The sequence below is a fragment of the Anaerolineae bacterium genome (genome assembly GCA_016931895.1).
Lineage (GTDB): Bacteria > Chloroflexota > Anaerolineae > 4572-78 > J111 > JAFGNV01.
The window spans coordinates 1-50,141 of sequence record JAFGDY010000128.1 but is presented as its reverse complement, the minus strand read 5'-3'; the positions used below and the strand labels follow the sequence as shown (position 1 = coordinate 50,141).

Below are 50,141 nucleotides of genomic sequence, written 5' to 3'. Positions count from 1 at the left end.
TGTTATACTGTTTCCAGCACGACTTGCCCTTGCGTAGTGGCCTTAAAGCTTTCCTCAAAGCAGCATAGGAATTATGACCATGCCTCGACTAAATAGAGAACGCAACTCTTCTGCCGTTAAATTTTGAATACGCTCGCCTTGCCCCACCAGCGCAGCATAGAGCATTTCCCAATCCCAGATTTGTTGTTCCAGAGAACGATGTTGTTGCACCGCCGGATCAATTAATTTTTGGCGCAGGGCAAAAGCAGCCTGCAACGCCCCCTGGCCCCGGCGCAGGGTTTTCCGTACCTCGGCGCAGATATCGCCGTAATATTCGCCGCCATGCGTTTTAAAGCGATGGTAAAGGGCGCTTTGCTCCGGGCTGTCACCCTCCAGCAGGCAGTCGCAGGCATTGAGCAACTGCGAGGTCAATCGCTGTAAACGCCGGAGATGGCGTTCAAGCCTGGCCCGCTGCTGCTTCATCCCTACCTGGGTCCGCAAATAGAGATAACTGCCCACGGCCAGGGCCGTGGTGGTGCTTGAAGCCAGGATAGTGATCAGAATGATTGAGTTTAAGGAGGGTAGGTCCATAAACACACTCGCTTCACGCTATCCAGTATACCACAAGTCTGGGGGCAAAGACAACGATGGGCCGGTGGGTAAGGCCCAAGTATAGACCTGCGCAAGTTTTTTTCCCCGGGTAACAAGGCATTTTTTCACTTGCCCCCAAACTCAGTTTGGGGGCAAGTGAAATTTGGTTTTTTTAGCGCCCTATGGCATACCATAAGGTATGAATTATTTCCAAACAACAGCCCTGATTTTCCTTATCACCTTTGGCTTGAACGGCTGTCATGCAGACCTACCGCCAACATCGCTCGCCTCTCCGGCGGCCAAGCCAACCGAGAGGGAACGGGGCACGCCTATCCCGGCAACGGCTGTTGCACCGGCTGCGGTCTCGTCTCTCGCCACCTTGAGCGCCGCTGCCCCACCTGCCGCCGCCTTGCCGACTTCCCAGGCCGTAGCCATCACGCACGGCAATCGCTCCCAGGCTTATGTGGCCCTCACTTTTGACGCCTGCCAGAGTCCCGGCCCACCGGCGGGTTTTAATGAGGCCATCATCACTATCTTAAATGAAACCGGCTCCCCGGCCACTCTTTTTCTGGGCGGGCTGTGGATGCAGCGCTATCCTCACCAAACCCAAATGTTAGCGGCCAATCCATTGTTAGAGTTGGGCAATCACTCCTGGAGCCACCCCGATTTTACCCGGCTCACTCCCTCAGAAATGAGCCAAGAGATCCAACGCGCCCAACAAATCATGACACGACACACCGGCCAAAAAGCCACCCTGTTTCGTTTTCCTTTTGACACGTACACGGATGAGGCCGTGGCCGTAGTGGGCCGGCATGGGCTGCGCGTGGTCAGCGGCGATGTGGTCAGCGGCGACCCTGACCCCAACCTATCGGCCAGAGTTTTGGTACAGCAGGTAACGGCCCAGGTTGAGCCTGGCTCCATTATCATTATGCACATGAATGATCGGGGCTACCACACCGCCGAGGCCCTGCCGGCCATCATCAGCCAACTGCGGGAAAAGGGTTACACCTTTGTCACCGTATCGCAGCTTTTAGGTTTAACCCCCCTGCCTAATTGATCATTCATTTCCCCAGAATTTGTCCCACCAGCCCCTTATCTTGCTGCGCGGCGTTGCCCCTTTGATGCGCCCTGTTTGGCCGTTGATGAAAACGTTGTACTGTTTATTTTGATAGTGATAATAGGCCAGCCAAACCGGCAACAGGACCAGCTTGAACGATTCAATGGTAATTCCGGCTGAAGTGAAAGTGGGCGCTTCCGTATCGCCAAAGGGTGTTTCGGCGAGGGCGCGGGTTTCTTGTTGGGCCAGGGCGTAAGCCTGCCGGCGGGCCTGGAGGGAGGCGTCGGCGGTGGAGATTTGGTAGGTTTCGGCGGGCCAATCGGCCAGGTAGCCGGATTCGTAGGGCACCAGTTTGTTAAGCCGGTAGTGTTTGAACTCCCCGGTCATATTGGCAAAACGATGGCAGGCCGGCACCAGCACGTCGTCAAAAAAGATCGGCCGGGTAACGGTTTGGGTGATGGTTTTAACCCGGCTGTGGCGCGTGTCAACGGCTCTTTCGCGCCATTGGATCTCGCCGCCCACGTCAAAGGTCCACACGGGCGCATACAGGCCGGAGGGGGTGGCGGTTTGCGCTTCATGGGGCAAATTTTGGGCCAGCAGCCAGCGGCGCAGGGCGTTGTGCGCCTGCTCCTGGGTTAAGGTAAAGGGAATGATCCCTTCAGGGGGGATCAATTGGCGATTTTCAGGGTGTTCCAGCACGTGGGCCGAGGCGCAATAGGGGCAGCTCATAGACAGCACCGCCGGGGCCATCACAAACGAGGCCCCGCAACTCTGGCATTGAAACACCTGGGTTGTTTCGGCGCGGGTGTGGCCTTTGGCCGTAGCCAGGGCTACCACAAAATCTTGCTCATCCACGGTATCGTCACTTTTGAGCGCCGCCGCCAAGCTCATGGCGTGGTCACAATGAGGGCAGAGCAGGGTTTGGCCGTCGGGGCTGAAGCGCATCGGGCCGTTGCAATGGGGGCAGGTGAACTGCCGGGTGCGAATGCGCCGGAGTTTTTTGAGTTTTTTGGGTTGAGCCGGGTCACCTAGGCCGAGGTGGGTGGGAGCAATGACGTCGTCGGGGTCAAGCCGCCCATCCAAAATAGCCAGGCTGCGGCGGGCCTCGGCGTGGCCGGGTTCGTGGGCCAGGATGTTTTCCAGGAGGTCGCGTTTTTCCGCCGGCTCGTCGCTGATCTCCGAAAGCCACCACCAGGCTTTGATCTGCTGCTGGCGGTTGGCGTCGGTGGTCAACACCCATTCCAAATAAAAACGAGCTTCCTCTACATCTTTGGCTTTGGCGGCGGCAATACCGCGGACCAGTAAATCTTGCGCGCTTGAGGACATAACGTTTGCCCCTCCTTACGTTTTTTGCGGCTCCCACCCCTTTTTCAAATCTCCCACCACCGGGTCAATGGGGGGCAGCGGCAAGTTGTGGCGGCGGAGCCAGGCTTCGCGGGCTTGAGCCACGCAGAAAAGCGAGCCGGTCACGCACACCACGTCGCGCGAGTGGGCCGCTTCCAGGGCCGCTGCCAAAGCCCTTTCGACGGGAGCCTCGATGGTTGTTTGGTAACCCAACGACGCGGCCACGCCGGCCAATACCGACGGGGCGGCGGCGCGGGGATGGCGGGACTGGGTTATAAAAACCTGCCGGGCCAGAGGCAACAGGATTTTTAACAGGGCGGTGTATTCGTGGTCGGCGGTAGCGCCGATAATAAAGGTCACCTCCCGGCCGGGTAAATATTCGGTCAAGGCGCGGCGCAGGTTTTCGGCGGAGTCGCCGTTCATGGCGCTGTCAATGATCACATAAGGGTCGCGGCCCAGAATTTCCAGGCGACCGGGCCATTCTACCGCGCCCAACCCTTGCCGCATGGCCAGTTGGTCTACGCGCAGCCCGGCGCGTTGGCTCAAGGCCGTTACCGCGGCCATGGCCGTTACCGCGTTGGTAACCTGATGCGCGCCTAAGAGGGGCAGCCAATAAGCCTGGTCTTTGAGATAAAAGGACTGCCCCTTGAGCGTAACCCGGCCCGGCAGCCAGCGCCAGGCGGGTGCATCGCCCACCACGGTCAGGTTGGTCCCATGCTGCTCGCACACCTCCTCAATAATGGTCATTGCTTCCGGCACTTGCGGCGCGCTGACCACCATGGCCCCGGGCCGGATGATGCCTGCTTTTTCGCGGGCAATCAGGGTCAGGGTGTCGCCCAGAAGTTGCACGTGGTCGTAACTGATAGACGTAATCACGGCCGCCAGCGGGTCAATAACGTTGGTGGCGTCCAGACGCCCGCCCAGGCCCACCTCCAGCACGGCCACGTCAACGTTGGTTTCGGCAAAGGTAACAAAGGCCAGGGCGGTCACCATCTCAAATACGGTCAGGTTGGGGATGGCCTCAAAGTGAGGCCGCAGCCGGTTTACCAGGTTGGTGAGGTGGGTTTCGCTGACCATCTCTCCGCTCACCCGAATCCGCTCTCGAAAGCTGTGCAGGTGCGGGGAGATGAACAGGCCCGTGCGGTAACCGGCGGCCCGCAAAATGTTTTCGGCAATGGCCGCGGTGGAACCTTTGCCTTTGGTTCCGGCAATCAACAGAGACGGAAAGCGGCGATGAGGATTGTCCAGGCGAGCCAGCAACGTTTGCATCCGGTCCAGGTTCAACAGGTCGGAGCTGTATTTGGGCATCATTTTACGTTCAAAATTGATGTGGCCGTAAATGTAAGCCAGGGCTTTGGGGTAAGAATTGATAGCGGTGTATTTCATAGTTCGGTTAAGCGGCCCGACCGGTGGATCAGGCTTTTAACAAGCGTTGCAGTTCCGCTTCGGCCACTTCCGGCTCCAGCTTTTTGAACAAAGGCCCCGGCTGCCGCAGAGGCCGGCCCGGCGCCAGTTGGCTGGGCTGCCACTGTCCCGTGGCCTGGCTGTTGTCATAACAAAGGGCCATGTGTTCTCGCTCCTGTTCGGTGAAGGATTGGGTGTATTGGCGGCCAAAGAGCTGGCTCTCATAGCCCAAGTATTGGTGCAAAAGTTGGCCGGTGTGGGGTAAAACGGGAGCCAGCAGTATTTTAAGATTGTCAATCACCCGCAGGGCCACGTAAATTGAAGTGCCCGCGGCCATGGGGTCTTCTTTAAAAACGCTCCAGGGCGCTTTACGGTCCAGGTATACATTGGCCAAACGGGCCAGGCGCAGACTCTCGTCCAGGGCGGCCTTTAATTTTACTTCGGCCAGAAGCGTACCAACGGACTCAAAACCGGCCTCCACTTCGGCCAAAATCTGCCGGTCCAGTTCGTCCAGGCCGGCCGGGCCAACGGGCGGAACCCGGCCGTTGTAGCGTTTGTAGGCAAAGCCCAATACCCGGTTGGCCAGGTTGCCCCAGGTAGCCACCAATTCGTCGTTGTTGCGGCGCACAAAGTCTTCAAAGGTAAAGTCGGTGTCGCGGCTCTCCGGGGCAATAAAGGTCAAATAAAAACGGATGGGGTCGGGGTCAAAACGTTCCAGCAAATCCGGGGCCCAAATGGCCCAGTTGCGGCTGGTGCTCAGTTTTTGGCCTTCCATGTTCAGGTATTCATTGGAGGGCACATCGTAGGGCAGGTTGAGGCGTTGGTGGGGGTCGTTGTTGTAGAGACGGCGTCCGGTAGCCATTAACTCGGCGGGCCAGATAACGGCGTGGAAGGGGATGTTGTCTTTGCCGATGAAGTAGTAGGTTTTGGCCTGCGGGTCGTACCACCACGCTTGCCATTCTTCCGGCCGGCCCGCGTTGCGCGCCCACTCGATGCTGGCGCTAAAGTAACCAATAACGGCTTCAAACCAAACGTAAATGCGCTTACCCTCGTAGCCGGCCAGGGGAATGGGGATTCCCCACTCCAGGTCGCGGGTGATGGGGCGGCCTTTGAGGCCCTCTTTAACGTATTGGCGGCTAAAATTGATCACGTTGGGCCGCCAGTAATCCTTATCGGCCAGGTAATCTTGGATGGCCTGGTTGAGTTTGGCCAGGTCTAAGTAAAAATGTTCGGTTTCGCGCAAAACGGGCGTGCTGCCGTCGGTTTTGCTGCGGGGGTCAATCAGCTCGGTGGGATCAAGCAATTTTTTGCAGTTGTCGCACTGGTCGCCCCGCGCCCCTTCGTAACCGCAGTGGGGGCAGGCGCCTTCGATGTAACGGTCGGGCAGAAAACGGCCTTCACTTTCAGAATAAAATTGCTGCTCGGTTTGGGTGTACAGGTAGCCGTTGTTCAGGCAGGCGGTAAAAATATCTTGAGACACGCGGTAATGGTTTTGGGTATCGGTGTGGGTAAAAAGATCATAGCTGACGCCGATCTGTTGGAAGGTTTCTAAAAAGCGCAGGTGGAACCGCTCAAACAACTCGCGGGGCGATACGCCTTCGGCGTCGGCCCGCAGGGTGATGGGCGTGCCGTGCGAATCGGAGCCGGATACCATTAATACGCGGTTGCCTTTGAGGCGATGGTAACGGGCAAAAATGTCGGCGGGCAGGTAGGCCCCGGCCAGGTGGCCAATGTGCAAATTGCCGTTGGCGTAAGGCCAGGCGGTGCAAACCAAGATGTTTTCTGTCATGAAATATATCCTCTAAAAAAGCTATCAATCATTTACGGGTACTCTCTCGCTAATTGTTTACGGCACTCCTGTTGACACCGGCGAGATAAATTGAATTGGAGGCACAAGTGTTAAATTTGGAGCCACCGTCGCTGAAGGCCGATAAACAGCCGTTGGCTCAGGTGTAACATCTGTAAAACAAAGCGGATTATCCCGCGATATTTCCAACGGCACATTTAGTTCACCGATTTTTTTCTCCCCCAGCCAAATGCTATACGTCCCACTCGCCATTGCGGCAAGATAAAACTCCATGACCCCTACATCAATACAATCAGTTGTACATGGGTGAGACCTCATCCAAAAATTTTCCAGAGGGTCTATTGTAACCAACTTTGTGTTGAAATGAATTGTAAACGCTTCTTCATCTACTCGAACATCCCCAAACTGTTGAACAACCCGCGTGCAACTGCTGGAATAACATCCCTTTGGCAGATAGATAGCGTTCGTATCTGACTCAAAACAAATCCGCCCCGAATTCTCTACTATTCTCACACCGTCTTTGGGTATTGGTGTGATAATTGGGTATTCCCTATCAGTATAGGCACACGCGATTAACAACGATAATAGGAAAACAGCAGGGAGAGTTACACTCTTTGCTCTATGGGATAGATTTAACATTTTGACGCCATTACTTTTCGAGATGCGTACTATAAATAACTTACGTCCAAAACAAAATGTTACTTTTTGATTACGCTAAGTATACCACTATTGTTTGGGTAGAATCTCCAGGCTCAGACTATATTCCTTAAATCCCATGGATTTCCAAAACTGGAGGCCCGGGTTGTTAGAGCAAAGCACTTCCACCACCAGCCTTTTGTTTTTGGGCCAAACCTGGTTGAATAAAATTTGCATGGCCCGGCGACCCACGCCCCGCCGGCGCTGCGACCGCGCCACAAAAAATTGGCGCAGGTAAATTTGCGAGCCGTCGTCTCGGTAGAGGGCATAGGCGACAACGTTTTCACTTTCCAAAAAAATGACGCCCTCATAGGCGGCGGCCAGCCAGCCGCGCATCCGGTTTTCCAGTTCGGCCACGTTCATCGGGTTAGGATGGCCTTCGTCGCGGATCAGCTGGTGGTTGAGTTGGGCCAGCAGGAGGCAATCGTTGCCGGTGGCCCGGCGATATTGCATAGCCTTCCACCTCATTTAAGGTTACCGGAAAATATAACATTACCTGGCCGATAAGCCAAGTTTGAGCCACCCGCCGGGGCGCTATTTTTTGATGACTATGACCGGCTGGGGTATAAACAGCCGCCCGGCCGCATCCGCGCCGCCACCGGCCACATGGAGCGGCAAACGCTCGCCGGTGGGTTGGTGATAGAGGCCGAGCGCCAGGTGATATTGGCCGGGCGGCAACGAGGCCGGCAGGGGCAGAACGTGAGGATCAAGAATACGCTCGCCAGCAGACCAAATGGAAGTGGGATAATGGCCGTCGAGCGGCTGGGCATCGTAACCGGCCACCAGATTGAGATTGGCATCAAGCAGATGCACAAAAACGGTGTAGTCCAAACCGGACGGGGTGACTGCTTCCCATAACAAGGCGATTTTGACCGGCTCCCCGGCGGTCACGGCAAGTTGATCTGCCTGAAAGCCAGACAATTTTGCCACATCGCCAAAAATCACCTCTTGTTCCAGGGGCGGGATATTTTCGTCCGGGGGCGGCAGGGGCGCTTTCAGGGGGCCGGCAAAAAAGGTATCAGGCGAATCTCCGTGGGCGTGGGTGAGGGGCAAGCGCCGGCCTGTGGCCGGGTCAAAGAGAGAAACGGCCAGCCAGTAACGCCCCGGGGCAAGTTGTTCCGTGAGGATAACGTTGTGCCGGGCCGCAATTTCGTCGAGGCCGGGCCGCCAAAAAGTGGTGGGGTAAACCCAATCTATGGGCCGGCCGCTGCCGTCGCCCCACACCCGGCGCTGGTCGTCTACCAGGTGCAAAATAACGTCGTATTCGTTGTTGATGGGGGCCAGGGCCTGCCAGAAAAGGGTGAACGGGATGTTGCCAGCCTGGGGCGCGATGACGGGGGAGTAGCTGCCGCCGGTGAGACGAACCGGGCCAAAAACGGCCTCCAGCCGGTGGGTGGGTTGTTCCAAAAATTGGGCCGGGTCGGCGGGTAGGGCCGCCAGGCGGGCCACGATTTCGCCCGCGCCGGTTTGGATGGGCGTGGCGGCGGGATCGGCCAGGGCGGTTTTGATGAGCCGCTGGCCTGCGCCCGTGAGGGGAGGCAGCACGGTGGCCGTGTGGTTTTGCAAACGCAGCCAGGTTGGGTCTTGCGCGTTTTTTTCCGGGGCAATAACCAGGGCAGACTCTGCCGGCGATGTTTCAAGCGCCGCCCGCCGGGCAAAGGGGCCGCTGAGATAAAAGAGCAAGGGGGAATCGTTCAGGCGGGCCAGGGGCACGTAAAGGGGGGTCTCGTCACCGGCGTGGTCAAGAATCGCATCCCGGATGGCGATGGCGCCGTAATCATAAATGCCCTGGGTGGTTTGTAACCGAGTCCAATCAATGAAATAAGCCCGGAAGGTGCCCGGCAGGGTGGTCAAAATGAGAGCGAGGGGCAGCCAGCGTAAGGTGGAAAAGGTGAAACGCGCTTGCAGCCAATTGGCAGTATTGATGAGGCCAAAAGCAATCAGAACGGCGGTGGGCACAACGGCCACAATCATGCGCAACGGGTGAGGCGCTTCAATGGTGACCAGGGAGGGCGCGACCCCCACCAGCCACCACAACGCAAGCAAGCGGCAAAAAATGTGCCGCCATTGTTTTAGGGCAAAGGCCAGCCCCAACAGGAGAAAAGGGGTCAGCACAAAGGGCAAACCGGGCCAGCCGGGCAGGCCAAAAATAGGGTTGGGGCTGCCGGCGCAGCAGAAAAAGCCCAGCGCGCGTAAGGCATTGCGGCCCATCTCGGCGATGATGGCGGCAGGGGTGTCGAGAAAATTCCAGATTATCACCGAAAAGGCCCGCGCCGTAAATTGGGCCGGGTGAGTAACCAAATACCAGGCCATCGGCAGGTAAATTGCCAGGGCGCTGCCGATAAACACAAGCAGGCCAGGGCCGTATTTGCCTATCTTTTGTTTAGGCCGGTCAAAAAATTCCGGGATGAGGCTCAAAACCAGAATCAGGGGCAGGAGCCGGGCGGCAAAATAGGTATAACCCGCCAACCCCATGAGCAGGCCGGAGAGAACGAACCATCGTTTTTGCTGGCCGGCCCAACCCTTGAGAAAAAACCAAAACATCGGTACGGAAAACACCGCCACCAAAACCGCGCGGACTCCCAAGCGGCTAACGGCAATGTGCCAGTAAGAGGTCGCCAAAATCAGGCCGGCCAGAGGAGCCAAGCAAAGGCCGTTGGACCAAGATGATGAGATGGCAAGTTGGGCCGCCAAGCGCTTGTACCCAGTCCCAAAATCCAAACAACTCACCGCTTTGAGGAAGCCAAAAAGCAAGGCTATTGTTAACAGGCCGGTAGTGGCCGTGAGAGCACGAACGGCAAAGGGCGTTGTGTCAAAAAGCCAGATAAAGGGAATGAGCAGATAGACCACCAAGGCCTCGCGTCCACCGTTGGTGGGCATAAAAACCGCATGCCCCCCGCGCTGCATCAACCGAACCGCATCCAGGCCGTTGACGGACGGGTCCCAAAAGAGGCCCAGGGGATGGTCGGCCAGGCGATAGAAGCGAAAGAAAAAGGCGATGAGCAGTACGGCGGTAAAGGCCAACCAGAGGATTGGCGACCCTTTACTTCGGCTCAGGACAGGTTGGCGATTTATGATTCTTCGACTGCCCCTTCGACTGCGCTCAGGGCAAGGCTCAGCACGAGATTGCGATTGGGCAGCCATCATGCTAATTCCTTACGGCGATAGATTACCAGAAGAATGATGATAACAAAAAAGGCCATCGCGCTGACAATAGCCCCAACGAGGAAAGTTGGCGGGCGGAAGGTCAACCGGACGGTGTGTTCGCCGGCGGGAACCGGCACGGCGCGGAGCGCGTAGTTGGCGCGGAGAAGGGGCGCCGGCTGGCCGTCAATTTCGGCCTGCCAGCCGGGGTAGTGAATTTCGCTGAAGATCAGCAGAGCGGGGACGGGGGAAGTTACGGTTGCGGAAAGTGATTGAGGGGTATGAAACGTGAGGCCAGATACGGAAGACGGGTTTTGCGGCCAGGCTTTATTGTTTGAGCCGGTGATTGGCCCGACGTATTGCGCCGCTTCCGGCTCCAGCAGCGCAGTGCGCCAACGGTCAAAACGAGGGTCGGCAATTTTTTGCAGGATGGCGGCGTCGTCGTGGATTTCGGCCTGGGTCACCAACCAGGCGCGCGGGCCGACCTTGTTTAAACGATGGACGTAGGTGACGCCGCCGTCCGCCGGTTCCTGGTAAATGATGGTGGAAGGGACGAACAACTCTTGCCGCCAGGTGATAACGTATTTGACGTTGAGCAGTTCCCAGGCGCGCTCGATGGGCATGGGCGGGGCCAAAAATTCATCGTAACGGCGGGGCCGCAGCGGGCTGGCGCCCCACAGGTCTTCAATTTCAAAGGACACGCCGTAGTTGTCGTACAAGCGAAACTCATTATAAACGCGATAGGGTTGGTTGGGGGATGCGGCGGTGTCTTGTTTGATGGCGGCCACGGCGTTTGGCATTTGGGTGTGACACTGCGGCCCTTGGGGGTAGAGATTGGTTTGCCAGTTGGCCGTGAACAGGTCAAAACAGATCAGCGCGGCGGCCAGGCCGGTAAAAACAAGGGGCGGCAGGCGGGGAGAAAATTTCCACAACAGCCAGGCCAGGGCCAGCAGCAGGGTTAACAAAGTGGCTCCGCCAAGCAGGTGATAAAAAGGGCTGGCGGGCGTCCAGCCGGTATTGTTGAGGCCGTAAAAGAAGAGAAAAACAAGAAGCAGGGAAAAAAAGAGAAGGTATTGCGTAAAACGTAAAATGTATTGCGTATTACGTATTGTGGACGGCAAGACTTGTGCCGGGTAAGCTGTAATTTGTAATTTGTAATTTGCTATCTGCTCCTGCAACGTTTTCCAGCCGTAACCGGCCAACACAGAGAAACTAAAAACAACGGCAAAAGCCCACCGTTCTTGTCCCCGGAAGATGGAGAAACCAGGCGTAAAAAGGTAGAGCGGGCTATAGAGAAACGTATTCCCGCCAAACGAGATAAACAGCGACACCAAGGCCGCCGCGGCCCAAAAGGTTTTGGACCGGTTGGGTTGAACAAAAGCGCCCCAACAGGCCAAAATCAGGCCAACCACGCCTACGTACAGGGGTGAGTAAACACTCACCTGGCCGGGCAGCAGCAGTTGAACCAGATCAGCAAGCGGAAAACCGCCCGCCATTTTATCGTAAACGCCCTCGGCGCGGACGGACAGCCGGGTGTATTCAACCGCGGGGATAAATTGGACGGCGGCCAGGGCCAGGCCGGTAAGGATAAAAATGAGCCAGTGGCTGAGGATTACGGCAAAACGCAAAACGCTCCGGGTGACCCGCACCCCGGGGGGCATGGGGAGCCGGAGAAAAAAGAAATACGCCGAACTGAGGTAGGCCACAATAAGCGCGCTCTGCGGATGCCCGGCCAGCAGCGTGACGCCCCAGGCCGCGCCCGCCAAAAGAAGCCAGGGCCGGGGAGAACGGCGGGGCCGGGAGGCGGAGTCAAAGTCAAGCGTTTCCGGCTGACCGGCGGAGGCGCGGGCCACTTTGGCCGGTCCCGGCCGGCTGCCCCGGTAAAGAAAAAAGAGGATCAGCGGCAGCCAGACATCCGCTTCCAGCACGGCCAATTGCTGGCCGGGGTAACCGGTGAGATAGCCGCTAAAAGTAAAGATGAGGGCGGCCATGAGAGCGGCGGAACGGCTCTGGGTAACTTGGCGAACAAAAAGGTACATCAAGGCGGCGGCCAGCCAAAAATGGGCAATGGCTTCAATTTCCAGGGCAAAAAGGGAAAAGCCCGCCGGCGCGGACAGCAGCAGCGTGAGCAGGCTGGGCGGGTAAAAAACCGCCGCCTGCACGTCGGCCCAAAAGGGCGCGCCGGCAAAGGTGTAGGGATTCCACAGGGGCAGCCGCCCTACGCTCAGCTCGCGGGCTTCAAACGTGGTAAAGGCCCAAAACTGGGCGCTGAAGTCGCCGGGAGGGAAGGATTGGCGGTCGGCCATGTTGGGGGTGAGAATGCGCCAGTGAAAAAGCGTTACCAAAGCGGCAAAAAGGATCAGGCTGAACCAATCAAAACGAGACCAGGCTTTTAAGGGATTCATGTGTTTGCAGCCGCGTCAAAAATATATTCATTAAAATCGCAAACCGGGGTATATCCTATTTTCCGGTAAATGTGGTTTGATGTTGGATTCGATAGATCGGTAAACAAAGAACAGTACTGCCGGCCGGAGTCTAACAGCAGTTGGCTCAAGGCCGCCACACAAGCCGTGGCGTAACCTTGCCGCCTGAACTCAGGGGGCGTATAGACCAAGCTCACGGCAATGCCGTTGGAAACCGGGCGGGCTTTAGCCGCCATAGAAACAGGCCGCGCATCTTGCCAAAGATAAATCTCTTGATCGCCAATCCGTTGTTCTATCGCGGCCCGGGTTTGGGTGGGATGGCCGGGAGTGAGAGCTTCTGTTTGAAAAGCGAGCGCCCACTGCGTGATCAGGTTAGCGTCGCCGGCGCGGGCCAGCCGCATGTGGCCGGGGGTGGATGGCGGCGGCACAACGCTTTTTAACTCGTAGATGCGCTGGCGCATGCCCGCCCGATATTTTGTCCCGGCAATATTGGCCCAGCTTTGGGCAAACGTTTCGGCGATGGGAGCAGGTCCCAACACGCCGGGAAGCATTTGCTGGTCGGCCCAAAGGTTTTGTGCCAGCAGGGCAAAAGCGCGGTCACAATCGTGGCGCCTGCCGTAAATCACCAGGTTGTAGGGCGGCGTCTGCACGGCGGCCAGCACAAGTTCGGTTTCAGTAGAAATGGTGATAAAGTAGGGCCTTGTTTTAATCCAGTCGGGGTGACGGTTGAGCTGAAAACAGATGCCCAGCATCAGGCCATTGGCGGCCTCATCTTGTTCCAGAAAGGCCCGGGTTTTGAGCAGAAAATCACCGGCATGGGGATAGGTGGCAGCAATCATTTTAAGCCCTTAACCTTTAACCGCCTCAAAAAGACCGCTGGCTTTGGTGACGTGAATGGCCCCTGCTGAGACCATTTCCTGGGCGACAAAGTTGGTGAATTCGGCCAGTCTATCTTTATCCAACGTAAATCTAATCATAGACATAACATAAGCAACCAACGGCTCTACTTCGGTAATAACCAACGCATCGTCATATTTCCACAGCGTAACATCGGTAAACCACTGCGATAATATCTCAGCCCCATTTTCAAGGATGAAGGAATGGGGCTGATCTCCGTCAAAAAGTGTTTCAATTTTGGGGTCAAATTTGCGCAGCAGTTTATCCAATTCTTGCATGTGGGTCAGACCCACCGTTGAAGCGTATAAGCGCCCGCCGGGTTTCAAAACTCGATGAATTTCTGACAACGCCTGGGATATGTCTGGCACGTGATAGAACATGTGGTTGGCAATGACCGCGTCAAAACTTTGCTTATCGGCAGGGATGGATTGAGCATCAATAACGTCAAACAAAAACCGGCGACGGCTATTCTCCAGATCTTTTTGGGCTATTTGCAACATCCCCTCGGAAAAATCAGAGAGGGTAATATCCCAACCGGGAGGGATGCGGTTTAAATTTTCAACCCACAAACTGCCGGGGCCGCAGCCTAATTCAAGCACCCGACTCTGGGGGTCAAGTCTAAAATGGTCAAAAACCCACAGATGCCAGCCAGACTGATTTACACTAAACCGGGCGTGAAGCTGCATCCGGGCGTTCAGATTTGAGGCGTTCTGGTATTGGTTGGTCAAAAGATACGTTTGGTCTGATATTTTTGACATGCTGTTGTTTTACGCTGCTTTAGGCAAGATCTCATACGGCACGGGCAGCACCCTTTCCGGTTGATTATTTTACCGCAACCTGGGGTAACTCCACAAAATCCCCGCCGGAGGATACCGGCAAGCGCCGGCCGGTAGGAGCGTGGTAAAGGCCGGCGATGAGGCGGTAACTTCCAGGAGAAAGATCAGCCGGGAGGGCCAGGGGGTAAGTATCGGCCAGGGTTTCGCCGGGGAGCCAGGTGGTGGTGGGGGCGGCTCCGGCCAGGGGCGGCGCGTCAACCTGGGCCGCCACCTGCCCGGCATGATTGAGCAGTTGCACAAATACGGTGTAGTCCAGGTCCATTTCGGCCCCGGCTTGCCATACCAGGGTGAGGGTCAGCGTGTCGCCCGGCGCAGCTTGGGCGGCGGGCAGATTGTAGCCCAGTAATTTGATTTGGGCCGCATCGCCAAAAGAGATGTCCAGCGGGCGATCAACGGCGGGAACATCAAATTGGCGGGGCCGGGTTTCCAACTCAATTTGAGTTAGAACGGTTTCCGCCTCAACCCGTCCATCCGGCAAAACAAGCGCCACGGCCAGTTCTGCTATTTGACCCGCCAGCCGGGGGCTGGTAGGCAGGTGGTACACGGCCCGCCGCACCTGGCCTTGCTGCCAGGAAGCAAGCGGGCCAATCGAGGCGGCCAGCGGATAATCGGCGGAAACAACTTTATCGCCGCTGCGCAAACTCAGCCGGACAATGGAATCCGGGTTGGCAAGTTCTTTGGCCTGCCAGTACAGCCAGAGCCACATTTCCTGGCCGGGCTGTATTTTGGGGGGCGATATATAACCTGCTAAAGTTAAGTTACCCATAATGCGTCGGCCAAGGTTGGGAATAGATAAAGCTTCAAGGGGGGGGCTGATTTGGGCCGGGCCAACGGCAAAACCGGAGAGTATGACTGGCTGGCCAAGAGATTGGCCGGAAACGGGATTATAGACCACCAGTTGCAGCGTATAATCGCCGGGTGGGACGTCGGGCGGAAGCCACAGGCTGCGCCGATCGGTGAGGGGTTGGTGAGGTGGCCAGGCCGAGGTGGGGGCAATGGCGGTGAGAGGCGGCCAGTCGCTCTGGGTGAAGATGTCGCCGCGGGCGTTGCTCAACCGGAGAGATAATTGGTAATCATTGGCCAGCGGGGCCTCGGTCTGCCAGGTCAACGCCAGAGGCAGCAGGTCGCCTGCGGCCGTGGGTTCATCCGGCCAGGCGATATGGAGCAACTTTGGCCCCCGGCCAGACGCATCGGCAAAAAGAACATTAAGGGTTTTTTGCCGGTTGGTAACAGCCTGAGTGGCGTACAAGGCTAACCGTTTGCGGCCCAGCCAACTGTGCCAGGCCGGGTGGGCGTGTTCGGCCAACCAGCCTTCCAGTATGGGGTCAAGGTGCATGCCGTAGGGCGTGTACCAGAGGCGTTGGTGTTTGGCGGCGATGCCGGCCAAAATTTGCCGGGCTTCGTCGCCTGTCGGGCGCTGCTGTTGGTGGTGGGGGGAGATGTTAAAGGGATAGTATACCGGCAGGCTGCCGTGATAATAATAATTAAAAGCGTGTTCCCCGCCGTCGCCGGTGAGGAGAACGGCGTCACCGGGCCGGCCAAAATCCTGAACGGTTTGGGCCACGGCCCGCCAGTTGGGTTTAGCGTAAACGGGGTCATAATAATGATGATAAAGAACCCAGCCGTTAAGGCCAATGAGCGCAAGCAGCAACAGGATGGCGCTGAATTTGGCTAACCGGGCCGGCAGGCGGGAATGCCGCTGCCGCCGTTTTCCAAAACGGGAAATCAGGGAAGGCAGGCCGTCGGCTACGGCTAAAACGCCAACGGCAATAGTCAATAAATAGCCAACCTGCACCAGGATGAGATAGCGTTCGTAATAAACCGTGGTGCGGAATTCGCCGTAGAGCCAGGCGGCCAGGTTGGGGGCAAGGGTGTAAGCGGCCAAAAAGGCCAGCATCTCCGGGCCGCGCCAGCTTCCCCACCGGCGGCGGGTCGCGTAAAACAGGCCCAGCAGGTAGGCGGCCACAAAAACAAGGGCAAGGGGGATGGCCTGGGGGCGGGGCGCCAGTTCATTCAGGCTGTAGGCTACGGCGCTGCGGAGGTAAGTGTCCCAGAGCGTGGGCTGCTCGATCCAGTTGAGGTAACTTTGCAGCAGGTTGCCGCCCAGAATGAGCCAGGGCAGTTGGAGCAGCAGCACAACTACAAGCGTAGCGCCCCAATCCAGGTAAACGCGCCGGTGGCGCTGCCAGGTGAGCAGCAAAAAGAGGCCCTGGATGCCAATGAGCACCACGCCGTGATAGTGGGTCATAATGGCCCACACCGTGCCTATAATGTAAACGATGCGCCAGCGCCGGCCGCCGCGCCGGTACAGGTTGGCAAACCCCCACATGCTCATCACCGAGGCGGCGGTGAGGGCGCTGTACATCCGCGCCTCCTGGGAATGCCAAATTTGATAAGGGGAGACGGCCATTAAGAGGGCGGCCAGCAGCCCCAGCCGGTCATCGCCCAAGGCCCGGCCCAGGCGATAGGTGAAGGGCACGGCCAAAACGCCAAACAACAACGAGTAAAAACGCATGGCGTATTCGCTATCGCCCACCAGCCAGGCCCAATAAATGGTGGAAGGATGGTAAAAGGGCGGCAGAGGTTCTACGGTTTTGAGCAGGTGCCATAACTGAGCGGGGGAGAGGTTGGCAAAATAAACGCTCCAGGCTTCATCAATCCAGTAACTCTGGAAATCAAGGCGATAGGCTCGCAGCAAAAAAGCCAGCAACACCAGGCCCAGGATGATCAGTTTTTGAGGGACGGTTGGCAGTTTCATTTTTTGTTTGACATTTTACCGTTCAACAGTAATGAAACCTAAATCAATAAAATCGCTTCCGCCGACGATGGACAGTCGCTCGCCGGTGGTCGGGTGATACAAGCCGGTAATCAGGCGATAGTCGCCAGGGGTGAGGTCAGGGGGTAAGGGCAGGGCGTGGCGGACGATGACCGGCCGGCCGGGTTGCCAGGTGGAAGTAGGGCTGTAGCCGCCGTTGGGCGGGTTGTCGTGCTGGGCCGCTAACGCGCCATCGGCAGCCAGCAGTTGCAGGAAAAGGTTATAGTCTGTTTGCGGTTGGGCCAAGGGCAGCCAGATAAATTCCACGGGCAGGGCCTGTCCTGGCCGGAGCGCCTCAAGCAAAACGACTTCAACCAATTGTATTTCCTCATTGCCCAGAGTAATTTTGAGGGGGCGAATGATTTTAGGCTTTTGCGTGGCAAAACGCACCAAACGCACGCTTTCGTCAAGCCATTCGTCGCCGGCTTTGAACACGTTGGCGGCCAGCCAGCGTTCGGCGGCGTTATCCGGCGCGGCGGGTTGAAAGCCAATGGTCACCAGCCACACATTTGGCCCGGCAGTGGCATGGCTTAAAAGCGACAGGGCGGTTTGCGGCGGGGGCCACGTTTGCCGGGCCAGGCCGATCAGAGGGATTTTGGCCTTAAAACGGTTCATCGGCACGTGGTAGTGGTTTTGGGCTACGGTGACAATTTGGTCGCCGGCGGCCTTGTTGGCGGCGGCAGTGTAAAGGGCGCGGGTGTAAGCGTCGTTGGGCGGGCCGAATTGTTGGTCGGTGCGGTAGTAGCGAGTCAGGAGCAGGTAGCAGAGGAGCAGGGGTGCAAGGCAACAAAGTAGCAGGGTAACCGGGGGCAGAGAATAGGGAATAGGAAATAGGGTGGTAGTAGGGCCGGGCCGGGATACGGTTTCAACGGTTGCTGGTCGTTGGTCATTGGTCGTTGGTCGTTGGTTGTTGACCATCTGCCGCCATAAAAACCAGCCGGAAAACACAAGCAGCCCCAAGCTCAAGCCAAAAGCCAGCCCGTCAAAACCCCCCGGCTGCCACCAGACCACGTCGGAGTTGGTCAGGGACCAGGTTTCAAGTTGGCCCACAATCTGGCTATAACGAAAGTTATAAAGCGCCGCCGTATTTTCCAGAAAAAATTCTCCGCCAAAATCTTTTTGCAGACGGGCCAGAAAAACCCAGGGGTTGATGGCTAGGCCCAGGAATTGGATAAAAACCGAAAGCGGCAATAAAGCGTAAAACGTAAACCGCCAAACTTGCGCTCTGGCTTCAACCCCCTTTGCCACAATCGGGGCCAGGCTAAGCCCAAAGAAGGGGATCACCGGCACCAAAAAACGGCTGCCCCATGAGAGGCCCTCGCCGGAGGACCAGGCGGAAAAAAGGCCAATGGTGACGCCGACAAGGCCGGCCATAAGCCAGGCCTCGGCGGGCCGGGTTTTGCGCAAAAACCACCAGCCGGGCACACTCAGAAGCAAAATGGGGCTGTAGGCAAAAAGGCCACGCAAGGGGCTAAAGAGCAATTTATAAAGTCCCAGGAGAATATTGGGCGAAAAGAGGGTCAGATCGTAGCCGGTTTGCAAAGGGTTGCCGGAGCGAACAGCATTGTAACCTAATAGAATAGCCCCAGGAATAGCCATAGCCAGGATAAATACTGAGAGAGGAGAGAGGAGAGGGGAGAGGGGAAAGGGGAAAATCGTTGATGGGTTGCCCTGTGGATTTGCTGCTCCGCCCATTTGCTGCTGTGCCGATTGCCCAAATTGCCAATCTAATCCTCGCCATACCACCCAAGATAAATATAGGCCAAAAACCGGCAAAACAAAAAGATTGTTGGCGCGGGCGACCACGGCAAAACCGGCGGCCAGCCCGGCCAGGGCTATATGACGCAGCCCGCCCTCCTGACGATAGGCAAATAGCATGTAAGCGGCTAACAATAATAAAAAGCCGGCCAGCGGCTCGCTGAAAAGATATTTGGCGTAAACGGCGGCAATTGTGGCCAGGCCAAAGGTAAGCGCGGTAACAAGGGCGGTGAGGGTGGAAAACTTCAGGCGGTGGAGAAACATAAAAATGAGCAGGCCGGTAGCGGCAATGACCCAAGCGTTGAGCAAAGAAACGGTTTGCAGCATGCCAATTCCCGGCAAATGCAACGCCAGCCAGTACAGTGGCGCTTGGGCCAGCGAAAGCGCCAGCCCCTTTTTGGAGTAAACGTGGTCATCTTTGCCAAAAAAGCCCTGGGCCTCGGACTGGCTGGTGGTCCATTGGATCCAGGCGATTTGATCAATGTTAAACCGGCCCAATTTGGCCATGTTCTCGGTCACGGCATACATGGCCACTTCGTCAATGGAGTGGAAGCCGCCCCGGTAGGTAAAAAGATAAACGGCAAACAAAAACAGGCCCAGGCTCAAGGCCAGGGCGCGGCGCCTGTTTTTGCCCGCTTTTAAGTCAGGCTGCATAAATTGAACCGTCGGGCAGGATCAATCCTTCTAAACCGGCCGCCTGCTCTAACTGCTCCCGGCTCACCTGGGCCCCGGTCAAATTGGCCCAATTCAATTGGGCTTCGCTCAAATCGGCCCCGGTCAGGTTGACCTCACGCAGGTCGGTGCCGCTCAGGTTAGCCTGGCGCAAAATAGCCTCCTCCAGATTGGCAAATCTCAGTTTGGCTTCGCGCAGGTCGGCGTGGCTCAAATCGGTTGAGGCTAAATTGGCTTCGCTCAAATTGGCCTCGTTCAGATTGGCCGAGATCAGGCAGGCGCGGCCCAGGTTGGCTGCGTTCAGGTTAACCCAACTGAGTTGCGCCTCGTATAATTTTGCCCAACTCAAATCGGCCCAACTGAGAATGGCCTCATTTAGATTGATCTCAAACATTTTGGCCCGAGACAGGTTGACCTCGATCATGTTGGCCTGCGAAAGATCGGCTTCATTAAGGGTGGCGCCTACCAATTTGGCCCAATTCAGGTTACTTTCGCTTAAGGTAGCGCCGGTCAAATTGGCGCCATTCAACGTAGCTTCGCTTAAGTTGCACCTTTGCAGATTGGCCTCAAGCAGTTTCACTTTGCTGAAGTTGGCCCGCTGAAAATTGGCATCGCTCAGATTAACGCCGTACAATACAAAACCGGCCAGGTCTACGCCCCTAAAATCGCGCTGCCCGGCGTGATATTGGCCCATAAGTTCTCGGATGTCCACAGGTGTTTGCTCCCCGGAGGCGGCAGATTTGGTGCTTCTGACCAGCTATTATAGCAAAGGCCGGCAGAGATGACCAGTTCAGGGGGTGCATATATTTTGCCAAAAGCTAAAGGGACGTGTATCATACTTTTTCCCGCCTGGGTTGATACTTTATTTGTGGAGAAACATTATCAACGGGCCAGAACACATCCCTTTTTTAACCATAGTCATCCCAGCCTACAATGAAGAATCGCGCTTGCCTCGCACCTTAAACCAAGTGGCCGAATTTGTAGAAGCGCAGGCATATTCTACCGAAGTATTGGTGGTGGATGACGGCAGCACGGACCGCACCGCGGCAGTGGTGGCGCAGTTTTCAGCCAAACATCCCTGCATAAAGCTGATTCGGGCCAGGCATGGCGGCAAAGGGCACGCAGTGAAAATGGGCATGCTGCAAGCCAAAGGGGAATACGCCCTTCTATGCGACGCCGACCTGGCCATGCCTATCACGGAACTGCCCAAATTTTTACCGCCCCAACAAAACAGTTACCAGGTAGCCATTGGCTCGCGGGAAGCCCCGGGAGCGGTGCGTTACCATGAGCCGGCCTATCGCCACCTGATGGGGCGAGCTTTTAATTGGCTGGTCAAGGTTTTGGCCGTACCCGGTTTTGAAGATACCCAATGCGGCTTTAAATGTTTTCACCGCTCCGTCATTCGGGACCTCTTTTTACGCCAAACTCTCAACGGTTTCGGCTTTGACGTGGAAATCCTATACCTGGCCCAAAAACAGCGCTATCGCATCATCGAAGTGCCGATCCACTGGTATTATCAAACCGAAAGTAAAGTGCATCCGCTTAAAGATACCGCGCGGATGTTCCGCGATATTATCAAAGTACGTCAAAATGACCGGCAAGGGCTTTACGAACAATCTCCAAGCGCTGTTGACCGGGAGGAAGACGATGCGATATAGAATATTAACCTCACTGCTTCTCCTGGGGTTGCTGCTGACAGCCTCAAGCTGCGCCTCATTTGGCGCAACCTCGGGCCAGCCGGACAAACCTGTCGCCAGTATCACCGCCCCGGAAAACGGGAGCCATTTTAACGTGGGCCAAGCCGTGGTGGTAAAGTTTGGCGCAACCGACATGCCGGGCGTGGCGCAGATGGAAGTGACCATCAACGGCCGGCCGGCCTATGTGGAAACCGTTGCGCCGCCGGTGAACGCCTTTGTGGCCGACTACACCTGGACGCCGGAGAAAAGCGGTAGTTTTGTGATCCAGGCCGTGGCTTTTAGCCTGGACGGCGATTCCAGCGAGCCGGCGCAGGTGGTGGTCACCGTAACCGAAACCGGGGACGACGCCCCGCCCGCGCCTCCGGCCGGGCAAACGCCAATCGCCGGGCCGGCCACGCCCACGCCCCGCCCGGTTGTGCCCACGCCGGCGCCCGCCTCAACCGGCGACCAAGTGGGGCTTAAACCCATTGTCACCGCGTTGGTGGCCTTGAATGTCCGCACCGGGCCAGGCAAAGATTACCCCGTGGTCGGCCGTTTAGCCCAGGGCCAATCCGCCGAGATCACGGGCCAGGATGAAGGCGCTTACTGGTGGCAAATTGTCTTCCCGTCCGATAACGGCAACGGGGGCTGGGTGGCCGCCGGCGGGGAGTTTTCAGAGGCTGTTAACGCCGGCGCGGTGCCGGTAGTGGAAACCCCTCCCCCGCCCGGCAACGCCGGACCTCCGGCTTCGCCCACGCCCGACGCGCTCAAACCAACCATCTACACGTTCACGGCCAACCGCTACACCATCGCTCCCGGCGAAAGTGTCACCTTAAGTTGGGATTTGGCCAATGCCACGGCCGCCTATTTGCGTTACAACAACCTTGAAGAAGGAGTAGTGGCCCCGGGCCATAAAACCGTTTCGCCCGATCAAGACACGGTATATACCCTCATCGCCCGCAACGAGGCCGGCGAAACCACGGCCGAGCTGACCGTCACGGTCGCCGGCCAGGCCCCCACCCCCGTGCCGGTGCTGCGAGACGGCAAAACGCGCCTGGTTCACGCCCAAAGCATAGATTTTGACCAGGGCCTGGTGCAAGACAACGTCGGCCCCGCTTCCGATTTTTATTGGGACTGGCAGCAAAAGCAATTCTTCCCCAAGGGCGGGGCCAGCGGCGCTTTGCTCAGTAAATCCTACGGCGACATTACCCTGCCTGACTGCCTGGCCGCCGCCTATGACCGGCCCATTGACGTGGGCGGCGGCGCTGTTTTGCTGACCGGCTGCTACAAAACCAACGAAGGCCGTTACGGTAAGTTTTACGTGTCTGACTGGGACCTGGGCGGCAATTTGACCGTTGAATGGCTGACGTGGGATTACCCGTAGCCCAAGCGCTTTGGGCCAAATAACTCTGGAATCAAAAACACCCGCTTAAAACGGGTGTTTTCTTTGTTCATGGGCCCTGCAGGATTCGAACCTGCGACCAACCGGTTATGAGCCGGCCGCTCTAACCACTGAGCTAAGGGCCCTTATGTTTGCCTGGTAAAACTAAAGGTCTGACCGACCCTTAGGATCAGGCTTAAACAAAGCGGGCAGCGGGAATCGAACCCGCATGACTAGCTTGGAAGGCTAGGGCTTTACCATTAAGCTATGCCCGCATATTTTTAAGTTGTTAAGATTGCCGGTTTTTTATGATTCAAAGCCGATTTAATATCGTCGTTGATCTCGTAAATATTAATGGGTTTGGCGTAAAACTTATTGGCCCCGGCCTCTTTACATGTCCCGCGCGTTTTGGCGTCGGTAAAGGCCGAGATGACAAAAATTGGCAGGCCGCATGTTTCCGGCCGGCTGCGTAAAACGCGAATGACCTCATCGCCGTTCATCTTTGGCATGCGCACGTCGGTGAGAACAATATCGGGTTTCCAACTGGCGGCTTTTTCAACCCCCTCTTGCCCATTTTCGGCGCAGGTTACCTCATAACCCAATATTTTGAGCATTTGAGACATAGCCACTCGCTGATTCTCGTCATCTTCAATATACAGTACCCGGTGTCGAACGGCGTCGGTCATTGGAAACCCCTTTCCTGGATATTTGTCGGGGTGGGCGGATTCGAACCGCCGACCTCTTACTCCCAAAGCAAGCACTCTAACCGGACTGAGCTACACCCCGCACAAGTTAAAGAACAAAGTTGTCGAATAGTATAATCCAATTTCCGGTAAAAATCAAACTAAGATTTCATTTAACCGGCCCCATAACATTTTTAACCTCGCACCCGGACAGGAACAGAAGGACGGGACAATTTTCCCCTTGCAGTCTTGATTCAAGAATGATATACTTGGGTTAAACTTACGCTAATCCCCGGCAACGTGAAACAACAAAAGGCAGGGATGGACATTAAAATCCGTCCAATCAACACTTTAACCGACTTACGCAGGTGTCATGAGATTCAACGGGCCACCTGGGGTTTTACCGATTTAATGGTATTTCCCTACACCCAGCTCATCTCCGCCGCCCACAACGGCGGCACGCTCCTGGGCGCTTACGACGGCCCCGACCTGGTGGGTTTTGTTTATGGCTACCTGGGCATGTCGGAGGCCAAGTTATACCTCTTTTCCCAACGGATGGGCGTTTTACCCAGTTACCAAAGTAAAGGCATTGGCATGAAGCTAAAGTTGGCCCAACGCGATGCCATGCTGCGCCGGGGCATTGACCTGATTGTGTGGACGTATGATCCGCTGTTGGGCAAAAACGCCAGCCTGAATATTGAAAAATTGGGCGGCATTGTACGCCATTACGCCCGCGACATTTACGGCGCGGTCAGCAACCCCCTCCAGGTGGGCCTGTCCACCGACCGTTTTTTGCTGGAGTGGGAACTGATGAGCGACCGGGTCAGACAGCGAATTCGCAGCAAAGAACTGCGTCCCCTGGCCGAAAATTGGCTCAAAGAAGAAAAGTATAATGTGGTCAACTATGTTACCTGGGAAAGAAATCTCCCTCGTCCCATTGCTTCTGATTTAGAAATGGATGACCCGGTGTTGCTGGTCCAGATTCCCCACGATCTGAATATCATCAAAAAAATGGACCTTGGTCTGGCGCGCGGCTGGCGCGAGTCGACCCGCGATATTTTTGAAACGTATTTTAAACGTGGTTATGTTGTTACCGGCTTTGCGCGCAGTACAGGCTTACAAATTCCCAATATTTACAAAATAGAAAGAACAGTTTTGCCTACCACATCCGACTTCTCTTCCTGGGTGGGAGGGGTAAGGGAAGAGTAAAAACTAAGATTTTCCTGGCCGCCAATTGGTTCTTTCGGAAATTCGTTAATCCAGCAATTTGTGCTATTATTAACGTATCACCCGAAAGAACTTTTTGTTGCCCATGGAAAACGAACTAAAAAACAATACCCTAACCACGCCCCACCGGCATTTGGTTATCAGATTTGCCACCCATGCCGATTTGCCCCAGGTGGCTCACATCGCGCGGGTTACCTGGAATATTACGTACAGCGGCACCATCTCTGCGGAAAATCGGAACGATTTTTTAGAGCGAGCTTATACCCCCGAAAATCTGGCCGGGGCCATTGATGCGCCCGGCCATTGGTTTTACGTGGTTGAGCTAAAAAAAGAGATGATTGGCTTTGGCCATTTTTTGCGCCGTTACCACCCCACCCAGGCCCGCGCCGAACTGGTTCGCCTTTATGTTTTGCCTGAATATCAAAATCTGGGCGTGGGCACGGTGATCCTTAGAACGGGATTTGCCGCGCTGGCCCAGGCCGGCATGGAACAATGTTTTGTGTCGGTTCAGGAAACCAATGCCTCGGCCCGCCGATTTTACGAGCGACACGGCTTTATTTATCACCGCAAGCACGGCCAATTTTTAGGCACCCAAATTGTGGTTCTGGTGCAGTACATTCGCCCCATCACCGCCGCCAATGCTACCGGCGAATGAGAGAAATCTTTTGATTTACAACTGAAGCCGGAAGATTGCCTTAATTATTGTTTGAGAGTGTCAAACATTCCAAAGGCTTGTAGCTGAAACGATGCAGGGGGCAGGGGCCTTGTTTAATTAAAGCCGCGCGGTGAGCCGGAGTGCCATACCCTTTGTGTTGGTCAAACCCATAACCGGGATAAATGTCGCTCAATTCAACCATCAACCGATCCCGGGTTACTTTGGCTATCACCGAAGCGGCCGCTACCGTCAGCGAGAGGTTATCTGCTTTGGGAAAAGCATGTTGGGGCAGCATTACGTCGGGCAGGGTCAGATAATCCAATAAAAGATAATCCGGGGAGAGGCTCAAATTGACCAGCGCCTGCTGCATGGCGTAACGGGTTGCGCCCACCACGTTGTTTTCATCCACCATTGCCGCCGGGGCCATCCCCACCGAAACGGCCAGCGCTGTTTTTTGGATCAAACCAAAGAAAATTTCTCGTCTATTTGGGCCTAATTTTTTGGAATCGTGCAAGCCGGCCAAAGTTTTTGCCACCGCCTCCGGCCGGTCAAATGGCAAAATCACGGCGGCAGCCACCACCGGCCCGGCCCAGGCACCCCGCCCAACTTCGTCCAGACCCGCTACAAAACGATAGCCCTGCTTGAGCAGGGCTATTTCTTTTTGCAGATCAGGAAAAGAGCCATTCGACCTTGGAGATGACCATGATTTATTCATTTCGGTCAAACATCATCCAATCTTAATTTACACGAGCGGTCAACTCCCACACCATCGCCGGCCCATTTACGAAATTCGCTTTTCTTTCAGGCGGGCCGACTTGCCACTCCGATCCCGCAGGAAATAGAGTTTGGCGCGATTCACCTTGGCGTGGCGCAAAACCTCTACCTTTTCGATGCGCGGCGAGTGAAAGAGAAAAGTTCGCTCTACGCCGATGCCGTGGGAGGCAATGCGCCGGACGGTAAAGAGTTTGTTCATCCCACTGCCCTTCATGGCAATCACCACCCCCTGAAAAGCCTGCACCCGCTCCCGGTTGCCTTCAACAATGCGGACGTGGACGTTCACAGTATCGCCAATGCGCAGCTCCGGTCGTTCACCCGGCTGCTTTTCAAGGGATTGATGTTCAACGGATTGGATTAAATCAACTGCATGGGCCATTTTATCTACCTCAATTTGGCAGAAAAAGAGACTTCTTACCAGCCAGAAGTCACTTTCACTTACCAGGAATAATTTTCTGTTTGCTATTGACTAAAAAAATGCTGGCCCTCGCCAGCCACAAAAAGGAATTATAGCATGAACTCTACGAGTCAGACAAATCCAGGTGGGAGTTTGAGAAATCATATCCCAAATCGGCCAGGTAGGCGCGGTCGGCTTCGTTCAGGGCCGCCGTTGCCAGCAGATCAGGCCGGCGGGCCAGGGTGCGGGCCAGGGATTGCTGGCGCTGCCATTTTCGCACGTTGGCGTGGTGGCCGGAGACAAGAATATCGGGCACACTATACCCGCGATATTCCGCCGGGCGGGTGTAGTGAGGGTGTTCCAACAATCCCGCCGAATGAGAATCCTTGTTGGGGGCCTCGGCATCGCCCAATACCCCCGGCACAAGGCGGGTCAACACGTCAACCAGCACCATGGCCGCAATCTCGCCGCCGGAAAGCACATAATCGCCAATAGAGATTTCGTGAGTAACCAGGTATTGCCGCACCCGCTCGTCAACCCCCTCGTAGCGGCCGCAAATCAAAACAAGCCGGGCATACCTCGCCCATTCGCGGGCCATTGTTTGCTTGAGCAGGCGTCCCTGGGGGGTCAACAAAATAAGGGGCGGATAACCCTGGGCCATCAATGGCAAATACCCCTCATTGGGGATGTTAATGCCCAAAATTGCCTCAACCGCATTAAAAATAGGTTCCGGTTTCATAACCATACCACCGCCGCCGCCATAGGGGGTATCGTCGGTGACGTGGTGTTTGCCGGGGGCATAATCGCGGATATTATGGAGGGTTATTGTCACCTGCCCGGCCTGGCGCGCCCGCCCAATAATGGTGGCGTCAAAAACCCCGGCAAACATTTCCGGAAAGAGGGTTAGAATGTCAAAATGAATGGCCTTATGGTTTGGCTGTAACAAACTCATCAAAAAAGAACCTATTTTAGTTTCATTTTGCCCGGCTCAGTGCGAGGAGAGCCCGCTATTTGGATAATGGCCCGCTGCCAGCTATCGCCCTCGGCCTCAAACTTTTCGTGCTGAAAGCGGTGGTCGTGCTTACGAATGAACTCATCGAGTTCCGCTTGCAGCTTGACCAGTTTTTCCCTGGTGATTTCCAGCAAAGTTTCAAAAGTGGCTTTGTCTCTTACCAATTCCAGGGCGCGGCGCAGGTGATATAAACAGAGGCCATCGGACGATTTGAAAGCCTTGAGCATTTTTTCGTCTGTGGTCAACAAATCCACCAGCGTGGTTATGGCCAATGTTTCCAACTCAGCTTCTTGCAAACAAGCCGGGCATGGTTTCTCCGGCTGAAGATTCTTGACCACGGTTTGCGTGGCGGCGCTTGGCCTTTTGCGGTTCAGGGTTTCTTGCATCTGGCTCAGGGAGACGCTCCTGGGGCTATCATAGCCGGCTCTGCTTAACTCTTTTTCCACCTGCCGAATAAAATCCTGGTAGATGATGGCAATGCCCAACCGGGCGCCTCCGCCGGTTTGGGGCAGCAGCCAGGCATGCCGATTACAAAACCCTAACGACGCCCGAAACTGGAGCCGCATGTCCGGGTCGGTGGCTGTGCCGTGCATGCTGGCCATCAGAAAACGAAAACCGATCTCTTCCACCAACCGGCAGAAGGGACAGCCCGGTTCGGCGCAGGCTTCGATGATTTCAAAATAGCTATTGGGAATATGGTCTTTTTTCATCACCCACACCTAACCCGGACAGGTCAGAACCAAACGAGAGGGTTTAGGGATTATTGTTTTGCTTTCACCTCGGCTCCCAAAATCCGGGGATTAATGTATAATACATCAAAGGATAACATAATTCGGTAAAAGGTCAAGCAAATTGAAGTGATACTTTTTGGAACTACGCAGTTCATATCATTTGGGTGTATTTCAAATCAGTTGAAGGAGTGCAGAATTCATTCTGCCTCTGCCAAAAAGCGGAATAAATTCCGCACTCCGGGGTAGTCTCAACTCAAATGAAACACACCCCATATCATTTCGAGTGAAGAATAAGCGAGAAATCCCTGAGAAGTTCGTTTGCAAACGGCCATATTAGAGATTTCTCGTCGCAAGCTCCTCGAAATGACATTTAAACGCCCAACTGCGTAACTCTTATCTTTTCCTTTTTTGAAACGTAAATGAAAATGTAGGGCATTTTCTCACTGATAAAAAAGAAAACGCCAGTTACGCATACCCATGATTCTGCTAATTTACGATTTGCATATTTGCCATTTACAAAGGAGTAATCCATGGCCACCGTCTTTATGCAATGGCTCGAAACCACTCCCCGCGCTTACGACCGGGGCATTCAGCTACTCACGCTGGGCCGTTTGCAGCCACTCAAGGAGCGCATTGCGGCTGATTACATTTGGGCCGGAGGAAAAACCGACCTGCGGGTGCTGGAAATTGGCTGCGGCACCGGGGTACTTTCGGTTTTAATGGCCACGCAGGGCGCGCGCGTAACGGCGATTGATGCTTCGCCGGGGATGCTGGCCGAAGCGGAAACAAAAGCAGCCGAAGCCGGGCTGGCGGAAGCCATTGAATTTCACCACCTTGACGCCACAAAACTGGCCGACCACTTTCAGCCGCATAGCTTTGACGTTATCGTCAGCACCCTGGCCTTCAGCGAGTTCCCGCCTGAAGTGCAGGGCTATGTGTTACGCGCAGCCGCCCATCTTCTCGCGCCTGATGGCCGCCTGCTCATCGCCGATGAAATGATACCCGACGGGCTCTGGAGACGGTTGGCCTTTTGGGGGGTACGCCTGCCCCTGGTAATTCTGACCTGGCTGCTGACCCGCGCCACTACTACACCGCTCCACCACTTTGGCCGAACCTTGACTGAAGCCGGTTTTGTGGCCACAGTGGTTGAATCGCGCCTGGGCGGGAGTTTGCAACTCATCAGCGCCCGGCCCATCACCATGCCTGCGGAAATCCAAACTTTGTGGCCAGCCTATCCCCAACTTAGCCATCGAGTTACGCCTAACACCCTGCTACTTGATGGTTGGAGCCTTCTCAACCGCTTCATTCCTCCTTATCCCAAAATCGCTACCGGCCTGTATCGCATTGGTCGCCCGGATCGAAAATCGCCGGTGCTGGTCACCGGCAATTACGAATTGACGGTGCGCCGTCTGGTAGGCGCGTTAGACGGCCGGGTAGATTGCTGGCTGGTGCTGGCCAACAGCCGGGGGATCAATGTCTGGTGCGCCGCAGGCGGCGGTTACTTCACTGCCGAAGAGGTGATAGCTGCTCTCAAAACCAGCGGCGTGATAGCGGCGGTTGACCATCATGCTTTGATTTTACCGCAACTATGCGCCAATGGGATTGACGGCCGGCAAATTCGGCAGGAGACCGGCTGGGGGGTGCATTGGGGGCCGGTTCGGGCGCAAGACATTCCCGCTTATCTACGGGCCGGTCGCAAAAAAAGTGAGACTATGCGTCACGTGCAATTTCCCCTGAAAGACCGGCTAGAAATGACCACCGTGATGTTGGCCCTGTATGGCCTTGTTTTTGCCGTTTTATGCCTGATCTTTTGGCGTCCCTATACGCCGGTTCTCCTGGGCATAATGGCCGGGCTTAGTTATTTTTACGGCATTTTTCTGCCCTGGCTGCCGGGACGGGACGGGCTGGGCAAAGGCATCACCTTGGCCGGGCTAACGCTGTTGGGGCTGTGGGTGTGGTCGCTTGGATGGGGGCACTTATCACCGGCCCCATTGTTCAACTGGTCGTTGGGCCTGGGCTTTTTGGCCTTTTTCATTGGCGGGGAATATCAGGGGATGAGTCCCCTGATGCGCGGCGAACAGGCTAATTGGAGTATTGAAGGTTTGGTGGGCCTGGCCACCCTGGCGGCGTATGGCGCCGGCCAAATGCCAGGATGGAGTTGAGATAATGGACATCAAAAAAATGCTGGCCGACGAATGGCAAAATGTGCAAAAATTACGCTATTTGCACATCCAATTCGACCCGGCCAAATGCACGGGGGCCTGGCAGTGTTACGAGGTGTGCCCCATTGGCTGCTGGACACCCAACCCCCAAACCCGTATCGCTGAATTTCACAACGCGCATCTTTGCATTGCCTGCGGCGCGTGCGTGCGACAATGCCCGGCAGAGGCCATCCAATTGACGGTATCCTGACCAACCAAAACCAAACGGTTCCTCCAAAAACCTTCTTACCAATCCAAACACCCTCGGTAAAAACTTGCTTTTGCCACCGGCTCAACTTTACTGCTTAAAACCACTTGACAAACTTCACTAAAAGCGATATTATAGTATAGTATTATAATATTCTAGTATTAGAGTAATATCAAATGACGAATACAGAATTGGCTATTTTAAGTTTGATCGCCGAGCAGCCCCGGCACGGTTACGAAATCGAACAAGTTATCGAGGCGCGCGGCATGCGACAATGGACGGAAATTGGCTTTTCTTCCATCTATTTCCTGTTGAAAAAATTGGAGAAGGACGGCCTGATTGAAGGCAGAACGGAACAAACAGAGGGCCGGGGGCCGGCGCGAAAAATCTTCCATCTCACTCAAGCCGGCGCAGAGGCGTTCCAGTCCGCACTGTTTGAGGCACTCGCAAAGCCTCAGCCTTGCTACTCCAGTTTTTTGTTGGGGGTAGGCAATCTGCCCGGCCTGTCGCCCGACCAGGCCACAACAGCTTTGCGGCAATACCACCAAGCTCTGACCGACCAACTGGCCCAGATCCAAACCCGCTGGACAGAACAACAACCTCTGCCTTACTTTGTGGATGCGCTGTTTGATTACAGCATGACCAAAATTGAGGCTGAACTGACCTGGATTGAAAAATTTATCAAACAAGTGGAGGCTGAAATGACAAAATTGGATTTTAAAAAAGAGTTAAAACACTTATACCAACCGTCGGCCAAAAAGTTTGAGGTGGTTGACGTGCCACCCATGCAATACCTTATGATTGACGGGCGCGGCGACCCAAACACCGCTCCTGAATATCAAGAAGCAGTGGAAGCCTTGTTTGCCGTAGCCTACGCGCTCAAATTTATGAGCAAAAAAGGGAAGGGGCTGGATTACGTGGTGCCGCCGTTGGAGGGGCTGTGGTGGGCCGAAGATATGGCCGCCTTTAGCAGCGGGAACAAGGATCAATGGCTTTGGACCGTGATGGTAATGCAGCCGGAATGGATTACCCCGGCCATGTTTGAGCAGGCAGTGCGGCAAGTTAAAAAGAAAAAAGAGCTACCCGCCCTGGCCAAAATCAGACTGGAGACCTACCACGAGGGCCTCTCCGTGCAAATTTTGCACCTCGGCTCTTACACCGACGAAGCGCCTACCATCGCCAAAATGCACCGGGAATTCATGCCGGAAAATGGCTACGAACCGGTCGGCAAACATCACGAGATCTATCTGAGTGATCCGCGCCGGGTAGCGCCGGAGAAACTCAAAACGGTGCTGCGGCAGCCGGTCAAAAAAATTTAACCATTATTAATTGAGGAGAATAAGCATGCGAACAATCATTCACTTCAAACAAAGCCTGGCCGTAGAGCGAGCAGAAGCCGGGTTCAAGCGGGATGTCATTGGTTGGGTATTGGTTGTTTTTAACGTTTTGCTTGCGTTCAATTCAACCTTTGTTTTTCTCACCGTGCTCAATACCGGGCCGGCCGGTTGGCTGATGCTGAACACCTGCGCCCCCAGCATCTTTCTGTTTGCTGCCGGATTCCTGTTAGGTAGCCCGGTGGTGATGGCGGCGGCGGCAGTGTTAATGTTCCGTTACGGCACGCTGGGCCTGCTTGTTTTCACTTGGGATGGTTATAACCTCATCGCCCAAGTTGGCCATATTTTGATGACCCTGGCCGTTATCCACCTGATAGTGAACCTTGTGCGCCAGAGGCTGTGGAAAACGCTCCTCCTGGGGCTGGCCTGGGGCCTGGCGATCCTCATCCCCTTGATGATGGTGCAAGGGGCCTGGTTAAACGCTCATCCGGGCATTGTGGAACAACTGTTTAGCGGAAATTATACAGCTTTTGAATAGTAATGAGATAATGAGCAGCCCCAAAAATTTGCCGTTATCGTGACCATTTTTTGGGCCGGTTAAAATGAGGGGGAACTACAGGCTTTAAAGCATCAACGATAAAAACAACCCTATCAACCTTAAGCCAAAAGGGCGCGCCTGGAGCAAAGGCGCGCCCTTTAAAGTTTAGGCAAAATCTTAACCTCAAACATTGACTTTTTTGCTTAACCAGTTAAGATAGACCTAAACGTTAAAATATTTTGAGGTAATGTCATCTATAAACATAGATAACATTATCCTTTTCACGCACCCAACGAGGGACAAATGATTACAAGCCAGGTTATTCTCAAAAAGGGCCGGGAGAAGTCTGTTGAAAATCGTCACCCCTGGATTTTTTCGGGCGCAATTGGGCGGGTAGAGGGCGAGCCGGCCAACGGCGATGTGGTAGACGTGTGGAATCATCGCGCTCGTTTTGCGGCGCGGGGTATTTATAACGCCAAATCGCAAATCCGGATCCGTTTGCTCACCTGGAATCCCAACGATATGATTGACGAGGATTTCTGGCGGCGGCGTTTGCGCCGGGCCGTGGCCGGCCGGCAGACGCTTATCGAGAGCCAAGACACAGACGCCTTTCGCCTGGTTCACGCCGAGGCGGATGGCCTGCCGGGCCTGATTGTGGACCAATACGGCACCTGGCTGGTCGTCCAATTTCTGTCAATAGCCGCCGAAAAACACCGGGGCATCATTTTGGATACGTTGGTTGATCTGGTGAGTCCCCAGGGCATTTACGAACGCAGCGATGTTGAAGCGCGAGAGCAGGAAGGCCTGGTGCCCATTGCCGGGCCGGTTCGGCTTGAAACTCCCCCTGATTTAATTGAAATTGTGGAGAATGGCCATACGTTTCTGGTTGATGTGAAGTTAGGCCAAAAAACAGGCTTTTACCTGGACCAGCGTGAGAACCGGCAAAAGGCGGTTAAATATTTGGCCGGCAAAGAAATATTGAACGCCTTTGCCTATACCGGCGCCTTTGCGGTGTATGCCGCCGCGACCGGGGCCAAACGGATTATTAACGTTGATACCTCTGAAGTGGCCCTCCAATTGGCCGAGCGCAACATGCGCCGTAACGGTTTTGGCGAGCGTGAAGACGTTTATGCCGTAGCCAATGCCTTTGAAATTTTGCGGGCCTACGAAGAGGCTCAATGGAAATTTGATGTGGTTATTTTAGACCCCCCCAAATTTGCCCAACGCAAGGGGCACGTTGATAAAGCCACGCGGGGGTATAAGGATATTAATCTGCTGGCCATGAAATTAATTAAGCGGGGAGGCGTGCTAATTACGTTTTCTTGCTCCGGCGCAGTGAGCGCCGACCTCTTTCAAAAAGTGCTCTTTGGCGCGGCCGTGGACGCCGGCCGGACCGTGCAAATTATTGAGCATCTCTCCCAGGCCGCCGACCACCCCATTTTATTAACCTACCCTGAATCTGAGTATCTGAAAGGATTTGTCTGCCGGGTGTGGTAGAATGCCTTTGGTACGGGCATCAAGGAACCGGTTGGGCCTTAACCCTTCATCATCAATTCTTGTTCTAATCTCTCCAGGGCTTGTTCGGCGGCGGACTGGGCGGCGGTTTGTTTGCTCAGGCCCGTGCCCTGGCCGTAGGTTTTGTTCCCAATCATGGCTTCCACGGTAAACTCTTTGGCGTGATCCGGCCCTTGCTCTTTAATGGTGCGGTAGGTGGGGGTCAATTGATAGTGGCTTTGCGCCAATTCTTGTAACCGGCTTTTGGGGTCTTTGTGGGTGTCAAAACTCAAAATCTCGGCCAGGGCCGGTTTTATCATTTTTACCACAAGCTGGCGAGAACAATCCAGACCCCATTCCAGGTAGACCGCGCCAATGAGGGCCTCAAAGGCATCACACAAAATCGCCTTGCGCTGGCGTCCCCCGCCTTCTTCCTCGCCTCGACCCAAAAAGAGATATTCTCCCAAATTGAGTTCAGTGGCAAAGCGGGCCAGGGTTTCGGTGCGCACCAGGGCCGAACGCAGATTAGTTAGGTGCCCTTCGGCCATTTCCGGAAAGTGATGGTATAAATATTCGCCGGTGATAAAATCAAGGATGGCGTCGCCCAAAAATTCCAGCCGTTCGTTGTCTTCCAGGGGATAATCAGGATTTTCGTTAAGGTAAGAACGATGGGTGAGGGCGCGTTGTAACAAGGCTCTGTCGGAAAAGGTCAAGTTTAAGATTTGTTCAAGGTTGGCAATGTCACTCATAAGTGGTCTCCGGCCACGGGTAGTTTCCCGCTACGGGGAAGCAGGAAACTACCAATGAAGCTACACCGCCAAAACGCCAAAAACGCCAAGATTTTGAACAGCCAGATGTTTAGCCGGTTTTACTTCGCGTGCTTGGCGTCGTGGTGGTTTTTTAAAAAGTCGTAATTATTCCCCTGTTCCACCTGATGGTTACAGTTTTGAAACTGTAACCGGATATTTGACCGGGTTAACCCGGTATTTACCCATTCCGGTTGAATAACCGGAACGATCATCTACAAGGCGAATAACCACAAAAAATCTTTAAATCCTGTGAATCCTGTCTGAAAAATATGCGTTTTGGGCCACTATCTTTTAGAATTGAACAGCCCTGAATTCGGCTCAAACGCCGCTTTCAACCGGCTCAACCGGCGTTTTTTTGAGACTCAAGGGTATATTTTACCCAAATCAAGTTTTAGGCCGCCACCTTTAGTTTATCCTTGAATTCCTTTTTGAACTTTTTTACCTTGGGATCAATCACCATCATACAATAAGGCTGGTGAGGATTGCTGCGGTAATAGTTCTGGTGATACGTTTCGGCCGGGTAGAACTCGGCCAGGGGCGCAATCTCCGTCACAATGGGATCGGGCCATAAGCTGGAAGCGTTGGTTTTTTGCCGGGATTTTTCGGCTATGGCTTTTTGCGCTTCATTGTGATAGAGAATAATGGAGCGATACTGCGTGCCCACGTCGGCCCCCTGCCGGTTCAGGGTAGTGGGGTTGTGGGTGCGCCAAAATACGTAAAGCAAATCTTCATAAGAAATCACTTCAGGGTCAAACGTAATCTGAATCACTTCGGCGTGGCCGGTGGTGCCGGTACAAACCTGTTGGTAGGTTGGATTCTCGATTACACCCCCGGCATAGCCTGAAACTACCTGTTGCACACCTTGCAAATCCTGAAAAACGGCTTCAACGCACCAGAAACATCCTCCCCCAAATGTTGCTACCTCAAATTGTTTCGACATAAAATCCCCCAATACTTTTTAAGTTTTTTGGCCCATTGGCCTCTATATTGACTTTTGTAATTATAGCAGGGAATTAACAACTTGCATGGTCAAGCGAGTCTATTTTCGGATTTGCGCCGGACTAGGAAAAAGATATGATAGCCTGACCGGCCCCACCATGATATACTTTTAACAGTCAGGGGCCGCCAACCTGGGCGTAATCAGAATCTTAATAAAACTGGACAATGTTTGACTTATTGCAAAGCATCGCGGCGTATGTGCCCCCCAATATTGTGCGTAATGTGTTGGCCGATCGCGCCCCTACGCCACCCTCGGCTGCCACTGCCGAGCGATTCTCTGCGGCCATTCTCTTTGCCGATATTTCGGGCTTCACTCCCCTCACCGAGGCGCTGGGCCAAAAAGGTTCAGAAGGGCCGGAAGAGTTAACGCGCCTGCTCAACCGCTACTTCAGTTGGATGATTGCCTTCATCGAGGCCGAAGGGGGGGAGGTGATCAAATTTGGCGGCGATTCCCTGACCGCAATGTTTCCCGCTGTGGATGAAGCGTTAGCCACAGCCACCCGGCGGGCCAAACAAACGGCTGAAACCATGCAATCGGTGATGGACGAGTTTAGCGTGATGGAAAGCAGCGTTGGCCTGGTGACGCTGGCCATGAAAATTGGCCTTGGGGCCGGGGAAATTGTAGCCGCTTGTGTGGGTGGGGTTTCCAATCGTTGGGAGTACATTATTGCCGGAGATGCGCTGCGCCAGGCGGCCCAGGCCGAACATCAAGCCGCTCAAAGCCAGATTGTGCTTAGCCCGGAAGCCAGCGCCATCATCGCTCCCGGCGCAGTTTCACCTCGTTCGCTGCCCAGGCCAGATTGGACTTCTATTCAAGATACAATCAGAGTGGAACAAGCCTTACGATGTTATGTGCCCACGCCCGTGTTGGGCTGGCTGGATCAGGGCCTACATCATTGGCTGGCTACCTTGCGCCCCATGAGCGTGCTCTTTGTGGGCGTCAATAAACTTGATTACGCGCAGCCCCAGGCCATCCAAAAACTGCACGCCCTGGTGCGGGGCGTGCAGGAAATCATTCATCATTACCAGGGCAGCCTGACCCGCCTGACCGTAGACGACAAGGGCACTGTTTTTCTGCTCCTGTTTGGCGCGCCGCCCTATGCCCATGAGGACGACGCCGAACGAGCCGTCCGCTGCGCCCTGGATTTACAGGGGCTGGCCGCAGAACATAAGTTACAGTTATCCATTGGCGTTACTACCGGCCGGGTGTTTGCCGGCCCGGTGGGCAGTGAAACCCGGCGCGAATACACCGTGATGGGCGATACCGTCAATCTGGCCGCGCGGTTGATGACGGTAGCCGGCCCGGGCCGAATCTGTTGCAATTACGCAGCCTATCGCCACAGCCGTAATCAAATTACCTTTGAAACGCTGGCCCCGGTGCAGGTCAAGGGGAAAGCCGGGCCGGTCCGTCTCTATCGTCCGCTTGACCATAGCCGTGGCGCGGGGCAGGCCGGTCAGGTAAAGCCGGAAGCCATTGCTCAGCCCGCCAAACCCGCCGGTGAGTTGCGAGGACGCCGGAGTGAACTGGCCAAACTGACCTCTTGTCTGGACCGGGTGCTCCAAACAGGCCGCAGTTACATCACCGTGATTGAAGGGGAAGCCGGGATTGGCAAGTCACGTCTGGTAGAAACGTTGGTCCGGTTGGCATTAGAACGCGGCCCGAAGCCCCTGATCGGCCAGGGACACAGTTTTGAACAAGAAACGCCCTACCATGCCTGGCAAAACATTTTTTACACTTATTTTGATTTACCGGGTATTGACGACATTACTGAGCAGCAAAGCCGGGTTCAGGCCCACGTGAATGAAGCCGCGCCCGAATTTGGGCAATATCTGCCCCTGTTAAACGATGTGTTGCCCTTGAATTTCCCGGAAAATGAACTCACCGCCTCGCTCAAGGCCAAAGCGCGGCATGAGAGTTTGCTTGTGCTGCTGCTCATGCTGCTGCGAGCCTGGGCCATAAAACAACCGCTGGCCCTTATTCTTGAAGATAGCCACTGGCTCGATCCGGCTTCCTGGGACCTGGCCGCACAGACAGCCTGGCTTTTGTCGTCCGAGCAATTGCCGCTATTTATGGTTTTGGCCATGCGCCCTCTGGAAGGCAGCGCCACCTCAATGGAACTGCTCACCCTGGCCGGAATGGCCGAAACAGAACATTTGCGTCTGGCTCCTCTTTCGGCAGAGGATACCCTGGCCCTGGCCGCCGCCAAACTGGACCTCACCGGCAACGAACTGCCTGAAGCCGTGGCCGAACTGGTGCAAAAACGGGCGGGCGGCAATCCCTTTTTTGCCGAAGAACTGATTTATGCGCTGTATAATGATGGTTTTATCACCCTCAAAGCCCTGCCCGCCTCCACAGGCGCTGCCGGCAAAACCCGCTGCCTGATCAGCGGCGACCTGGACCAGGCCGTTCAGATTTTGCCAACCACCATCCAGAGCACCATTCTTTCCCGGATAGACCGGCTGCCGCCAGAAGAACAACTTATGCTCAGAGTGGCCGCCGTGATCGGTTACACATTTGCCTACACCACCCTGCGCGATACCTTACGCCAGCATTTAGACATAAACGAACGTTCCTTAAAAACCCACCTGTATGAACTAATTTACCTGGAATTTATCCAACCGGCAAACCCGGAGCCAGACCTGACCTATTGTTTTAAGCACAGCCTTATCCAGGAAGTCACCTATCAATCCCTACTTTTTGACCGGCGCCGGCGATTGCATCGCACGGTGGCGCAGTGGTATGAGCAGACTTACGGCAAAACGCAGCCCCCCGGCAACGGTCCCTCCCCGATGCTTCATCCTGATGAAACCCTGCCCGGCCCAGACTCCGGCGCCAATTTGACTTTTCCACCGGTTTCCGCGGCTGATCCACTCGCCTCCTGTTACGCCCTGCTGGTCTATCACTGGCACCAAGCCGAAGATGAAGCGCGAGAAAGGCATTACGCCGCCCTGCTGGGCTTACAATCAGCCGCCCAATTTGCCAATGCCGAAGCCTTGAGCTACCTCAATCGCGCCCTGAACCTGACCCCGCATAGTGAAACGGCAGAACGTTACAAACTGCTGCTGGCCCGCGAAACAGTATACAACCGCCTGGGCAGCCGAGAAGCGCAGGCCGAAGATATCGCCGCACTGGCGGCATTGGCCAAAGCGTTAAAAGATGTCCGGCAGGAAACCGAGGTAATGTTGCGGCAGGCGCGTTATGCCGAAGTCACCGGCAACTACGCTCTGGCCCTGGCCGCGGCCCAACAAACCGTAGCCCAGGCCAAACAAATTGAAGATGTGGCCGGTGAAGCCAGAGCTTACCTGGCCTGGGGCAGCGCCCTCTATCACCAGGGTAATTATGAAGCGGCCGGTAAGAAACTGGATCAAGCCCTGGCCCTGGCCCAAAACAACCCCAGTCGCTGCCTTGAAGCGGAGGTGTTATACCGGCTTGGCACGCTCTGCATGCTCCAGGGCGACTACCCCACCGCTCGAGGTTATTGCCAGCAAGCCCTGGCCTTCTGTCGCGCCCATCACCACCATCCCGCCCAAGCTGATAATCTACACTTGCTTGGCCTCATTCAATATCACCTGGGTTGCTACCAGGCCGCGCGGGATTACTTTGAGCAGGCTATCCCCCTTCATTACACCATCGGCCACCAACAAGGCGAAGTGAAGTCTCTGCTGGCGGTGGGCGTTCTTTACCTGCGCCAGGGCGATTATGAGGCCGCGCGGGATTATTTTGAGCAGGTTCTGGATACTGCTTCCGAAATTGGCGATAGAGAAACTCTAGCCGGCGCCCTCAGTAATCTTGGCCTGCTTTACGGTTATCTGGGCGACTATCCTACTGCCCGCAGCTATTTATCGCCCTCGCTTGACCTGCGCGAAGAACTTGGCAGCCAGGCCGGCCAGGCCGATTCCCTGGGCAAGTTTGGTTTTGTCTATTACCATTCAGGCGATCATCAAACCGCCTATAGATATTGCCAGATGGCTTTGGCTATTCAACAGAAAATTGGCTGCCGGGCAGGCCAGGGTTATAGCCTCACCTATTTAGGCCATGCCCAGGTTGAACTGGGCCAATGGCAGGCTGCGTCCACCACTTACAACCACCTCCTAAACCTGCGCCGCCAAATGAATCAACCCGGACCGGCCATAGATGCCCTGGCCGGTCTGGCCCGGCTGGCCCTGGAACAGGACGACTTGGACCTGGCTTTAGCCTACGGAGAAGAAATTTTGGCCTGGCTCAAGGCTAACGAACCGGCCGGCCTTGACAACCCTTTTCAAGTTTATTTGACCCTTTACCGGGTGCTGGAAACAGCCGCCCAGGACAATCCGGCGTTGGTTGAGCAGGCCCAGGCCATTCTGGAAACAGCTCATGCCATTCTCCAGGAACAAACCGCTCGCCTCAGTAATCAGGTTTGGCAGCGCAAATTTCGGAAGCGATCCATCTCCACCGGCAAATTGTTATTGCTGGGTAAAAGAGTAGATTATGAAACGTGAGCAAGTGATGCGCGTTATCAAAAAGGCCCGCGCCAGAGGGGAAATACCCAACCTGCGGAACGCCAATTTGCAGAACCTTGATCTAAGTGAAATCAACTTGCGCCGGGTTTACCTGCAAGGCGCCAACCTGGCCCAATCAAATTTGAGACGCGCGGACCTGAGCCGGGCCTACTTGCGCGAGGCCAATTTGAGCCAGGCCAATTTGAGCCAGGCCAATTTGAGCCAGGCCAATCTATTCAGGGCCAATTTGAGGGAAGCCAACCTGGTTGCCGCCGACCTGCGACGGGTCAATCTGCGGGGGGCCGACCTGCGCGGAGCGGATTTAAGCCGGGCCAACCTGCGGGGGGGTAATCTATTCCGGGCTGATTTGAGGGGAGCTAATCTCAGTGAAGCGTCCCTGATTGGGGCCAATACCGGCGGGGCCAATCTGGCCGCAGCCAACTTAACCGAGGCCAATATCACCGGCGAGCAACTGAGCATTGCCGAAAGCCTGGCCCAAACCACCATGCCCAACGGCACAATACACGACTAATTTTGTGGGACTTTTTACTCTATTGTCATTATCTTGATAATCTGTTAAAGTAAAATAGTAAATAGGCGTATTTGTAGCAGAGAATATGGAAGAAATTAGGTAATGACAACGCAAACGTTGACCCCCCAAGAGATTGATCGCCTGATTGACACCAGCCCTATTGCTCCAGAATCAAGGGTAAAGTTGGACTCCCCCTTTTTACGCCAGTTAGCGGCGGCAGGCCGGGAGGTAGTGGATGCGTTGATGACCGAACAGCACTATCCCCGGGGGGCAGTAATTTTTGCCGAGGGCGATGTTGGCAACGCCATGTACATTATCTGGTCTGGACGGGTGGCGGTGGTCAAAGGAAACCCGGAGTCGCCAATTGTATTGGGTTATCGGGGGCCAGGAGAGATTGTGGGGGAAATGGCTCTGTTAGAAGACCAACCCCGTTCCGCCTCGGTGATTGCCCTGGAAGATACCCGCCTTTTGCGCATCACGCGCCAAGATTTTAAGCAACTATTGAGCAGCAACTCTGCGGTGGGGATGGGGATTTTGAGCACGCTCAGCGCCCGGCTGCGAGCCGCCGACAATGCCCGCGACGCCGGTCTGCGGGCCGAAGACCGCCTGAGCAAACAGGTTTCCGAATTGCAAACCGAAAAACAGCATTTACTGGAACTCCAACAACTACGCCAGGAAACCACCGACCTCATTGTCCACGATTTGCGCCATCCCATCTCCAGCCTGCTGGGGATCGTCAACCTCCTGGAAATGGTGCTGCCCAAAGAGGTGCTGGAGGCTAACCAATCGCTGCTCAATCTGGCCAATTCAACCTGTGGCCACATGCAGCTCCTGGTGGACTCTCTATTAGACATTGCCCGGATGGAATCTGGTGAAGTGGAATTGGAGTTGGACGAGCTGGATTTGGCCCAACTCATTACCGATGCCATAAACAGGCCGATTGTCCCGCTGGAAGCAAACGTTACCCTGGAGACTATTGTTCCCGCCGACTTACCGCCCGTAATGGCCGATGAGGAGAAAATCATCCGGGTTTTGGCTAACTTGATTGGCAATGCCATTAAGTATACGCCCAAAAATGGGCATATCGGGGTGGTGGCGGAACCAAAAAATGGATATATCCAGGTAAGCATCACCGATACCGGCCCGGGTATTCCCCCCGCGGATCGGGAACGAATCTTTGAACGTTTTGCCCAGGTGGCCGGAAGTAATACCAGAAAAGGCTTTGGCCTGGGCCTGGCCTTTTGCCGGTTAGCCGTGGAGGCGCACGGGGGGCGGATTTGGGTAGAACCCGGCCAGGGCGGCGAAGGCAGTCGCTTTGTTTTTACCTTGCCTCTCTGAAATAGGGGCGCGTGTCAAGTGTCAAGTATTGGGTAGAGAATTTCATTATGGGTGGGGTGAACTATACAATTACCGGCGGCCTGTATTCGCCCCAAACGCGGCGCAGGGTATGGCAAATTTCGCCGGTGGTGGCATAGGCTTCCACCGCCGATAGAATGAAGGGTATCAGGTTGCCGGTGTTTTTGGCCGCGTTTTCCAGGGCAGTCAGGGTTTGTTCAACCCCGGCCCGGTTGCGCCGGCTGCGTAAGGCGGCCAGACGCTCGTATTGCTGTTGGGTCACGCGCTCGTCTACCCGTAAAATTTCGGGGCGGGTTTCCTCACCTGCCATAAACTGATTCACCCCCACCATAACCCTTTCATTACGCTCAATTTCACGTTGATAGCGGTAGGCCGCCTCCTGAATTTCTCGCTGAATGTAACCCTGCTCAATGGCCGCCAACGCGCCGCCCAGTTCGTCAATCTTGGCAATGTAGGCTTTGGCTTTTTCTTCCAATTGGTCGGTCAGACTCTCCACAAAATAGCTACCGGCCAGGGGGTCAATTGTATCGGCCACGCCGCTTTCGTGGGCGATGAGTTGTTGGGTGCGCAGGGCTACTTGCACGGCTTCTTCGGTAGGCAGGGCCAGGGCCTCGTCCATTGAGTTGGTATGCAACTATTGCGTGCCGCCCAACACCGCCGCCAGGGCCTGAATAGTGACCCGGACGATATTATTCAGCGGCTGCTGGGCGGTGAGGGTGCTGCCGCCGGTTTGGGTGTGAAAACGCAGCATCCACGATTTTTTGTCTTTGGCCTCAAAGCGCTGCCGCATAATGGTGGCCCACAACCGCCGCGCCGCTCTGAACTTGGCCACTTCTTCAAAAAGGTTGTTGTGAGCGTTAAAAAAGAAGGAAAGATTGGCCCCAAACTCATCCACGTCCAACCCGGCTTTGAGCGCCGCCTCCACGTAGGCAATACCGTTGGCCAGGGTAAAAGCAATCTCCTGGGCCGCAGTGCTGCCCGCCTCGCGGATGTGGTAGCCGCTGATGGAAATGGTGTTCCAGCGGGGCAGGTGGTCTTTGCCGTAGGCCATAATGTCGGTGATAAGGCGCATGGAGGGAGTGGGGGCGTAAATGTAGGTGCCGCGGGCAATGTACTCTTTGAGAATGTCGTTTTGCACCGTGCCCCGCAATTTGGCCGGAGGGACGCCCTGCTTTTTACCCACTGCTATATACATGGCCAGCAGCACCGCCGCCGGAGCATTGATGGTCATGCTGGTGGACACTTTGTCCAGCGGAATGCCCTCAAACAACGTTTCCATATCCTCCAGCGATGAAATGGAAACGCCCACTTTGCCCACTTCGCCTTCGGCAATGGGGTCGTCGGCGTCGTAACCAATTTGGGTGGGCAAATCAAAGGCTACGCTCAGACCGGTCTGGCCCTGCTCCAGCAAATATTTGAAACGCCGGTTGGTTTCCTCCGCGCTGCCAAAACCGGCGTATTGGCGCATTGTCCACAGCCGCCCTCGGTACATGGTTGGCTGCACTCCCCGGGTAAAGGGATAGTCGCCGGGGAAGCCGAGTTTCTCCAAGTAAGCATCGGCCTTATCGGGCAGGTAGACTCGCTCAATTTCAATATCAGAATGAGTAGTAAATTGGGTTTTGCGTTCGGGGAAGCGGTCTAAAACCGGCCGGAGGGTTAGTTCCTCCCAATTCTTTTTGGCGCTGGTTAAACTGTTTTTCATTGTCGTCAAATCCTTCAACACGGATGTGCCCATTATAACCCCTGGCCCAAATTCCATCAAATGACACCCTGGGCGGGTCAACCCCCATCATTGGGGGTCAATAAACCCCTAAAAATTGGGGTTTTCTTTCCCCACCAAATATGGTATTTTAACATTATTAAGCGCAGCAAATTCCAGCGTTATTCCTTGCCCAATATTACAACAGAGGGGTGCATTATGCTCATCAAACAAACGGTGTGGTTATTTGTCAAAGCGCTTGTTATCACCGGGATCGTGGGAGTATGTTTGTCCTATGTAGCCGATGAGTCGGCCTATCAAACAAAAATAACTCAAATTTGCACTAATCTTGTCTGCTGGTAAAAAGACCCGTCAAACCATCCTTTCTGAATAACCCAAAAAAGCCCTTGTCTCAACGCCAAGACGAGGGCTTTTCATTTGTTACTACAGACACATTAATGAAAGAATAGTTCGATAATTGGCCAAAGTTGGTGTAAAATAGAACGACTCTCCTGCACAGGGCTAATGCAAATTTGGAGGAGATAGTGATGAGCACCATGCAAAATTTAATTGGACAAACCCTGGGACCGTACCAGATTATTGAGCAAATTGGCGAAGGAGGTATGGCCACGGTCTTTAAGGCGTACCAGCCCGCCCTCAACCGAGAAGTGGCCTTAAAAGTGCTGCCACCTTACATTGCCCAAAAAAAAGGCTTTGTCCAACGTTTTGCCCGCGAAGCGCAAGCTATTGGCAATCTACACCACCCTAACATTCTCCCTGTTCACGATTTTGGCCAGGATAAGGGCTACGGTTACATTGTAATGCGCTATATTCCTAACGCCAAAACCCTGGCCGATTTGCTGAAACAGCAGCGCTTGAAAACAGACCAGATTATCCACTTGACCCGCCAAATTGCCGCCGCGCTTGACTATGCCCACAGCGCCGGCATCATTCACCGCGACATCAAACCCGGCAACATTTTGCTGGATGGTGATTGGGTGCTATTGAGCGATTTTGGCCTGGCGAAAATCATTGAGACCCCCTCGGAAATCACCGGCACCGGCGTGGGCATTGGCACTCCGGCCTACATGTCGCCCGAACAAGCTCAAGGGAAAAAGGTTGACCATCATACCGACATCTATTCGTTGGGCATCATGCTGTTTGAAATGCTCACCGGCCAGGTGCCCCACCGGGCTGAAACCCCCCTGGCCACGGTCATGAAACGCCTCACCGAACCTCTCCCTTCTCCCCGCAGTCTTAACCCGGCTATCCCTGAAGGCGTGGAGGCCGTACTACTCAAAGCCCTGGACACCGTTCCCGGCCAACGGTTTGACCGGGCCAAAGACTTGATTGAGGCGCTGCAAGCGGCTTTTGCCGCCGAGCCGGACGCCGGCCCAGAAAAAACCATTCTCTCCCCCGGCCCGGCAAAAAGTCAAACCAAAAAACCGACGCTGCCGTTAACGGCTAAAGCAACCCGGTTGCCGTCAAAAATACGCCTGCCCCTCCTCATTGAAATTATGGTGTTGGCTACGTTGGGTATTTTTAGCCTGTGCGGCTTTGGCGGGGTTCTCATGTCTCTGGTCCCTGATGCTACCGGGCAAATATCGTTGGGCGCTTTGTTTGGTTTTCTGGGCGTAGTTTTGGCGGGCCTGACCAGTATGGCCCTGATCCGGCTGTGGCCTAAAAGTAAATCGTCTTTAGGGTGGCCGGCGCTGGCCGTGCCGCTCTGGTACGCGGGGGTCATCATTTTGGGCTGGGGAATTCCGGCGGCTTTGAATCCCGGAGAAACAGACCCCGCCCAAAACCTGGGTTGGGCTACGGTTTTCTTTTTTGGGCCGGGTGGTTTTTTGGCCTTGCTGGGGGCAACACTTTATGGCTACGGTTATCGGCGGGGGCGGGCGGCGCGTCAGGCCCTTTTTCAGGGGGAAGAGGCCACCGAAAAAGCTTTGGCCCGGGCCGGCCAATTGCAACGCGCCGCCGATTATCGCCGGCATATTGCCAACTCACTCAAACAATTTAGAAAATCCCCCCTGGCCAATCAGTTGGCCCCCATGCGCGTCAAATTGAACCAATGGGAAGAACACCTGCGCCAACTGGTCAACCGGCTGAATGAATTTGAGTTGAACCAAATCATCCAGCGAGACCTGCGTGAAGTCCCCAACGCCATCACCCAATTACAGCAACGCTTAAAAACCGAAACCGACCCGCAAATTCAAGCGCAAATGGCCGGAACCTTAACCAGCTACCAGGAACACCAAAGCCAACTTGAAGCATTGTCGGCCATGCTCCGTCGCACCGAGTTAGAAATTGACGAGACTTTGGCCGAAATTGGCGCAATCTATTCCCAATTGCAGTTGCTCAATGCCAAAGATATTGACCGCCACCGGGCCGGCCGTCTCTCCGAAGACATTGAGGAGCAGGCCGACCGCCTGGGCGATCTATTGAGCGCGATGGATGAGGTGTATGATCGTTCGGTGGGGCTGGAGTAGGTATGTTCAAGGTTGTTCTGGTTGAACCCCAAATCCCCCAAAATACCGGCAACATTGCCCGTCTCTGCGCCGCCGCCGATATGGAACTGGTGATTGTGGGCCGGCCCGGCTTCAAACTCAGCGACCGCTACCTCAAACGGGCCGGCCTGGATTATTGGGAATACGTGCGCATCAAACACGTCCCCGATGTGGACGCCTATTTCAACCGGCTTGATCCGGCCCGCGCCTACCTGTTGACCACCAAAGCCAAAACGCCCTACACCCGCATCCGGCCCCAACCCGGCAACAGCTTTTTATTTGGCCCGGAAACCGCCGGCCTACCGGAATGGCTGCTCAAGGCCAATCCGCAAACCTGTTTTACCGTCCCCATGAAAAATCCCCATGTCCGCAGCCTCAATTTGGCCACCAGTGTGGGCATTGTGATGTACCACATGCTCTCCCTATTTGATTTTGGACTTAAAGCCTAATGCCCAACTTGCCCCCTCACAAACATCAAATTGCCTACTTTGTTACCCCCCACGGCTTTGGCCACGCCGCGCGAGCCGCAGCAGTAATGGCCGCCCTGCGCCAGCTTGAGCCGGGCATCCGGTTTGAAGTTTTCAGCAAAGTGCCGACCTGGTTTTTTGAAAATTCGCTGGGCCGCGCTTTCAATTATCATTCTCTGCTCACCGATATTGGTTTGGCGCAAAAAAACTCGCTGGCCGAAGATTTGCCCGAAACCCTGCGCCGCCTGGCCGACTTTTTACCCTTTGACCCTGCCTTCATTAAGAATTTAGCCCAACAGGTGAACCAATTGGGCTGCCGCTTAATCCTGTGCGATATTGCGCCGTTGGGCCTGGCTGTGGCTAAGGCAGCCGGCGTGCCCGGCGTGCTTATTGAAAATTTCACCTGGGATTGGATCTATCAGGGCTACGCCCAGGACGATGGGCGAATAAACCAATACATCCTCTACTTGCAAAAACTCTTTGCCGGCGCCGATTACCATATTCAAACCGAACCTGTCTGCGCGCCGGGCAACGTTGACCTGACCACCCCCCCGGTGAGCCGAAAAATCCGCACCCCGTCCTCCCAGGTGCGGCGGGAATTGGGCATACCGGCTCAAGCCAAAGCGGTATTGGTGACCATGGGCGGCAGTTTTTGGCAATACACTTTTTTGGGAAAATTGGAAAGCCAAAACGGTTTTTATTTTGTGGTGCCCGGCCCCGGCCAACAGGTAGAACATCGAGGCAAGCTGGTGCTTTTGCCCCACCACTCCCGGTTTTTTCACCCGGATTTAGTGAATGCCTGCGATGCCGTTATCGGCAAAATTGGGTACAGCACCATCGCCGAAGCCCATCACGCCGGAACGCCGTTTGGCTACATTGCCCGGCCCAAGTTCCGCGAGTCGCAAGTTTTGGTAGATTACATCACCAGTCAGATGAACGGCATCCAGCTTACCGAAACTCAATTTCAAAATGCCGAGTGGCTTCTCCGGCTGCCCGACCTGTTGGCCCTGCCGCGCCTTGCCCGCCGGGGGCCAAATGGGGCAGATCAGGTGGCCGATTTTGTGCAGCGGCTGTTGGCGGCGCTCTGAAAATCTAATCTATATTTTCCATTGATCAAAACCGGCCCCATACTTACTTTGCCAATAATAAGGTTGACCAAGACCGGCCCGGATTGTATACTGTCAGCAGCATCATTAAAGGATGTAGATCATGAATTCCGACAAATACATCATCCGGGCGGCAGATTTTGAACCGGCTTACCTGGCTCTATACCACCGCGGCGAATTGCAGCGCCGGGTAGAGCAGGCCGTGGCCGGGCTGAACGAATGCCGGGTTTGTCCGCGTAACTGCGGCGTGGACCGGCTGGCAGACAAAACGGCAACTTGCCAAACCGGCCGGTATGCCCAGGTAAGCAGCTATTTTGCCCATCTTGGCGAGGAGGATTGTCTGCGGGGATGGCGGGGGAGCGGCACCATTTTTTTTAGCATGTGCAATTTGCGCTGCGTATTTTGCCAAAATTACGACATCAGCCAGGTTAGCCGCGGGCCAGAAATTGGCCCCACCGAACTGGCCGCTATGATGTTGGAATTGCAAGAGGCCGGTTGTCATAATATTAATTTTGTCACTCCCGAACACGTAGTGCCGCAGGTGCTAGAGGCGCTGCTGGTGGCCGTGGCCGCCGGTTTGCGATTGCCCCTGGTTTACAACACCTCGGCCTACGATTCGCTGGAAAGTTTGCGTCTGCTTGAGGGCGTGGTTGACATTTACATGCCTGATTTTAAGTTCTGGGAGGTAGATTTATCCCGGCGTTATCTGAAGGCCAAAGATTATGGTCGCGCGGCGGGTCAAGCCATCAAAGAGATGAACCGGCAGGTGGGGCCACTCAAGTTTGACGAACGCGGGTTGGCCAAACGAGGGGTGCTGGTCCGCCACCTGGTTATGCCGGGGATGCTTGAGGAAACGCGGCACATTCTGCACTTTTTGGCCCAGGAAGTTGCCCCTGATACCTACGTAAATGTAATGGCCCAATACCGACCGGCCTGGCAGGTAAGCTCAGAAAAATATTCTGAAATCAATCGCCCGCTGGACACAGCCGAATATAAGGCCGCAGTGCAAATAGCCGAAGAGTTTGGTTTGCGCCTGGACGAACGCCGGGTGTTTGGCTGGTCATTGAGGTAGATCAGCCAAACCCTACCGGCGCCCGGCGCAAACTAAAAGATAATTGAGTTTACCGGAGGAAAGATAAACTATGCCCCTTCAACGCTTTCCGGCAAAAACGTTCACGCCGTCCCGCCGTTGGCTACAACAAGGCGGTTGCCTGTCTATTCTCGTTCTGCTGCCCCTGCTCTACTATGGCCTCTACTTTGCCCGGCGGGGGCCGCTGCCGGCCAAACCCCAATTGATCGCCCATCGCGGCGGGCCGGCCTACGCCCCGGAGAACACGTTGGCGGCTTTCCGTCACGCCGTTGCCCTGGGCGTGGATTGGCTGGAGTTGGACGTGCAAATGAGCCAGGACGGCGCGGTGGTAGTGATGCACGACGAAACCGTTGAGCGAACCACCAACGGCGCCGGCCGGGTGGGCGATCTATCCCTGGCCCAAATACGCGCCCTGGATGCGGGAAACGGCAAACCGCCGCCCACTTTGGCCGAAGTAGTGACCCTGGCCAAAGCGGCCGGGGTGGGGCTGCTGGTGGAGATCAAATCGCCCTCCCTCTATCCCGGGCTTGAGGTTAAAGTAGAGCAAATGATCACCGAGGCAAACTACGTTGAGCAAACCATCATCCAATCGTTTGACCACCAGGCCTTGCAAACCATTCACAGCCTGAACCCAAATATTCAACTGGGCGCTTTATACGGCTGGGGAGATTTGAGCGTGCCTGGGCTTCAGCCGGGCCGGGCCGCCTGGGTTTGCCCAATGGCCGAGATGGTGGTTTTTAATCCGTGGCTCATCCAACAAGCTCATAACCGGGGCCAGCAAGTCTTCATCTGGTTTGGCCTCATTGAGCATCCTCTCCTGATGCGCTTTCTCCTGGCCCTGGGCGCAGACGGTCTCATTGTTGACGATCCCCTGGCCCTGGCCAAAATTTTGGACCGATAGGGATTTTCAATTCTGATGAGCGTCCAAAAATAACTTATCGTTGATAGGGCTTAGCCAAAAAACCGTATTTGTGCAGCCAGTCTTCCAATTGTTGATTGTTAGGCTCGGTAATCATAGGGCCCCGGTCGTAGCCCCTGTTGGATTGAGTGGGGGGGCGGGGCAGAAAATCTGTGTAGGGCACATCTTCGCCGGGATTGGCCATAATGATGGTGGGCACGCTGAGAAAGTTGGTCCATTCTTTAACTCGCATGGCCATGGCCGGGTTGGCATCTATCTTGATTTCCCGGCAGGGAATATTGTAGCGCTTCATTACGTCGCGGGCCAAAACCACATGGGGGCAAAATATCTGGCGGGTGTACATCACAATTTCTTTTTTCGTAAGCGTTCAGGGGGGATTCCCTCGCTGAATTCTAGTCAATTTCTAATGTTCTTCTAGCGATATTCCGATACAAGTATGATACG

38 protein-coding genes, 3 tRNA genes and 2 pseudogenes are annotated in these 50,141 nt (G+C 55.1%); 18 read left to right on the top strand and 25 right to left on the bottom strand.

The features are described from left to right. Positions 1-54: 54 nt before the first annotated feature. Complete coding sequence (locus tag JW953_09850) at positions 55-570, bottom strand: hypothetical protein (protein ID MBN1992994.1); 516 nt, start codon at positions 568-570, stop codon at positions 55-57. Between the two features lie 199 nt (positions 571-769). Between JW953_09850 and JW953_09845 the strand changes: the two genes are divergently transcribed. Further along, positions 770-1,627, top strand: coding sequence for a polysaccharide deacetylase family protein (locus JW953_09845; GenBank protein MBN1992993.1), 858 nt, complete (start codon positions 770-772; stop codon positions 1,625-1,627). Here the strand turns inward: JW953_09845 and JW953_09840 are convergent, their stop codons facing one another. From JW953_09840 to JW953_09785, 12 genes are all read right to left on the bottom strand, one after another. Then, positions 1,628-2,953, bottom strand: coding sequence for a hypothetical protein (locus tag JW953_09840; protein ID MBN1992992.1), 1,326 nt, complete (start codon positions 2,951-2,953; stop codon positions 1,628-1,630). It lies immediately after the preceding gene. Positions 2,954-2,968: 15 nt separating this feature from the next. Continuing rightward, positions 2,969-4,357, bottom strand: coding sequence for a bifunctional folylpolyglutamate synthase/dihydrofolate synthase (locus tag JW953_09835; protein ID MBN1992991.1), 1,389 nt, complete (start codon positions 4,355-4,357; stop codon positions 2,969-2,971). Positions 4,358-4,385: 28 nt separating this feature from the next. Then, complete coding sequence (metG, locus tag JW953_09830; protein MBN1992990.1) at positions 4,386-6,164, bottom strand: methionine--tRNA ligase; 1,779 nt, start codon at positions 6,162-6,164, stop codon at positions 4,386-4,388. A 57-nt stretch (positions 6,165-6,221) separates the two neighbouring features. Next, a complete protein-coding gene (locus tag JW953_09825) occupies positions 6,222-6,821 on the bottom strand; it encodes a hypothetical protein (protein MBN1992989.1) in 600 nt (199 codons plus the stop codon). Between the two features lie 87 nt (positions 6,822-6,908). Beyond that, positions 6,909-7,331 (bottom strand): GNAT family N-acetyltransferase, encoded by a 423-nt coding sequence (locus tag JW953_09820; protein ID MBN1992988.1) that lies wholly within the window; start codon positions 7,329-7,331, stop codon positions 6,909-6,911. Between the two features lie 81 nt (positions 7,332-7,412). After that, positions 7,413-10,025 (bottom strand): hypothetical protein, encoded by a 2,613-nt coding sequence (locus JW953_09815; protein ID MBN1992987.1) that lies wholly within the window; start codon positions 10,023-10,025, stop codon positions 7,413-7,415. After that, on the bottom strand, positions 10,022-12,427 hold the full coding sequence (locus JW953_09810) for a YfhO family protein (GenBank protein ID MBN1992986.1): 2,406 nt from the start codon (positions 12,425-12,427) through the stop codon (positions 10,022-10,024). The genes JW953_09815 and JW953_09810 overlap by 4 nt, the downstream gene beginning before the upstream one ends. Next, positions 12,424-13,197 carry a GNAT family N-acetyltransferase gene (locus JW953_09805; protein MBN1992985.1) on the bottom strand — a complete coding sequence of 258 codons (774 nt, stop codon included), beginning with the start codon at positions 13,195-13,197 and terminating at the stop codon, positions 12,424-12,426. The genes JW953_09810 and JW953_09805 overlap by 4 nt, the downstream gene beginning before the upstream one ends. Positions 13,198-13,293: 96 nt before the next feature. Continuing rightward, on the bottom strand, positions 13,294-14,100 hold the full coding sequence (locus tag JW953_09800) for a methyltransferase domain-containing protein (protein MBN1992984.1): 807 nt from the start codon (positions 14,098-14,100) through the stop codon (positions 13,294-13,296). Positions 14,101-14,164: 64 nt separating this feature from the next. Then, positions 14,165-16,936 (bottom strand): glycosyltransferase family 39 protein, encoded by a 2,772-nt coding sequence (locus tag JW953_09795; protein MBN1992983.1) that lies wholly within the window; start codon positions 16,934-16,936, stop codon positions 14,165-14,167. Positions 16,937-16,951: 15 nt separating this feature from the next. After that, complete coding sequence (locus tag JW953_09790) at positions 16,952-19,405, bottom strand: phospholipid carrier-dependent glycosyltransferase (GenBank protein ID MBN1992982.1); 2,454 nt, start codon at positions 19,403-19,405, stop codon at positions 16,952-16,954. Continuing rightward, positions 19,395-20,135, bottom strand: a complete 741-nt coding sequence (locus JW953_09785) for a pentapeptide repeat-containing protein (protein ID MBN1992981.1) — start codon at positions 20,133-20,135, stop codon at positions 19,395-19,397. The genes JW953_09790 and JW953_09785 overlap by 11 nt, the downstream gene beginning before the upstream one ends. Positions 20,136-20,337: 202 nt before the next feature. On the opposite strand from JW953_09785, the gene JW953_09780 reads away from it, so the two are divergent. Together JW953_09780 and JW953_09775 are read left to right on the top strand one after the other, a co-directional pair. After that, positions 20,338-21,081, top strand: a complete 744-nt coding sequence (locus JW953_09780; GenBank protein ID MBN1992980.1) for a glycosyltransferase family 2 protein — start codon at positions 20,338-20,340, stop codon at positions 21,079-21,081. Continuing rightward, positions 21,071-22,483 carry an SH3 domain-containing protein gene (locus JW953_09775; GenBank protein MBN1992979.1) on the top strand — a complete coding sequence of 471 codons (1,413 nt, stop codon included), beginning with the start codon at positions 21,071-21,073 and terminating at the stop codon, positions 22,481-22,483. The genes JW953_09780 and JW953_09775 overlap by 11 nt, the downstream gene beginning before the upstream one ends. 70 nt (positions 22,484-22,553) lie before the next feature. On the opposite strand, the gene JW953_09770 is transcribed toward JW953_09775, so the two are convergent. The 4 genes from JW953_09770 to JW953_09755 form a co-directional block, all read right to left on the bottom strand. Then, positions 22,554-22,626, bottom strand: a tRNA-Ile gene (locus JW953_09770). A 58-nt stretch (positions 22,627-22,684) separates the two neighbouring features. Next, a tRNA-Gly gene (locus JW953_09765) sits at positions 22,685-22,755 on the bottom strand. A 6-nt stretch (positions 22,756-22,761) separates the two neighbouring features. Next, positions 22,762-23,166, bottom strand: a complete 405-nt coding sequence (locus JW953_09760; GenBank protein MBN1992978.1) for a response regulator — start codon at positions 23,164-23,166, stop codon at positions 22,762-22,764. Between the two features lie 25 nt (positions 23,167-23,191). Then, positions 23,192-23,266 (bottom strand) — tRNA-Pro (locus JW953_09755). Positions 23,267-23,484: 218 nt separating this feature from the next. Between JW953_09755 and JW953_09750 the strand changes: the two genes are divergently transcribed. Then, the gene (locus tag JW953_09750; protein MBN1992977.1) at positions 23,485-24,372 is read left to right on the top strand and encodes a GNAT family N-acetyltransferase; all 888 of its coding nucleotides are present in this window, start codon (positions 23,485-23,487) and stop codon (positions 24,370-24,372) included. A 103-nt stretch (positions 24,373-24,475) separates the two neighbouring features. After that, positions 24,476-25,045, top strand: coding sequence for a GNAT family N-acetyltransferase (locus JW953_09745; GenBank protein MBN1992976.1), 570 nt, complete (start codon positions 24,476-24,478; stop codon positions 25,043-25,045). Between the two features lie 40 nt (positions 25,046-25,085). Here JW953_09745 and JW953_09740 read toward each other — a convergent pair whose 3' ends face one another. From JW953_09740 to JW953_09725, 4 genes are all read right to left on the bottom strand, one after another. After that, positions 25,086-25,760: a ribonuclease HII gene (locus JW953_09740; protein MBN1992975.1), complete on the bottom strand. Its 675-nt coding sequence runs from the start codon at positions 25,758-25,760 to the stop codon at positions 25,086-25,088. A 66-nt stretch (positions 25,761-25,826) separates the two neighbouring features. After that, the gene (rplS, locus tag JW953_09735) at positions 25,827-26,198 is read right to left on the bottom strand and encodes a 50S ribosomal protein L19 (protein MBN1992974.1); all 372 of its coding nucleotides are present in this window, start codon (positions 26,196-26,198) and stop codon (positions 25,827-25,829) included. 142 nt (positions 26,199-26,340) lie between these two features. Beyond that, positions 26,341-27,138, bottom strand: a complete 798-nt coding sequence (gene trmD, locus JW953_09730) for a tRNA (guanosine(37)-N1)-methyltransferase TrmD (protein MBN1992973.1) — start codon at positions 27,136-27,138, stop codon at positions 26,341-26,343. Between the two features lie 41 nt (positions 27,139-27,179). After that, positions 27,180-27,938 (bottom strand): hypothetical protein, encoded by a 759-nt coding sequence (locus tag JW953_09725; protein MBN1992972.1) that lies wholly within the window; start codon positions 27,936-27,938, stop codon positions 27,180-27,182. 551 nt (positions 27,939-28,489) lie between these two features. Here JW953_09725 and JW953_09720 point away from each other — a divergent pair. From JW953_09720 to JW953_09700, 5 genes are all read left to right on the top strand, one after another. Continuing rightward, positions 28,490-30,121 (top strand): methyltransferase domain-containing protein, encoded by a 1,632-nt coding sequence (locus JW953_09720; protein ID MBN1992971.1) that lies wholly within the window; start codon positions 28,490-28,492, stop codon positions 30,119-30,121. A gap of 4 nt (positions 30,122-30,125) precedes the next feature. After that, positions 30,126-30,371, top strand: a complete 246-nt coding sequence (locus JW953_09715; GenBank protein ID MBN1992970.1) for a ferredoxin family protein — start codon at positions 30,126-30,128, stop codon at positions 30,369-30,371. Positions 30,372-30,544: 173 nt separating this feature from the next. Next, complete coding sequence (locus JW953_09710; GenBank protein MBN1992969.1) at positions 30,545-31,687, top strand: GyrI-like domain-containing protein; 1,143 nt, start codon at positions 30,545-30,547, stop codon at positions 31,685-31,687. Positions 31,688-31,712: 25 nt separating this feature from the next. Next, positions 31,713-32,240 (top strand): hypothetical protein, encoded by a 528-nt coding sequence (locus JW953_09705; GenBank protein MBN1992968.1) that lies wholly within the window; start codon positions 31,713-31,715, stop codon positions 32,238-32,240. 303 nt (positions 32,241-32,543) lie between these two features. Then, the gene (locus JW953_09700) at positions 32,544-33,737 is read left to right on the top strand and encodes a class I SAM-dependent rRNA methyltransferase (protein ID MBN1992967.1); all 1,194 of its coding nucleotides are present in this window, start codon (positions 32,544-32,546) and stop codon (positions 33,735-33,737) included. A 38-nt stretch (positions 33,738-33,775) separates the two neighbouring features. Here the strand turns inward: JW953_09700 and rnc are convergent, their stop codons facing one another. Together rnc and msrA are read right to left on the bottom strand one after the other, a co-directional pair. Beyond that, positions 33,776-34,483 (bottom strand): ribonuclease III, encoded by a 708-nt coding sequence (rnc, locus tag JW953_09695; protein ID MBN1992966.1) that lies wholly within the window; start codon positions 34,481-34,483, stop codon positions 33,776-33,778. A gap of 451 nt (positions 34,484-34,934) precedes the next feature. Beyond that, entirely contained in the window at positions 34,935-35,483 is a 549-nt protein-coding gene (msrA, locus tag JW953_09690; GenBank protein MBN1992965.1) for a peptide-methionine (S)-S-oxide reductase MsrA, read from the bottom strand. Positions 35,484-35,707: 224 nt separating this feature from the next. Here msrA and JW953_09685 point away from each other — a divergent pair, with 224 nt between their 5' ends. The 3 genes from JW953_09685 to JW953_09675 all read left to right on the top strand — a co-directional run bounded on the left by JW953_09685 (position 35,708) and on the right by JW953_09675 (position 41,891). Next, positions 35,708-40,021, top strand: a complete 4,314-nt coding sequence (locus JW953_09685; GenBank protein ID MBN1992964.1) for a tetratricopeptide repeat protein — start codon at positions 35,708-35,710, stop codon at positions 40,019-40,021. After that, entirely contained in the window at positions 40,011-40,553 is a 543-nt protein-coding gene (locus JW953_09680) for a pentapeptide repeat-containing protein (protein ID MBN1992963.1), read from the top strand. Before JW953_09685 ends, JW953_09680 begins: the two co-directional genes overlap by 11 nt. A gap of 102 nt (positions 40,554-40,655) precedes the next feature. Then, on the top strand, positions 40,656-41,891 hold the full coding sequence (locus tag JW953_09675; GenBank protein MBN1992962.1) for a cyclic nucleotide-binding domain-containing protein: 1,236 nt from the start codon (positions 40,656-40,658) through the stop codon (positions 41,889-41,891). A 61-nt stretch (positions 41,892-41,952) separates the two neighbouring features. Here JW953_09675 and JW953_09670 read toward each other — a convergent pair. Then, positions 41,953-43,611: pseudogene (locus tag JW953_09670) on the bottom strand (methylmalonyl-CoA mutase family protein). Positions 43,612-44,156: 545 nt separating this feature from the next. On the opposite strand from JW953_09670, the gene JW953_09665 reads away from it, so the two are divergent. From JW953_09665 to JW953_09645, 5 genes are all read left to right on the top strand, one after another. Then, positions 44,157-46,097 carry a protein kinase gene (locus tag JW953_09665; GenBank protein ID MBN1992961.1) on the top strand — a complete coding sequence of 647 codons (1,941 nt, stop codon included), beginning with the start codon at positions 44,157-44,159 and terminating at the stop codon, positions 46,095-46,097. A 2-nt stretch (positions 46,098-46,099) separates the two neighbouring features. Then, positions 46,100-46,564 carry a tRNA (cytidine(34)-2'-O)-methyltransferase gene (locus tag JW953_09660; GenBank protein ID MBN1992960.1) on the top strand — a complete coding sequence of 155 codons (465 nt, stop codon included), beginning with the start codon at positions 46,100-46,102 and terminating at the stop codon, positions 46,562-46,564. After that, positions 46,564-47,670 carry a hypothetical protein gene (locus JW953_09655; GenBank protein ID MBN1992959.1) on the top strand — a complete coding sequence of 369 codons (1,107 nt, stop codon included), beginning with the start codon at positions 46,564-46,566 and terminating at the stop codon, positions 47,668-47,670. Before JW953_09660 ends, JW953_09655 begins: the two co-directional genes overlap by 1 nt. Positions 47,671-47,791: 121 nt before the next feature. After that, positions 47,792-48,760 (top strand): radical SAM protein, encoded by a 969-nt coding sequence (locus JW953_09650; protein ID MBN1992958.1) that lies wholly within the window; start codon positions 47,792-47,794, stop codon positions 48,758-48,760. A gap of 70 nt (positions 48,761-48,830) precedes the next feature. Further along, entirely contained in the window at positions 48,831-49,679 is an 849-nt protein-coding gene (locus JW953_09645; GenBank protein ID MBN1992957.1) for a glycerophosphodiester phosphodiesterase, read from the top strand. Between the two features lie 34 nt (positions 49,680-49,713). On the opposite strand, the pseudogene JW953_09640 reads toward JW953_09645, so the two are convergent. Continuing rightward, positions 49,714-50,046 (bottom strand): annotated as a pseudogene (locus JW953_09640) (glutaredoxin). Positions 50,047-50,141: the final 95 nt, after the last annotated feature.

What these genes read in the sequence shown, in the direction of transcription:
- JW953_09805 (MBN1992985.1), bottom strand. Translation starts at nt 13,197, where the DNA reads ATGCTGGGCATCTGTTTTCAGCTCAACCGTCACCCCGACTGGATTAAA.
- rplS (MBN1992974.1), bottom strand. Translation starts at nt 26,198, where the DNA reads ATGGCCCATGCAGTTGATTTAATCCAATCCGTTGAACATCAATCCCTT.
- JW953_09665 (MBN1992961.1), top strand. Translation starts at nt 44,157, where the DNA reads ATGAGCACCATGCAAAATTTAATTGGACAAACCCTGGGACCGTACCAG.
- JW953_09800 (MBN1992984.1), bottom strand. Translation starts at nt 14,100, where the DNA reads ATGTCAAAAATATCAGACCAAACGTATCTTTTGACCAACCAATACCAG.
- JW953_09740 (MBN1992975.1), bottom strand. Translation starts at nt 25,760, where the DNA reads ATGAATAAATCATGGTCATCTCCAAGGTCGAATGGCTCTTTTCCTGAT.
- JW953_09775 (MBN1992979.1), top strand. Translation starts at nt 21,071, where the DNA reads ATGCGATATAGAATATTAACCTCACTGCTTCTCCTGGGGTTGCTGCTG.
- metG (MBN1992990.1), bottom strand. Translation starts at nt 6,164, where the DNA reads ATGACAGAAAACATCTTGGTTTGCACCGCCTGGCCTTACGCCAACGGC.
- JW953_09810 (MBN1992986.1), bottom strand. Translation starts at nt 12,427, where the DNA reads ATGAATCCCTTAAAAGCCTGGTCTCGTTTTGATTGGTTCAGCCTGATC.
- rnc (MBN1992966.1), bottom strand. Translation starts at nt 34,483, where the DNA reads ATGAGTGACATTGCCAACCTTGAACAAATCTTAAACTTGACCTTTTCC.
- JW953_09680 (MBN1992963.1), top strand. Translation starts at nt 40,011, where the DNA reads ATGAAACGTGAGCAAGTGATGCGCGTTATCAAAAAGGCCCGCGCCAGA.
- JW953_09720 (MBN1992971.1), top strand. Translation starts at nt 28,490, where the DNA reads ATGGCCACCGTCTTTATGCAATGGCTCGAAACCACTCCCCGCGCTTAC.
- JW953_09715 (MBN1992970.1), top strand. Translation starts at nt 30,126, where the DNA reads ATGGACATCAAAAAAATGCTGGCCGACGAATGGCAAAATGTGCAAAAA.
- JW953_09675 (MBN1992962.1), top strand. Translation starts at nt 40,656, where the DNA reads ATGACAACGCAAACGTTGACCCCCCAAGAGATTGATCGCCTGATTGAC.
- JW953_09710 (MBN1992969.1), top strand. Translation starts at nt 30,545, where the DNA reads ATGACGAATACAGAATTGGCTATTTTAAGTTTGATCGCCGAGCAGCCC.
- JW953_09745 (MBN1992976.1), top strand. Translation starts at nt 24,476, where the DNA reads ATGGAAAACGAACTAAAAAACAATACCCTAACCACGCCCCACCGGCAT.
- JW953_09660 (MBN1992960.1), top strand. Translation starts at nt 46,100, where the DNA reads ATGTTCAAGGTTGTTCTGGTTGAACCCCAAATCCCCCAAAATACCGGC.
- JW953_09650 (MBN1992958.1), top strand. Translation starts at nt 47,792, where the DNA reads ATGAATTCCGACAAATACATCATCCGGGCGGCAGATTTTGAACCGGCT.
- JW953_09845 (MBN1992993.1), top strand. Translation starts at nt 770, where the DNA reads ATGAATTATTTCCAAACAACAGCCCTGATTTTCCTTATCACCTTTGGC.
- JW953_09750 (MBN1992977.1), top strand. Translation starts at nt 23,485, where the DNA reads ATGGACATTAAAATCCGTCCAATCAACACTTTAACCGACTTACGCAGG.
- JW953_09795 (MBN1992983.1), bottom strand. Translation starts at nt 16,936, where the DNA reads ATGAAACTGCCAACCGTCCCTCAAAAACTGATCATCCTGGGCCTGGTG.
- JW953_09825 (MBN1992989.1), bottom strand. Translation starts at nt 6,821, where the DNA reads ATGTTAAATCTATCCCATAGAGCAAAGAGTGTAACTCTCCCTGCTGTT.
- JW953_09760 (MBN1992978.1), bottom strand. Translation starts at nt 23,166, where the DNA reads ATGACCGACGCCGTTCGACACCGGGTACTGTATATTGAAGATGACGAG.
- JW953_09820 (MBN1992988.1), bottom strand. Translation starts at nt 7,331, where the DNA reads ATGCAATATCGCCGGGCCACCGGCAACGATTGCCTCCTGCTGGCCCAA.
- JW953_09790 (MBN1992982.1), bottom strand. Translation starts at nt 19,405, where the DNA reads ATGCAGCCTGACTTAAAAGCGGGCAAAAACAGGCGCCGCGCCCTGGCC.
- JW953_09685 (MBN1992964.1), top strand. Translation starts at nt 35,708, where the DNA reads ATGTTTGACTTATTGCAAAGCATCGCGGCGTATGTGCCCCCCAATATT.
- JW953_09725 (MBN1992972.1), bottom strand. Translation starts at nt 27,938, where the DNA reads ATGAAAAAAGACCATATTCCCAATAGCTATTTTGAAATCATCGAAGCC.
- JW953_09840 (MBN1992992.1), bottom strand. Translation starts at nt 2,953, where the DNA reads ATGTCCTCAAGCGCGCAAGATTTACTGGTCCGCGGTATTGCCGCCGCC.
- JW953_09700 (MBN1992967.1), top strand. Translation starts at nt 32,544, where the DNA reads ATGATTACAAGCCAGGTTATTCTCAAAAAGGGCCGGGAGAAGTCTGTT.
- JW953_09850 (MBN1992994.1), bottom strand. Translation starts at nt 570, where the DNA reads ATGGACCTACCCTCCTTAAACTCAATCATTCTGATCACTATCCTGGCT.
- JW953_09645 (MBN1992957.1), top strand. Translation starts at nt 48,831, where the DNA reads ATGCCCCTTCAACGCTTTCCGGCAAAAACGTTCACGCCGTCCCGCCGT.
- JW953_09815 (MBN1992987.1), bottom strand. Translation starts at nt 10,025, where the DNA reads ATGATGGCTGCCCAATCGCAATCTCGTGCTGAGCCTTGCCCTGAGCGC.
- JW953_09835 (MBN1992991.1), bottom strand. Translation starts at nt 4,357, where the DNA reads ATGAAATACACCGCTATCAATTCTTACCCCAAAGCCCTGGCTTACATT.
- JW953_09705 (MBN1992968.1), top strand. Translation starts at nt 31,713, where the DNA reads ATGCGAACAATCATTCACTTCAAACAAAGCCTGGCCGTAGAGCGAGCA.
- JW953_09655 (MBN1992959.1), top strand. Translation starts at nt 46,564, where the DNA reads ATGCCCAACTTGCCCCCTCACAAACATCAAATTGCCTACTTTGTTACC.
- msrA (MBN1992965.1), bottom strand. Translation starts at nt 35,483, where the DNA reads ATGTCGAAACAATTTGAGGTAGCAACATTTGGGGGAGGATGTTTCTGG.